General features: G+C 64.4%; 56 protein-coding genes and 1 tRNA gene (1 of these 57 running past the window's edge). 25 read left to right on the top strand and 32 right to left on the bottom strand.

The features are described from left to right. Window positions 1–126, bottom strand: partial view of a 2OG-Fe(II) oxygenase family protein gene (locus C2R25_RS02915; protein WP_233203732.1) — the start only. It extends 594 nt beyond the left edge of the window; 126 of the gene's 720 nt are visible here — the first part of the coding sequence; its start codon is at window positions 124–126; its stop codon lies beyond the left edge, outside the window. 76 nt (window positions 127–202) lie between these two features. Here C2R25_RS02915 and C2R25_RS02910 point away from each other — a divergent pair, with 76 nt between their 5' ends. Then, entirely contained in the window at window positions 203–1,213 is a 1,011-nt protein-coding gene (locus tag C2R25_RS02910; protein ID WP_146049604.1) for a hypothetical protein, read from the top strand. Between the two features lie 79 nt (window positions 1,214–1,292). Here the strand turns inward: C2R25_RS02910 and C2R25_RS02905 are convergent, their stop codons facing one another. The 6 genes from C2R25_RS02905 to C2R25_RS02880 form a co-directional block, all read right to left on the bottom strand. Beyond that, entirely contained in the window at window positions 1,293–2,273 is a 981-nt protein-coding gene (locus C2R25_RS02905; RefSeq protein ID WP_103727794.1) for a glycosyltransferase family 2 protein, read from the bottom strand. Further along, complete coding sequence (locus C2R25_RS02900; protein ID WP_158250605.1) at window positions 2,270–3,235, bottom strand: NAD(P)-dependent oxidoreductase; 966 nt, start codon at window positions 3,233–3,235, stop codon at window positions 2,270–2,272. The genes C2R25_RS02905 and C2R25_RS02900 overlap by 4 nt, the downstream gene beginning before the upstream one ends. A gap of 58 nt (window positions 3,236–3,293) precedes the next feature. After that, on the bottom strand, window positions 3,294–4,553 hold the full coding sequence (locus C2R25_RS02895) for a class I SAM-dependent methyltransferase (RefSeq protein WP_103727792.1): 1,260 nt from the start codon (window positions 4,551–4,553) through the stop codon (window positions 3,294–3,296). A 284-nt stretch (window positions 4,554–4,837) separates the two neighbouring features. Continuing rightward, a complete protein-coding gene (locus C2R25_RS02890; RefSeq protein ID WP_103727791.1) occupies window positions 4,838–6,898 on the bottom strand; it encodes an AsmA family protein in 2,061 nt (686 codons plus the stop codon). A gap of 106 nt (window positions 6,899–7,004) precedes the next feature. Beyond that, window positions 7,005–8,444, bottom strand: a complete 1,440-nt coding sequence (locus C2R25_RS02885; RefSeq protein ID WP_103727790.1) for an SRPBCC family protein — start codon at window positions 8,442–8,444, stop codon at window positions 7,005–7,007. 157 nt (window positions 8,445–8,601) lie between these two features. Then, window positions 8,602–10,911, bottom strand: a complete 2,310-nt coding sequence (locus C2R25_RS02880; RefSeq protein WP_369825685.1) for an ATP-dependent helicase — start codon at window positions 10,909–10,911, stop codon at window positions 8,602–8,604. Between the two features lie 113 nt (window positions 10,912–11,024). Here C2R25_RS02880 and C2R25_RS02875 point away from each other — a divergent pair, with 113 nt between their 5' ends. Then, window positions 11,025–11,663: a hypothetical protein gene (locus C2R25_RS02875; protein ID WP_103727789.1), complete on the top strand. Its 639-nt coding sequence runs from the start codon at window positions 11,025–11,027 to the stop codon at window positions 11,661–11,663. 35 nt (window positions 11,664–11,698) lie between these two features. On the opposite strand, the gene rsmD is transcribed toward C2R25_RS02875, so the two are convergent. Beyond that, a complete protein-coding gene (rsmD, locus tag C2R25_RS02870; protein WP_233203731.1) occupies window positions 11,699–12,256 on the bottom strand; it encodes a 16S rRNA (guanine(966)-N(2))-methyltransferase RsmD in 558 nt (185 codons plus the stop codon). Continuing rightward, entirely contained in the window at window positions 12,253–13,689 is a 1,437-nt protein-coding gene (locus C2R25_RS02865) for a pseudouridine synthase (protein WP_103727802.1), read from the bottom strand. The genes rsmD and C2R25_RS02865 overlap by 4 nt, the downstream gene beginning before the upstream one ends. A 95-nt stretch (window positions 13,690–13,784) precedes the next feature. On the opposite strand from C2R25_RS02865, the gene C2R25_RS02860 reads away from it, so the two are divergent. After that, window positions 13,785–15,113: an MFS transporter gene (locus C2R25_RS02860; RefSeq protein ID WP_103727788.1), complete on the top strand. Its 1,329-nt coding sequence runs from the start codon at window positions 13,785–13,787 to the stop codon at window positions 15,111–15,113. Here the strand turns inward: C2R25_RS02860 and C2R25_RS02855 are convergent. From C2R25_RS02855 to trpB, 4 genes are read right to left on the bottom strand one after another with little or no spacing between them, the layout of a single operon-like run. Continuing rightward, window positions 15,110–16,426 carry a folylpolyglutamate synthase/dihydrofolate synthase family protein gene (locus tag C2R25_RS02855; protein WP_103727787.1) on the bottom strand — a complete coding sequence of 439 codons (1,317 nt, stop codon included), beginning with the start codon at window positions 16,424–16,426 and terminating at the stop codon, window positions 15,110–15,112. The genes C2R25_RS02860 and C2R25_RS02855 overlap by 4 nt on opposite strands. A gap of 2 nt (window positions 16,427–16,428) precedes the next feature. Next, window positions 16,429–17,205: a tryptophan synthase subunit alpha gene (trpA, locus tag C2R25_RS02850; protein WP_103727786.1), complete on the bottom strand. Its 777-nt coding sequence runs from the start codon at window positions 17,203–17,205 to the stop codon at window positions 16,429–16,431. Further along, on the bottom strand, window positions 17,205–17,456 hold the full coding sequence (locus C2R25_RS02845) for a hypothetical protein (RefSeq protein WP_103727785.1): 252 nt from the start codon (window positions 17,454–17,456) through the stop codon (window positions 17,205–17,207). The genes trpA and C2R25_RS02845 overlap by 1 nt, the downstream gene beginning before the upstream one ends. Then, a complete protein-coding gene (gene trpB, locus C2R25_RS02840; protein ID WP_103727784.1) occupies window positions 17,453–18,694 on the bottom strand; it encodes a tryptophan synthase subunit beta in 1,242 nt (413 codons plus the stop codon). The genes C2R25_RS02845 and trpB overlap by 4 nt, the downstream gene beginning before the upstream one ends. 290 nt (window positions 18,695–18,984) lie before the next feature. On the opposite strand from trpB, the gene C2R25_RS02835 reads away from it, so the two are divergent. Continuing rightward, window positions 18,985–19,452: an outer membrane protein gene (locus tag C2R25_RS02835; protein ID WP_103727783.1), complete on the top strand. Its 468-nt coding sequence runs from the start codon at window positions 18,985–18,987 to the stop codon at window positions 19,450–19,452. 86 nt (window positions 19,453–19,538) lie between these two features. Here C2R25_RS02835 and C2R25_RS02830 read toward each other — a convergent pair whose 3' ends face one another. From C2R25_RS02830 to purB, 5 genes are all read right to left on the bottom strand, one after another. Next, on the bottom strand, window positions 19,539–20,183 hold the full coding sequence (locus C2R25_RS02830) for a phosphoribosylanthranilate isomerase (protein ID WP_103727782.1): 645 nt from the start codon (window positions 20,181–20,183) through the stop codon (window positions 19,539–19,541). Between the two features lie 184 nt (window positions 20,184–20,367). Then, window positions 20,368–21,129, bottom strand: a complete 762-nt coding sequence (locus tag C2R25_RS02825) for an SIMPL domain-containing protein (RefSeq protein ID WP_103727781.1) — start codon at window positions 21,127–21,129, stop codon at window positions 20,368–20,370. A 129-nt stretch (window positions 21,130–21,258) separates the two neighbouring features. Next, window positions 21,259–21,936, bottom strand: a complete 678-nt coding sequence (gene pyrF, locus C2R25_RS02820) for an orotidine-5'-phosphate decarboxylase (protein WP_103727780.1) — start codon at window positions 21,934–21,936, stop codon at window positions 21,259–21,261. Further along, window positions 21,933–22,286, bottom strand: a complete 354-nt coding sequence (locus tag C2R25_RS02815; protein ID WP_233203730.1) for a LapA family protein — start codon at window positions 22,284–22,286, stop codon at window positions 21,933–21,935. Before C2R25_RS02815 ends, pyrF begins: the two co-directional genes overlap by 4 nt. 194 nt (window positions 22,287–22,480) lie before the next feature. Beyond that, the gene (gene purB, locus C2R25_RS02810) at window positions 22,481–23,791 is read right to left on the bottom strand and encodes an adenylosuccinate lyase (protein ID WP_103727779.1); all 1,311 of its coding nucleotides are present in this window, start codon (window positions 23,789–23,791) and stop codon (window positions 22,481–22,483) included. A gap of 275 nt (window positions 23,792–24,066) precedes the next feature. Between purB and C2R25_RS02805 the strand changes: the two genes are divergently transcribed. After that, complete coding sequence (locus C2R25_RS02805) at window positions 24,067–25,821, top strand: diguanylate cyclase domain-containing protein (RefSeq protein WP_103727778.1); 1,755 nt, start codon at window positions 24,067–24,069, stop codon at window positions 25,819–25,821. Between the two features lie 7 nt (window positions 25,822–25,828). On the opposite strand, the gene C2R25_RS02800 is transcribed toward C2R25_RS02805, so the two are convergent. Together C2R25_RS02800 and radC are read right to left on the bottom strand one after the other, a co-directional pair. Continuing rightward, complete coding sequence (locus C2R25_RS02800; protein WP_103727777.1) at window positions 25,829–26,563, bottom strand: NRDE family protein; 735 nt, start codon at window positions 26,561–26,563, stop codon at window positions 25,829–25,831. 3 nt (window positions 26,564–26,566) lie between these two features. Continuing rightward, window positions 26,567–27,304: a DNA repair protein RadC gene (gene radC, locus C2R25_RS02795; protein ID WP_103727776.1), complete on the bottom strand. Its 738-nt coding sequence runs from the start codon at window positions 27,302–27,304 to the stop codon at window positions 26,567–26,569. Between the two features lie 53 nt (window positions 27,305–27,357). Here radC and C2R25_RS02790 point away from each other — a divergent pair, with 53 nt between their 5' ends. The 8 genes from C2R25_RS02790 (at window position 27,358) to C2R25_RS02755 (ending at window position 34,201) form a co-directional block, all read left to right on the top strand. Continuing rightward, the gene (locus tag C2R25_RS02790) at window positions 27,358–30,588 is read left to right on the top strand and encodes a YdbH domain-containing protein (RefSeq protein ID WP_103727775.1); all 3,231 of its coding nucleotides are present in this window, start codon (window positions 27,358–27,360) and stop codon (window positions 30,586–30,588) included. Between the two features lie 47 nt (window positions 30,589–30,635). Next, the gene (locus tag C2R25_RS02785; protein ID WP_233203729.1) at window positions 30,636–30,878 is read left to right on the top strand and encodes a YnbE family lipoprotein; all 243 of its coding nucleotides are present in this window, start codon (window positions 30,636–30,638) and stop codon (window positions 30,876–30,878) included. After that, on the top strand, window positions 30,878–31,261 hold the full coding sequence (locus C2R25_RS02780; RefSeq protein ID WP_103727773.1) for a YdbL family protein: 384 nt from the start codon (window positions 30,878–30,880) through the stop codon (window positions 31,259–31,261). Before C2R25_RS02785 ends, C2R25_RS02780 begins: the two co-directional genes overlap by 1 nt. 330 nt (window positions 31,262–31,591) lie before the next feature. Beyond that, window positions 31,592–31,912 carry an AtpZ/AtpI family protein gene (locus C2R25_RS02775; RefSeq protein WP_103727772.1) on the top strand — a complete coding sequence of 107 codons (321 nt, stop codon included), beginning with the start codon at window positions 31,592–31,594 and terminating at the stop codon, window positions 31,910–31,912. 49 nt (window positions 31,913–31,961) lie between these two features. Then, on the top strand, window positions 31,962–32,744 hold the full coding sequence (locus C2R25_RS02770) for a F0F1 ATP synthase subunit A (protein WP_103727801.1): 783 nt from the start codon (window positions 31,962–31,964) through the stop codon (window positions 32,742–32,744). A 39-nt stretch (window positions 32,745–32,783) separates the two neighbouring features. Next, window positions 32,784–33,008, top strand: a complete 225-nt coding sequence (locus C2R25_RS02765) for a F0F1 ATP synthase subunit C (RefSeq protein WP_008833283.1) — start codon at window positions 32,784–32,786, stop codon at window positions 33,006–33,008. Between the two features lie 124 nt (window positions 33,009–33,132). After that, window positions 33,133–33,627, top strand: a complete 495-nt coding sequence (locus tag C2R25_RS02760; RefSeq protein ID WP_103727771.1) for an ATPase — start codon at window positions 33,133–33,135, stop codon at window positions 33,625–33,627. Continuing rightward, complete coding sequence (locus C2R25_RS02755) at window positions 33,620–34,201, top strand: hypothetical protein (protein ID WP_103727770.1); 582 nt, start codon at window positions 33,620–33,622, stop codon at window positions 34,199–34,201. The genes C2R25_RS02760 and C2R25_RS02755 overlap by 8 nt, the downstream gene beginning before the upstream one ends. 86 nt (window positions 34,202–34,287) lie before the next feature. Here C2R25_RS02755 and C2R25_RS02750 read toward each other — a convergent pair whose 3' ends face one another. The 7 genes from C2R25_RS02750 to C2R25_RS02720 form a co-directional block, all read right to left on the bottom strand. Further along, entirely contained in the window at window positions 34,288–34,827 is a 540-nt protein-coding gene (locus C2R25_RS02750) for a hypothetical protein (protein ID WP_103727769.1), read from the bottom strand. Window positions 34,828–34,903: 76 nt separating this feature from the next. After that, on the bottom strand, window positions 34,904–35,545 hold the full coding sequence (locus C2R25_RS02745; RefSeq protein WP_103727768.1) for an inner membrane-spanning protein YciB: 642 nt from the start codon (window positions 35,543–35,545) through the stop codon (window positions 34,904–34,906). Beyond that, entirely contained in the window at window positions 35,545–36,483 is a 939-nt protein-coding gene (ftsY, locus tag C2R25_RS02740) for a signal recognition particle-docking protein FtsY (protein ID WP_103727767.1), read from the bottom strand. Before ftsY ends, C2R25_RS02745 begins: the two co-directional genes overlap by 1 nt. Further along, window positions 36,480–37,658: a MiaB/RimO family radical SAM methylthiotransferase gene (locus C2R25_RS02735; protein WP_103727766.1), complete on the bottom strand. Its 1,179-nt coding sequence runs from the start codon at window positions 37,656–37,658 to the stop codon at window positions 36,480–36,482. The genes ftsY and C2R25_RS02735 overlap by 4 nt, the downstream gene beginning before the upstream one ends. Then, window positions 37,655–38,473: a diaminopimelate epimerase gene (dapF, locus tag C2R25_RS02730; RefSeq protein ID WP_103727765.1), complete on the bottom strand. Its 819-nt coding sequence runs from the start codon at window positions 38,471–38,473 to the stop codon at window positions 37,655–37,657. The genes C2R25_RS02735 and dapF overlap by 4 nt, the downstream gene beginning before the upstream one ends. 32 nt (window positions 38,474–38,505) lie before the next feature. After that, complete coding sequence (locus tag C2R25_RS02725) at window positions 38,506–39,954, bottom strand: bifunctional diguanylate cyclase/phosphodiesterase (RefSeq protein WP_233203728.1); 1,449 nt, start codon at window positions 39,952–39,954, stop codon at window positions 38,506–38,508. A gap of 132 nt (window positions 39,955–40,086) precedes the next feature. Continuing rightward, window positions 40,087–41,022: an isopenicillin N synthase family oxygenase gene (locus tag C2R25_RS02720; protein WP_103727763.1), complete on the bottom strand. Its 936-nt coding sequence runs from the start codon at window positions 41,020–41,022 to the stop codon at window positions 40,087–40,089. Between the two features lie 79 nt (window positions 41,023–41,101). On the opposite strand from C2R25_RS02720, the gene C2R25_RS02715 reads away from it, so the two are divergent. The 3 genes from C2R25_RS02715 to C2R25_RS02705 all read left to right on the top strand — a co-directional run bounded on the left by C2R25_RS02715 (window position 41,102) and on the right by C2R25_RS02705 (window position 42,196). Further along, the gene (locus tag C2R25_RS02715) at window positions 41,102–41,524 is read left to right on the top strand and encodes an EVE domain-containing protein (RefSeq protein ID WP_103727762.1); all 423 of its coding nucleotides are present in this window, start codon (window positions 41,102–41,104) and stop codon (window positions 41,522–41,524) included. A gap of 112 nt (window positions 41,525–41,636) precedes the next feature. Continuing rightward, window positions 41,637–41,819, top strand: a complete 183-nt coding sequence (locus tag C2R25_RS02710) for a CsbD family protein (RefSeq protein WP_103727761.1) — start codon at window positions 41,637–41,639, stop codon at window positions 41,817–41,819. 143 nt (window positions 41,820–41,962) lie between these two features. Further along, the gene (locus C2R25_RS02705; protein ID WP_103727760.1) at window positions 41,963–42,196 is read left to right on the top strand and encodes a hypothetical protein; all 234 of its coding nucleotides are present in this window, start codon (window positions 41,963–41,965) and stop codon (window positions 42,194–42,196) included. Between the two features lie 19 nt (window positions 42,197–42,215). On the opposite strand, the gene C2R25_RS02700 is transcribed toward C2R25_RS02705, so the two are convergent. Beyond that, window positions 42,216–43,529, bottom strand: a complete 1,314-nt coding sequence (locus C2R25_RS02700) for an MFS transporter (RefSeq protein ID WP_103727800.1) — start codon at window positions 43,527–43,529, stop codon at window positions 42,216–42,218. Window positions 43,530–43,652: 123 nt separating this feature from the next. Between C2R25_RS02700 and pgsA the strand changes: the two genes are divergently transcribed. Both pgsA and C2R25_RS02690 read left to right on the top strand, forming a co-directional pair. Next, window positions 43,653–44,246, top strand: coding sequence for a CDP-diacylglycerol--glycerol-3-phosphate 3-phosphatidyltransferase (gene pgsA / locus C2R25_RS02695; RefSeq protein ID WP_103727759.1), 594 nt, complete (start codon window positions 43,653–43,655; stop codon window positions 44,244–44,246). A 55-nt stretch (window positions 44,247–44,301) separates the two neighbouring features. After that, the gene (locus tag C2R25_RS02690) at window positions 44,302–45,462 is read left to right on the top strand and encodes an MFS transporter (protein ID WP_103727758.1); all 1,161 of its coding nucleotides are present in this window, start codon (window positions 44,302–44,304) and stop codon (window positions 45,460–45,462) included. Window positions 45,463–45,484: 22 nt separating this feature from the next. On the opposite strand, the gene C2R25_RS02685 is transcribed toward C2R25_RS02690, so the two are convergent. The 3 genes from C2R25_RS02685 to C2R25_RS02675 form a co-directional block, all read right to left on the bottom strand. Beyond that, window positions 45,485–46,381 (bottom strand): hydrogen peroxide-inducible genes activator, encoded by an 897-nt coding sequence (locus C2R25_RS02685; protein WP_103727757.1) that lies wholly within the window; start codon window positions 46,379–46,381, stop codon window positions 45,485–45,487. Window positions 46,382–46,455: 74 nt separating this feature from the next. Next, window positions 46,456–47,664, bottom strand: a complete 1,209-nt coding sequence (gene rnd / locus C2R25_RS02680; RefSeq protein ID WP_103727756.1) for a ribonuclease D — start codon at window positions 47,662–47,664, stop codon at window positions 46,456–46,458. Window positions 47,665–47,729: 65 nt separating this feature from the next. Beyond that, window positions 47,730–48,065 carry a hypothetical protein gene (locus C2R25_RS02675; protein ID WP_103727755.1) on the bottom strand — a complete coding sequence of 112 codons (336 nt, stop codon included), beginning with the start codon at window positions 48,063–48,065 and terminating at the stop codon, window positions 47,730–47,732. Window positions 48,066–48,281: 216 nt separating this feature from the next. Between C2R25_RS02675 and aspS the strand changes: the two genes are divergently transcribed. The 7 genes from aspS to C2R25_RS02640 all read left to right on the top strand — a co-directional run bounded on the left by aspS (window position 48,282) and on the right by C2R25_RS02640 (window position 55,273). Beyond that, window positions 48,282–50,102 carry an aspartate--tRNA ligase gene (gene aspS, locus C2R25_RS02670; protein WP_103727754.1) on the top strand — a complete coding sequence of 607 codons (1,821 nt, stop codon included), beginning with the start codon at window positions 48,282–48,284 and terminating at the stop codon, window positions 50,100–50,102. 243 nt (window positions 50,103–50,345) lie between these two features. Next, the gene (locus C2R25_RS02665; protein WP_007679564.1) at window positions 50,346–50,582 is read left to right on the top strand and encodes an acyl carrier protein; all 237 of its coding nucleotides are present in this window, start codon (window positions 50,346–50,348) and stop codon (window positions 50,580–50,582) included. A gap of 169 nt (window positions 50,583–50,751) precedes the next feature. After that, on the top strand, window positions 50,752–52,014 hold the full coding sequence (fabF, locus tag C2R25_RS02660; RefSeq protein ID WP_103727753.1) for a beta-ketoacyl-ACP synthase II: 1,263 nt from the start codon (window positions 50,752–50,754) through the stop codon (window positions 52,012–52,014). A 13-nt stretch (window positions 52,015–52,027) separates the two neighbouring features. Beyond that, a complete protein-coding gene (gene mltG / locus C2R25_RS02655; protein ID WP_103727752.1) occupies window positions 52,028–53,002 on the top strand; it encodes an endolytic transglycosylase MltG in 975 nt (324 codons plus the stop codon). A 91-nt stretch (window positions 53,003–53,093) separates the two neighbouring features. Then, window positions 53,094–53,657 (top strand): 2'-5' RNA ligase family protein, encoded by a 564-nt coding sequence (locus tag C2R25_RS02650; RefSeq protein WP_103727751.1) that lies wholly within the window; start codon window positions 53,094–53,096, stop codon window positions 53,655–53,657. A 107-nt stretch (window positions 53,658–53,764) separates the two neighbouring features. Further along, a tRNA-Met gene (locus C2R25_RS02645) sits at window positions 53,765–53,841 on the top strand. 178 nt (window positions 53,842–54,019) lie between these two features. After that, window positions 54,020–55,273: an integrase arm-type DNA-binding domain-containing protein gene (locus C2R25_RS02640; protein ID WP_103727750.1), complete on the top strand. Its 1,254-nt coding sequence runs from the start codon at window positions 54,020–54,022 to the stop codon at window positions 55,271–55,273. A 15-nt stretch (window positions 55,274–55,288) separates the two neighbouring features. Here the strand turns inward: C2R25_RS02640 and C2R25_RS20820 are convergent, their stop codons facing one another. Then, window positions 55,289–55,453: a DUF5818 domain-containing protein gene (locus tag C2R25_RS20820; protein WP_255400349.1), complete on the bottom strand. Its 165-nt coding sequence runs from the start codon at window positions 55,451–55,453 to the stop codon at window positions 55,289–55,291. Window positions 55,454–55,604: the final 151 nt, after the last annotated feature.

Below are 55,604 nucleotides of genomic sequence, written 5' to 3'. Positions count from 1 at the left end.
ATGATTGGCAAGCTGCCGTACCGCTTCCTCGGCGAGGAAGCCGCGGATGCGAACGCGGCCCTGACTTGCGAATTCGGCCCGAAGCGAGTCGATGTTGAGATCGGGTCCGATCCTGAAATGGTCCACGCGAGAGTCCTTGCTGGCTGCTGGCGACATGCGCATAGCTGCGCGCGCTCACCATAGCGCAAACAACGGAATCGTCATGCACTCGCCAGCCAATCTCTCGACGTTTCTCGCTGATTGGCGCAACTTCCCTCACCGGCTGGATTTTCGCAGCGGTCGGCTTCTCTACCTTCGCGTCGATGCCGGGACTCTGGAAAGTAGCGCCTTCCTTGATGGAAGGACCGCCCTGTCGGTGACGGGCGAGGAGTATGTTGTCGAACTTGAGGACGCGCTTGGCTGCTGGTCGGACACTGGGTGCCACCAGAGGCCGCCGTTGATTCTGCACACGGCTTTTTGCGGATCGACGCTGCTGGCACGGATGCTGACGCAGCCCGGAAGGGTCGTTTGCTTGCGTGAGCCACAGATCCTTGCCGATATTGCGGCGTGGCATGCCGCATTGCCCGTAGAGCGCCGAAAGCAGACAGTGCCCGCTCTGCGGTTCGCACTCGCCCAGCTTGGCCGATCCCTCGGTGGAGCCGCGATCGCGATCAAGCCTACCAACTGGATCAATCCCATGCTTCCGGAGATGGTCGATGCCGGCGTTGAGCGCGCGGTGTGGCTGACGAGTGATTTGCGCACACTGCTGATCGCGGCGTTGCGGGGCGGGAACGATCGCATCGCCTATCTTAGCCGCTACGCTGTACATGCCGCGCGCAGCCAGTCGCCTCTGGACTCCCTGATCCGGCAAGCGACGGTCACCGGCAGTTCCCTGGAGAAAGCGCTCCGCCTCTCAGCCTTGTCGCTCCTGGCGCAGCAATTGTCCTTTGCGGGAATCGCGCCCCGTTTCGACGAAGCGCTGCACATCAACTTTTCGGCGTTGATCGCTGATCCGCAGACGACAGCCGCTCGGGCAGCTGCGGCGCTGGGTCTGGAGGGCTTTGCTGGCGACGCCAGCCTTTCTGCGTCCCTTCAAACGCATGCGAAGGCGGATGGAGCCTTCGATGGCGCCCGGGAAGCCGCCGTCAATGAAGATCTGTTTCGCCGATACGGAGCCGAGATCCTTGGTGCCGAGCGGTGGGCGAAGGAGGTCGCTGCCCCGCAGCTGGCGTGACGGATGGCTTGTGCGCGGATTGGTTGATGAACCGCAGCGTTGCGATCCCCGGCGTGGGGTCATTGCGCCCCAAGCAACGTCAGCGGTTGTCGCGAGCGGCCAGGCTGACGACTTCGGGAAAGTTGAGCTTGGCTTCCACTATGGGGCCGGTGGCGTCCTTGGACTGCTGAAAAAGGCGACCCACGTACTCTCCAAGTATGCCCATGAAGATCGCATTGAATGAGATGGAGATGAGCAGGAGTACCGTCGTCGTCGCGAAGCCAGCGGGCCATTGCTGTCCCAGCAGCAAGCGACCAACCAGATAGCCGAACGTCAGCAGCAGCGTCAGCACGCCCACCAGAGCGCCCGCAATGGAGGCGAGCCGCAAGGGAAGCAGCGAGTGGTTCAGCACGCCGTCGACGGCCAGCGAGATCATCGACTTGAGCGGGAACTTGCTCTCGCCCGCGGTGCGATCGGCCCTGTCATACTCCAGTCCGATCTGGGAAAATCCCATCGAGCTGATCAGGCCGCGCAGGTAAGGGGAGACGTCGTCCACCTTCTGCAGCTCTACCAGGATCCGCCGGTCAACCAGCCGGAACTCGCCCGCGTTGAGGGGAAGCTCATCATCGCTGATCGCGGTTATGAGGCTGTAGAACGCGCGGCGCGCCATTGCGACGAGGAAGCTGTCCTGGAGACTGCGACGGATGCCGTAGACCACCTTATGTCCCAGCTGCCACTGCCGGAGCATCTCGGGAATCATCTCCGGCGGATCCTGAAGGTCGCAGTCGATCTGGATCGAACAGGCGCCGCTTGCAGCTTTGTACGCGCAAAGGAGCGAGCGCTGATAGCCGAAGTTCCGGGAAAACCGGATTACCTTCAGCGCCGGATCACGCCGCGCCAGATCCTCCAGCAGTTCGAACGTGCGGTCGGTGGAGTGGTTATCCGTGACGATGACTTCGTAGGCGTATTTGGGCAGCCGCTCAAAGACCCGCACGATCGCCTCGTAGCAGCGCACGACGTTCTGTTCTTCGTTGAAGGCGGGCACGAGGATCGACACCAGGGTCTTGTGTTCGGCGGTCACGGCAGATGTCCCAGAAGTTCACGAGCTGCCTGTTCGGCCTCGATGGTGGCACGAAGCCCGTCCTCCAGGCCGATGCGCGCACGCCAGCCGAAGCGACGATTGGCACGGTCAGGGGAAGAGAGCAGCCGGGTCGGGACGTCGCCCGGCGGCAGCGTTCGGAAGCTGACCAGCGAGGCTGGGCAGCCGATTTGCGCGATAACGCGTTCTGCGACCTCCCGCATCGTGGGTGCCATGCCGGTGGCGAGGTTCACCAGCTCGCAATCCGCCGGAGCGAAGTCGGCAAGCCGCAGCAGCCCCTCGACTGCGTCGGTGACATGCATAAGATCGCGGCGGTCCTCCGGCCGGGCCACCGTGATGGAGCGTCGCGAAAGGAGGGCATCCACCAGCGCAGGCACGAAAAAGCTGCGCGACTGGCCGGGGCCGTAACACAGCGCAAGCCTTGCGGTGATCACGGGGAAGGGCAGGATCGGCGCGAGCATGGACAGCCCGTGTGTCGCCGCCAGCATCCCGGCGCCGTAAGGCGTCAGCGGCAGCGGCTGTCCCGTCTCGCGGTATGGCGTTTCGGCCTGGCCATACTCGGCGATCGTTCCTGCCCGGATGACGATAAAGGGCGGATCAGGTAGAGCCGCCAGCTCCTCGACGAGGTTGAACGCGGGTTCCACATAGAGTGGCAGGGCTTTGCGCGCCGTGTCGAAGGCAGGCTGATCGGACAAGCGAGTCTCGGCGCCGAGATGAAACACGCGGTTCGGGCAGGCTGCCCTGATCGCCGCCCGGACGGCGGAGCGATCCGCAAGGTCGAGTTCGTGGACGGTGACGCGTTCCATCACTGACAGGAGGCGGGCGCGGTTGCTGCCGGGGCGCAGGGCGACGTGTACATCGTCCCCCCTGGCAACAAGTCGCGCGGTCAGGTGGGAGCCGATGAAGCCGGCTGCTCCTGTCACCAGTGAAACGGACCCGCGCACCGCGCCCCCCTTTGCCAAGCGTGTCTCGTGCAGTCGAACGCCTTCGTTCTACCTGTTCTCAGGAGACGATCCTGGGAACGGGCAGCGGCACCAGGAACTTGCCGCCCGCTGCGCGGAAGGCGGACTGCTGTTCATAGATCTCGTCGAAGAAGTTCCACGCCAGCACGAAGAGCACGTCCGGTCGCTCCTCCTCGATCGCCTCGACAGGGCGGATCGGTATTCGGGTGTTGGGTGAATACAGGCCGTGCTTGAGCGGATTGCGATCGACGAGGAAATCCAGATAGCGCCGGTCGATGCCGAAGTGCGTAATGAGCGTGTTGCCTCTTGCGGAAGCACCGTATCCCGCGATCTTCAGGCCCTTGGCCTTCATTTCGTCCAGCATCGCGATGACCTCGCCACCCATCGTGCCGATACGGCTGGCGAGTTCGTCGTAGGTCTCTCGAACGAGCATTCCGCCGGAGAGTTCTTCCGCCAGCATCGCTTCCACGCCATCGCTGGCCCCAAGGCCCAGGTCCTTGCGGTTGATGAACACACGCATGGAGCCGCCGTGAATATCGGGCAGCGACGTGGCCTCCGTCACTTCGAGGTCGAAGAACTCGGCGAGCTTGGCGATGGAAAGGAGGCTGAACTCCGACACATGCTCATGGTAGATGTTGTCGAATTCGGTGTGATCGATGTACTCCTTGGCGCGCGGCACTTCGATGACGAACGTGCCGTCAGGCGCCAGGAGCACGCAGATCGCTTCCATGAAGCGATGCAGGTCGCCGATGTGATTGAAGGTGTTGGTCGTTACTATGACCTTCGCCGGTCCGTGGCTTTCCAGCACGGTCGCCGCCGACTTCGGGTAGAAGTAGTCGATGAAGGTTTCGACACCGCGTTCGGCAGCAAGAGCGGCGATGTTCTCCGCAGGGTCGAAGCCCAGCGTGCGGCATCCCAAAGCGTTGCACCCGGCGAGCAGCAGCCCGTCGTTGCTTCCGATGTCGACGATCAGGCCGCCGTCGGCGCGTTCCGCCAGCACCTTGGCGAGCCCTGCGAAGTGGCTGTGCATCCGCGCCGCTCCCGAAGGGACGTAGAGGTAGTGACGGAAGAAATCATCCGGGACCTGGTCCGCGATTTCGATGAGCCCGCATTCCAGGCAGACTTGCGTGTTCAGCGGAAAGGCAGGCTGCGGCTTATCCAGATCTTCCGCGCGGATTAGCATCTGACCCGGCGCGTGGTCACCCAGCGGCAGGAACAGGTACGGTTCCGGTGCCTTGCAGGCCCGGCAGGTATGCAGGGTGCTGCCGTCGACTTCTGCGCGATGGAGTTGTTCAAGCATGGTGCGCCTCGGAGCTGGTGGAGTAGGATGGCGTCACGGCGAAAGCTTCCACCCCATCGTACGTCCGGTAACCGGTATGCGGGACGACGGGCATCGAGAACTCCAGTCCGTGACAGTGCAGGCGAATGTCTGCGCTCGCTGCCGAAAGTAAGGGCAGGGCGCTTCACGAACGAAGTGGGCATCAGGGTTAGGCAGGTTTAGACAGGCCCCTGACGAAAGAGCTAGCATCGCACGGCAGGGGGAGCGGGCGTCGCCCGCACGGTCTGGCAGGCCAAATCAGGTGCTCAGTCGTCCTTCTTCGGCTTGCCCTTGCCGACGTCGTCGCGGGGCTTGCCCTTGCTCGTGCGCTGGGCGGCTGCGCGGGCGCCGGAAAGGACAGGCCCGCAGGCGGCGGATTTCGCATCGCCGATGTCCACGAAGGCAAGAAGGCCGGCGACCGGAGTGGCAGCCACCGCCAGCCCTAGGCCGGCGCCGGCGCGGCCGAGCAGCTCGGGGCTGATGACCTGAAGCGATGGCTCGGCAAAGCGTCCCTCGATGCCGACCGGGGACTGTCCGGAAAAGAGGCTGAACTTCTTACCGTCGGCGCGAAAGGCGAGGCTCAGCGCTTCGGTGTCGAAGCTGAAGCCGCCGCGCCCGGTGATAACGTTCTTGCTTGTGTCGATGAGGATCGGGTCCGCTGCTGCCTGTCCGCCGTTGACGGTGAATGCAACGAGACCGCAATTTATTTCTACCGGCTTCTTCAGCTTGCCCTGGAACATCTTGTAGGCGAACGTGCCTATATCGAGTTCCGCCAGCTGCACGTTGCGAGTCCACAACGTGCCCTTGGGCATCATGAAAGCGATCCGCCCGGAGGAAGTGGCCAGCGAATCGTGGATGGTGTCGCCACGTCCGGCCAGCTTTATACGTCCATGAATCGTGCCGCTCGTGCCGGCCTCGGCGACGCCATACCCGGCCAGCAGGCGCCCCATCGGCGTGGGCGCGAGCCGGATGTCGTAGCTGATCGCGGCCGGTCGCTTGCGCGTATCGAAGATGAAGTCGGAGGCGACATCGCCCCGCGCCATCGAAAAGGTGAGCGGCGAAAGTTTCAACAGCCCGCGGTCCAGCGCCAGCTTTAGCGATATGTCCTGGACCGGCACGTTCCTGGAGCGGACCACGCCGATCTTCCAATCGAGACCGGCATCGAAGCGGTTCATCATCGCCACCGGCAACTCAGTGTCCGGTATGACGTGCCGTGGCCCTGAGCCCGATGCCGCAGCGGCGGCGACGGCGCCCTTCGAGGCGACGATGTCAGGGTTGTAACCGATGAACGGCGCGGCATCGATGATGTCCAGCCGGCGCGTCACAAGCTTAGCATCGATGCGCAGGCGCTCGGCATTGGCGATCGTGAACCCGCCTGCCAGATCGGATTGCCCGAATCGACCCTTCATGCCGGTGAAACGATAGGTCTCGTCGTCTTTCACCATCTGCGCCGTCAGGGCGTAACGGCGCGTGCGTGGAATCGCGACATCGATAATGGCGAGCAGTTCGGACAGGTCGCGCCCTTCTGCGCGTACCTTCAGCGGCACGTCCTCGAATTCGGCAAGGGAGGGGAGTTCGCCCTTTACGTCGAGAACATTGTTGGCGGCCCACGCGCGCAGTTCGATGGCGTTGCCGCCACGGTTGATCGTCTCATCGGGCGAAAGCAGCCGAGCGGTCACGCGGAAAGGCGTGTCCCGGAACCTTCCGTCACCGCGAACCGACACGGCCTTGCCGATCCGCGCATCCTTCGAAACGACCGGGTCGAGCACGAGGTTGGCCAGCAGGGGCATCTTCGGATCGACGTAGCGAATCCGCATGTCAGTGATCGTCGCCCGGTCCACACGCGGCAGTTCAAGCGGTTCGCCCTTCCCATCGCCAAAGGTCCAGGTGTTTCGCTCGCTTCTTGCATCCCACTCGAGGTTTGCACGTCCTTCGACAATATCGAGGGTGTAGAAGCGGCGCCGGCCGAACAGCATGGAAAGGGGCGCTATGCGGGCATCCACGCTTCTGGCCGTGAAGAGGCTGGGTTGCTCGGCCCATTTCGGATTGGATGCGCTGAGTTCTTCGGCGCGGAACTTGATCCTGATCGGCGCGAAGTAGAGCTGGAAGTCACCGCCGACGGACACCTCCCGATCCGCAAGGGAGCTCGCGACGCTCTCGAAGGGGTGCTTGAGGAAGCGGCCCTTGGTGATGAAGAGGATGAGCCAGGCAGCAAAGATGACGCCTACGACCGCAAGCAGGACGTTTCGCACCAGCCGCAGCGTCCTGCGCCGAGAGGCGGGGCCGTCAGGAGCATCCTTCGGATCTGAAGTCGATACCGCGTCCATGATGCCATGAAGCGCGCGAGACCGGGGTTTGGTTTCCTGCGCCTATGGCTTTGTGCAACAGGAAGAAAGGCGGGCCGGCATCAGCCCGCGTTTCCCGAGATTTGTGTCAGAAGCCGAGATCTTCGATCGGGCCGTCGAAATTGCCGCCCAGCTTGTTCGTGGCGGCGGCCAGCTTTTCTCCCGGCAGGCCGGCGATGTAGCCATCGATGATGCGTTGGTAGTTGCTGATCATCCCTTCGACGCGGCTGGAGAGGCGCATGAATTCGAAGCCCGAGGCGTGGACGCCCTTCTGCTGCAGCGGGATGTTCGAGTAGTCCTGACGCGGGATCGGAGGAAAATCCGGGCTGTCGAACGGCAGCACGATCGGTTCCATGACCGGCTCCGGTTCCTCTCCCTCAGGGAAGAACGTAAGCGACCAGATCTCGAAGAAGCAGCTTTCGGGCCCGAGCGGTCGGATGCGGTATGCCGACATGGAACTGAAGTAGGGCAGCAGGAAGTAATGCGGGAAGAGGAACTCCACGGCGTTCACCGGATCCGACTGCGCCACGGCGATAAGATCGGGGATCGGCTCCCCACGCTCCTTCAACTGGGCGCTGACCTGGTGCATGACCATGCCCAGCCACATCATCATGGCCTGGCCCTTGTCCTCGGGCAGCCCCTGCGTGGCGTGCTGAAGCGATCGCGCGATTTCCACTTCCTTGCTGTGGAGCATTCCCGCCATGCCTTCGCTGAGCAGTTCCATGTTGCGGATCTGCGCCGCGATGTTTTCCTCGATGGTGAGGCTGGAATCCGCCATCTGCGGGTGGCGTTCCGGATTGTCGGCCATCGCGTACATGCTGTCGTACATGGTTGGCACGGCAAGCTGGAGCTGGGGGTGCGTCTGCATCACGTGGTAGCCTTCCATGAAGGCTTCCATCGCGATCTTCCAGTTGGCCGGCAGCACGGTGCCATAGCACCATTCGGCGCGCAGCTTGTGCAGGTTGTGCGCTTCGAGGCGGTCGGCAACGGGGCCAAGGCTTTCGCGAACGGAGGGCGCATCGTTGTCGTGGTTGATCCAGACGCAGCCGCCATAGACCTCGGCGCGGCAGGGGATGAGGTTGATATCATCCTCATCGATCTGGCGTTCGGAGAACAAGTGCTTGCCGTAGACGAGCGTGTTCTCGCCATCCATGTTCCAGCGCCAGCCGTGAAACGGGCAGACAAAGCCGCTCTTCGCGCAATTGCCGTGGGCCGTGGCATGCGAGGAGCCGAGCGGCGAACCGCCCGCAAAGGGGACGCCCCGGTGGCGGCAGGCGTTGTTGAAGGCCTTCACGCCCGTCTTCGTGCGAACGATGATGACGGACTTCCCGACGTTCTCGTACTCTATCCAGTCGCCTATTTCGGGAATCTGCTCTTCCCGGCAGGCCATCTGCCAGACGTGTGGCCACAGATGATCTACTTCCGCCTGGTAGAACTCCGCGTCGTAGTACCGCTTTACCGGGATCCTCTCAGGATCGTCGATCGGGAACGGCACCGGCCGCAGACCGCCATCGGCTGATTTGAGCACTTCCCAATACCTCTCGCTCTGACTCTGGTTATGTTGAACCAGTGTACAGGGCTACGCTGCAGAGGCAATCCGTGCCAGTTCCGCGCGGGATCGCACGCGCGGTAACTGGGCTTGACCGAGGAGGAAGCGGCGGGCACCGGATCAGGCCCGCCGCCGGTCATGCCGGCTTTACGAAGCTGTCGAGCACGCGCTTGGTCCCGGCCTGTTCGAACGCGATTTCAAGCTTGTTGCCTTCTTGGGCGAGCACCGCGCCATAGCCGAACTTCTCGTGGAAAACGCGATCGCCCACGGCGACGTCGGTGCGCGGCTTGGCGGCGAAGCTGGCGGCGCTGCGGGTGGATTCCGCGACCCGGCGCGGCGTCGCGTCGTACTCGCGGCTGGCGGCGCGTTGCCAGCCCGGCCCCCGGGTGACCGTGCGCGATGGCTGCAGGCGCGCCACGTCCGCGAAGGGATCGGTGTGCTCCGACCACTGCGCGCGCCACAACGAGGCGCCGCCGGTAAGCGTCGTCTCGCTTTCGACATGATCGTCCGGCAGTTCGGCGATGAAGCGCGAGGGGATCGAACTTGTCCACTGGCCGTATATGCGGCGGTTGGCGGCATGGAGAATGGTGCACTTGCGCCGTGCGCGCGTGATCGCCACGTAGGCGAGCCGGCGCTCCTCCTCGAGGCTGGCAAGGCCTCCCTCATCGAGCGCGCGTTGCGAGGGGAACACGCCCTCTTCCCAGCCGGGCAGAAAGACGTTGTCGAATTCCAGTCCCTTCGCGGCGTGCATGGTCATGATCGTGACCTTTTCCTCATCCGCCGCGTTCTCGTTGTCCATGACGAGGCTGACGTGCTCGAGGAAGTCGCCAAGGCTGTCGTATTCCTCCATCGCCCGCGCAAGCTCGACCAGGTTTTCAAGGCGGCCGTTGGCCTCGGCGGTTTTTTCCGCCTGCAGGGCATCGGTGTAGCCGCTTTCGTCCATGACCCTGCGCAGGAGGTCTGCCGGGCCGACCGTCGCGGACAGGTCTCGCCAGCGGGCGAAGTCGCGCATCAGGGAAAGGAAGGTGTTGCGGGCGCGGGCCGGAAGCTCGTCCGTGTCCGCGATTTCGATGGCGGCGTGAGCGAGCGGGATGCCGCGTCGGCGGGCCAGCGTGTGCAAGGCCTCCAGCGCCTTGGCCCCGAGCCCGCGCTTGGGCGCGTTGTAGATCCGTTCGAACGCCAAGTCGTCGGCCGATTGGGCAATGACTCGCAAGTACGCGAGGGCATCGCGGATTTCGGCCCGTTCATAGAAGCGGAAGCCGCCAACGATCCGGTACTTCATACCGATCGAGATGAAGCGGTCTTCGAACTCGCGGGTCTGATATTGCGCGCGCACGAGGATTGCGATCTGATCGAGCGGAGCGCCCTCGCGCTCAAGGCGTTCGATCTCGTCGCCGACGCGGCGCGCCTCCTCCGGCCCATCCCAGACACCGATCACGCGGACCTTGTCTCCGGCGTGACGCTCGGTCCAGAGAGTCTTGCCGAGGCGCTCGCTGTTCTCGTTGATGAGTCCGGAGGCGGCGGCCAGGATCTGCGGCGTAGAACGGTAATTTTGTTCAAGCCGGATGACCTTTGCGCCGGGGAAATCCTTTTCGAAACGCAGGATGTTCGCCACTTCGGCGCCGCGCCAGGAATAGATGGACTGGTCGTCGTCCCCAACGACGCAGATGTTCTGGCGGCCCTGCGCGATCAGACGCAGCCATAGGTACTGCACCTGGTTGGTGTCCTGGTATTCGTCCACCATGACGTACTTGAAGCGCTGTTGATACTGTTCCAGCACATCGCGATTGATGCGCAGGATGTTCAGCATGTGCAGCAGGAGATCGCCGAAGTCACAGGCGTTCACCGCCCGCAGCCGCTCCTGGTAAAGCTGATAGAACTTCTGCCCTTTACCGTTTGCATAGGCTTCGCTTTCCCCGGCATCGAGATCGCCGGGGTTGAGACCGCGATTCTTCCAGCGATCGATGCATCCGGCGAGCTGCCGGGCGGGCCAGCGCTTCTCGTCCAAGCCTTCGGCCTGGATCAACTGCTTGAGCAGGCGCAGCTGATCGTCCGTGTCGATGATCGTATAGTTCGACTGCAGGCCCACCAGCTCAGCATGGCGGCGCAGCATCTTGGCGGCGATGGAGTGGAAGGTGCCGAGCCAGGGCATGCCTTCGACGGCCGGGCCGATCAGGTGTCCCACACGCTCGCGCATTTCGCGCGCGGCCTTGTTCGTGAAGGTGACGCAGAGGATTTCACTGGGCCAAGCGAGGCGGCTGCGGACAAGATGAGCAAGCCGTGCGGTGAGGGCGGCCGTTTTCCCGGTGCCCGCGCCGGCCAGCATCAGCACAGGCCCTTCGGTGGTGAGAACAGCGTCGCGCTGCGGCGCGTTCAGGCCGCTGATGAGCGGATCGTTCTGATCCGCGTCGGAATCGCTAGCAGGAGGGAAGTAAGGATTGTTCACCGTGAACAACTAGGGAACGGAGTGGCTCGGCGCAAGCCCGGTTCGTCGCGCCTCCGGAACGATTGCCGGTGCCTTTCGTCATTGAGGCAGCGTAATGATAACGGAGAGTGAGAATGCGCAAGGTTTTGCTCGCAAGTTGTGGTGCTCTCAGCCTTCTGGCGGCTCCGGCCATGCTTCAGGCGCAGAGCGGGGCAACCCAGCCTCGGCCGATGGACATGCCGGCGAGTCCGCCGGCCAAGCCGTCGCCGCCGATCACGTCCGCCACTACCGGCGCTCCTGCTCCGACGCTGACAACGGAGCAGCGGGGCCTCTACGACGCCTGGACGCCCGATCAACGCAGCGATTACGAAAGCTGGCCTAACGATTACAAGGTCTACTACTGGACGCTCAATGCCGAACAGCAGAAAGGCTACTGGGCGCTGACGCCAGACCAGCGCGGGCAGATCTACCAAATGACACCCGAGCAGCGGCAAACCGCCTGGAATTCGGTTGTCCAGCAGCTGCGCGGCGAAACGCCCACAACCCCGCCGGGGCAAGCGAACCCGCCGGGACAGGGCATGCCGACGACGGGTGTGCCCGATCCCCGGGCCGCCGGCCAGGCAGCGCCTCCTGCGATGCCGGCGGACCCATCGTACCAGGGCGGCCCCTACAAAGGTGCGCTGACCCCGCCGCCCGCGACCGCCATGGACAAGGAATATCCACGCTGCACGAAAACCGTCACGGACAACTGCCGTAATCCCGGCGGCAAGTAAGCGGTCGGGCCAGCCGGGCCAGCCGGGCCAGCCGGTCAGGCGACGCGGCGAAGCAGGTGCAGCCGTGCCTTGCCGACGTCGCGTGTGGCATCCGCCTCGAAGCCGCGCAGGGAGACGCTTTCTCCCTTCGCGGTTTCCAGGCTGACCCAGGTGCTCTCACCGATCCAGCCCAGCCGGGCGAGCTTGTCTATGGCGACGCTTCCCGCCCCGGTGTCGTAGGGCGGGTCCAGAAGCACGAGGTCCAGAGGCTCCTTCGCCGGCCCGAGCGAAAGCACGGACGACGCGCGCACATCACTGCGCGCCTGTGCCTGCAGGTTGGAGATGTTGCGGCGGATTGCACGGATCGCCCCGGCGTCCTGATCCACGAAGAGGCAATGCGCGGCACCGCGCGAAAGCGCCTCGAGGCCGAGTGCTCCGGATCCGGCGAAGAGATCCGCCACCTTGAGTCCGTCGAAGTCGCCAAGGCGGCTCACCAGCATCGAGAAGAGCGTCTCACGCGTGCGATCGGCCGTCGGGCGGGTGGTGTCACCCTCCGGCGCGGCCAGCTTGCGTCCGCGCCACTCACCCGCGATGATGCGCAGGTTGCCGCTCACGCCTTGCTCTCCGGCAGGGTACGGCGGAAGTTCTCCAGATCGCGCTGGCTGATTTCGCCCGCAGCGCCTTTTGGCAGATCGCCAAGACGGAAGGGACCGTAGGCAACGCGGATCAGCCGGCTGACCTGAAGGCCGAGCGCTTCGAGAACGCGGCGCACCTCACGGTTCTTGCCTTCGGTCAGCGTCATCTCGATCCACTGGTTGCGGCCGGTCCGGCGCTCCATATTGGCGTCGATGCGGCCGTAGATCACGCCGTCCACCTCGATGCCTTCCATGAGATCCTCAAGCTGCGCCTGCGTGATGTCGCCGAAGGTGCGGGCGCGGTACGTGCGGGGCACGCCGGTCGCCGGCAGCTCGAGCTGGCGCTTGAACTCGCCGTCGTTGGTGAGCAGCAGCAACCCTTCGGTGTTGAGGTCGAGGCGGCCGATCGGCATTACGCGGCCGGCGCCCGGCGGCAGGGCATTGCGCAGCGCGGTGTAGATCGTCGGGCGCCCGGCAGGATCGCGCTCGGCGGTGATAAGGCCGCCGGGCTTGTGGAACAGGAAGAGGCGCGTGCTTTCCGGGTCGCGGACGGGGGTGCCGTCCACCGTGATGCCCTGAAGGCTGGTGAGGACGGTAGCCGGTGTGTCGATCACCGTTTCACCCAGCTTCACGCGGCCTTCCGCAATCATGCGCTCCACTTCGCGGCGGCTGGCTATGCCTGCACGTGCGAGCAGCTTGGCAATGCGTTCGCCTTCGCGGGACGGAAGCGAGGGGTCCTTGGGCGTGGGGGCAGCGGCGCGAGGGGCAGGCCCGGGGCGGCTGCGCGGACGAGGGCCGGCGGGCGCACCCGGCGAGCCATCCCGGTATCCATCGCGCTGCCGGCCGCCGCGCGAACTGTCGCGGCCGGATTCCTGCCAGGTGCCCGGGCGACGTTCGGCGCGGAACTTCGTCCTCTCTCCACGGTGATCCGAAACCGGCGCGCGGCTCCGTCCTTCGCTGCGATAGCTGTCGGAGCCGCTGCTCCGTGCATCCCGGCGCGGACCGCCGCGAGGCGCCTCGGAGTGAGCGGCCGGGCTACGGCCCGGTGCCCGGCGAGCATCGCGCTCATCCTTATGGCGCACCCCGGAGGCCCGAGAGCTGTCACGGGTGCCGCCGTCGCGCGGACCACGCCGGGGCAGCTCGTCGCGAAAATCGTCCCGGCTGCCGATGCGGGGACCCTCGCGCCGGGCGGGACCACGCGAACCGCGTCCGCCGCCTTCGCCCCTTCCGGCCCCGGACCGTTCCGAATCCTCGCGGCGTGGTCCGCCGTCGCGGGATGCGCTGCCGAAAGCGCCGCGTTCGCCACGGCCGCCACGCGGTGCGCCGCCGCCGGAAGCGCCTTTGCCGCCGCGCGGGCCACGGGAAAAGCCATCGCGGCCGGAGCCGCCAGATCTGCTGGGAGGTTTGGACATTCGATCGCCCATACCTGTTGATCGCCGCTTCATCCAGCCTTCCCTTCGCGTCCGTGCCCGTTAAGTTGGCCCGAACCGACTTTAAGGAGACCGGCGTGGACGCCAGTAACAGTGCAGAGCGTCGAAGCGTCTGGAATTCCATCAAGCCCTATTTCGAGCGGGAATCGCTGGCAGCCTTCATGCTGGGGATGTCCTCGGGCTTCCCTTATGCGATGATCGGCGCCACGCTGACGACCCGGCTCGCGCAGGACGGGATCGACAAGAAGACCGTGACGGCGTTCACCTTGGCGTTCCTGGTCTACAATTTGAAAGTCTTCTGGGCATGGATCATAGACGGCGTCCACCTGCCGGTCCTGCACCGGCTGGGGCAGCGCGTGTCGTGGATGCTGGTCTGCGGCCTCGCCGTGATGGCGGCCGTGCTGAACCTCGCGCTGGTCGATCCATCGTCGGATATGGGCGCTACGGTACTGGCGGCGGTGCTGGTCGGCGTGGCCGGCGCCAGCTTCGACATCGTGATCGACGCCTATCGGATCGAGACGCTGAAGCCGTACCAGCTCGGCACCGGATCGGGCATGAGCCAGTACGGCTGGCGGATCGGCTCTGCCGGAGCCGGCGCCCTGGCGCTTGTCCTGTCCGCCCGCTTTGGCTGGAGTGTCGGGTACGCTGCTTGCGCGCTCTTCGCGCTGCCTGCCGTGCTGACCGCGCTTATCCTGGGTGAGCCGGAGCGGCGCAAGGTCGTGGTCGAGAAGAAGGGGATGGCCGAGGTATGGTCCTCCATCGCGGGGCCGTTCCGCGAATTCTTCCAGCGCCATGGTGCGTTCCTGGTGCTGCTGTTCATCCTTGTACACAAGATCGGCGACACGCTTGCCAATCTCACGTTCCGTCTCCTGTTTGATGACCTTGGATTCACGAACGACGAGATTGCCATCTATGATATCGGCCTTGGCTTCTGGGCCTACATGATCGGTGTGTTCATCGGTGGCGTCGCTTATGCCCGCCTCGGCCTGAAGCGATCGGTGCTCCTTTCGCTGGTTCTGATGGGCGTCTCAAACCTGAGCTTCGCGGCGCTTGCGGCGGCGGGACACAGCAACTGGGGCATGGCTGGCGCCATCGGGTTCGAGAACATCGCTTCGGGCTACGGCGGGGTAGTGGTCATCGCCTACTTCTCCGCCTTGTGCGACTTGCGCTACACCGCCGCCCAGTACGCCCTTATCTCCGCCGGGGCGAGCGTGGTGGGGCGGCTCGTCACCGGGACCACGGCCGGCGCCCTCATCGATGCCATGGGGTACGTCAACTTCTACCTGCTGACTACCGTGGCCGCGCTTCCCGGCATCGTGCTGTTCTGGTGGCTCAGCCGCAGCGGTCTTGTCGACGAGGCGCTGGGGACTGCCGGAGAAGTCGGGCCGGACGAGCCGCCGGCCTAAACCGGAAGCTCGCCATTGGCGCGCAGGACGGCACCGGCAAGATAAAGCGAGCCCGCGATTAGGACCGATCGCGGGTTGCGCGTCTCAAGCCGGCGAAGCGCGGTTTCCACGTCCGGCGCGCTCGATGTCTCGAGCGGCCAGTCCGCAAACGCGTCGGATGCATGGCATTCATGCCCGGGCACCGGTACGATCGTCACGCTTTCCACCAGTCGGTGCAGTGGATCGAGCAGGGCGGCCGGGTCCTTGCCCGCGATCATGCCGAGGATCAGATGAGGCGCGATCTCCCGCTCGCGCAGGAACGCCTCCAGCGCCAGACCGGCATCGCGGTTGTGCCCACCGTCGAGCCAGACGGCGGTGCCGGGGACGAGCGCGGTGAGGGGGCCGTCACCCAGAAGCTGCATCCGCGCCGGCCAGCGCGCATTGCGAATGCCCTCCGCGAAAGCCGCCGCGTCGATCCGCAGAGTGTCCTGCCGCCGCAGCATCGCCACGGCCAAGGCCGCGTTGTCGGCCTGGTGTGCGCCCGGCATCTCCGGCAGGGGCAGCGTGAGCGATCCGTCGCGGTCCTCGAACCAGAGCGCATCGCTTGTTGCCTGCGCCTTCCACGTCTCGCCCCGGGCGAAGAGCGGCACGTCCTCGGACGCGGCGAGCGATTGCAGGAAGGCGGCGACCTCCGGCGTGTAGGCCTGCGTCACCAGCGGTACGTGAGAACGGCGGATGCCTGCTTTTTCAAAGGCGATGCGCGTCAGCGGTTCGGCAGGCGTGTCATCCTCGGGAGCGAGGAGGAACCGCTCATGATCGATGCCGAGCGTCGCCATGCCGCAGACCAGCGGCGCCGGAAGGACGTTGGTGGCGTCGAACCGGCCCCCTAGGCCCACTTCAATCACGCAGGCGTCTGCCCGGTGGCGTGCGAAGGCAAGAAAGCTGGCGGCGATCGTGGTCTCGAAGAAGCTGACCTCAAGCCCCCCGGCAGCATCAAGCACTTCGCCAAGGAGGCTCGCCAGTTCGTCATCTCCGATGAGTTCGCCTGCAATGCGAATGCGCTCGTTGTAACGGACGAGATGCGGGCTCGTGATCGCGTGGACCGTGTAGCCTTGCGCTTCGAGGATGGCGCGCAGGAAGGCACAGGTCGATCCCTTGCCATTGGTACCGGCCACGTGGAACGCCGGTGGGATGGCAAGGTGCGGATCGCCCAGCCGCGCCAGCAGGAGGCGGATGGCGTCAAGCCCGATCCGCCCCTGCGGCAGCGAAAGCGCGGCGAGCCTGTCCAGCTGCGCCTGGACTGCGGGCGCGTCGGACACGGCGAAGTCACGCATCGTCAGCGGGCCGCGTGAACAGCCTGCGCCAGGGCGGCGGTGTAGTCCTGCAGAGCAGCGGGCGCTGCGTCGCCGTGCTGCTTGATGATGTCCACGAAGGCGGAGCCGACGACGACGCCATCCGCCACACGGGCGATGGCCGCAGCCTGATCGGGCGTGCGCACGCCGAAGCCCACGGCAATCGGAATGTCCGCCGAGGCCTTGAGACGCGCCACGGCCTCTTCGATGGCGCCTTGTGCCGCCTGCTGCATGCCCGTGATGCCGGCGACCGAGACGTAGTAGAGGAAGCCGGAGGACCCCTCGAGAACTTTGGGCAGGCGATTGGCGTCCGTCGTCGGTGTGGCGAGGCGGATCAGCGAAACGCCTTGCGCGCGCAGCGCCGGGCCGAGGGAGGCATCTTCCTCGCTGGGGATGTCGACGCAGATGACGCCGTCCACGCCCGCTTTTGCGCATTCCCGTGCGAACCACTCCGGCCCGCGTACAGTCATGGGGTTGGCATAGCCCATGAGGACCAGCGGCACGTTGGGATGGCGGCTGCGGAAGTCGCTTGCGAGGCGGAAGATGTCCGCCGTGGTCGTGCCCTTGGCGAGGCTGCGCAGGTTCGCTTCCTGAATGGCGGGGCCGTCCGCCATCGGATCCGTGAAGGGCATGCCCAGTTCGATCACGTCCGCGCCACCGGCGACGAGGGCATCGAGGTTGGCTGCGGTGTCGCCATCGCCTCCGGTGATGAAGCAGACGAGCGCGGGGCCTTTGGCAAAAGCGGTTTCGAAGCGGGTCATCAGGAGAACAGCGTCTTTCCGGAATAACGAAGAACGGCAGCGGTCAGGCCGACGTAGATGGCAAGATAGGCGAGGCTGATGCCGATGTCGGTCCAACTACCCCGGAAGGCGAAGGCCCAGAAATAGCCCGCGCCTGAAAGGTCGACAGATCGTGCCCTGACGAGATCCGCAAGAACCTTGATCGCCGGGAACACGGCCATCCAGAGCACGGTGGCGTCGATCAGCGACCGCTGCCACCCACCCTTCCTCAAAGCTTCACTCCCAGCGCCTCGGCGACGGTGAAGATGTCCTTGTCGCCGCGTCCTGACACGTTGACGACGAGGATCCTTTCCTTGTCGAGTTCCGCCGTGAGCTGCGGCAGGGCGGCGAGGGCGTGCGCGCTCTCAAGCGCGGGGATGATGCCTTCGAGCGCGCAGCAGAGCTGGAAAGCCTCAAGCGCCTGGTTATCCGTGATCGGAACGTAGCGCACGCGTCCGGTTTCGTGCAGCCAGGAATGCTCGGGGCCAAGTCCGGGATAGTCCAGGCCTGCGCTGATGGAATGAGCCTCGGTGATCTGCCCGTCGTCGTCCTGCAGCAGGTAGGTCTTGTTGCCATGGAGGATGCCCGGTCGACCGCCCGTCAGCGAAGCGGCATGTTGGCCGCTCTCGATCCCGTGCCCGCCCGCTTCGATGCCGACCATTACCACGTCCGGATCGTCGAGGAAGGGGTGGAACATGCCGATCGCGTTCGATCCGCCGCCGACCGCCGCCACGAGCATGTCGGGCAGGCGACCCTCGGCCTCCAGCATCTGCTCGCGCGTTTCATTGCCGATGACGCTCTGGAAGTCGCGGACGAGTTCCGGATAGGGGTGCGGTCCGGCCGCCGTGCCGATGATGTAGAAGGTGTCGTGCACGTTGGCGACCCAGTGACGCAGGGCCTCGTTCATCGCGTCCTTCAGGGTTTCGGCACCGCTGGTGACGGGACGGACTTCGGCACCGAGCAGCTTCATGCGGAACACGTTAGGCGCTTGGCGCTCGACGTCCTTGGCACCCATGAAGATCGTGCAGGGCAGGCCGAAGCGCGCGGCAACGGTTGCGGTCGCCACGCCATGCTGGCCTGCACCGGTTTCGGCGATGATGCGTGTCTTGCCCATGCGGATGGCCAGCAGGATCTGACCGACGCAGTTATTGATCTTGTGGGCACCCGTGTGATTCAGGTCTTCCCGCTTGAAGTAGATCTTCGGCCCTTTGCCCTCGGGGGCGAGGCCGCGGAAATGCTCGGTGATGCGCGGGGCCGGGTACAGCGGGCTCGGCCGTCCCACGAAGGTCTTGAGCAGATCGTCGAACTGCGCCTGAAACGCCGGATCCTGCTTTGCGGCGCGGTATTCCTTTTCCAGGTCCAGGATGAGAGGCATCAGCGTCTCAGCGACGTAGCGCCCGCCGAACTGACCGAAGTGACCGGTCGCGTCAGGGTAGGAACGCAGCGAATTCACGGGCGGTTGAGCAGTCATGCGCCGGGCGATGGCAGAGGGCCGTAATCTTGTCCAGACGGCATGAAGGCGAGGCAGCAAAGCACCGGGGCATACGCGGCGTCTGCACAGGCTCGCGTGGGCACGCTCGGTACCCGCTTCAAGTGCGAAAAACGCAAGCAATCTGCTGTAAAAGCAACATTGTACCCGGGAACCGGGCTTTTCGGCCACTTATGCCGGTTTGAAGAAATTTCCGTTCATCTGGCCGCAAGGAAACAAGGCTCAGCGGGCCGCCTCCCGGTGAGGGCCGGGAGATTATTGGAGTACATAATATGCGTATTGCACTTGTTTCGCTCGCTGCGGTTGTTGCCGTGGCTGCTGCCACCCCCGCCCTGGCTAATGAAGCGCGCGTCGAAGCACGCGGCGGCGTGATCTGGGACGGCAGCAACAGCGAAGCAACGCTCGGCGTCGCAGCGGGCTACGACTACGACCTCGGCGAGACCGCCTTCATCGGCATCCAGGGTTCGGCTGACAAGATCCTGACGGACGACACCCGCGTTTCGTGGGGCGTGGGCGGCCGCATCGGTGTCGTCGCTGCTCCGGGCACTAAGGTCTATGCCCTGGCAGACTGGCAGTCGAAGAACTGCAAGTACTGCAACAGCGCCGTTGGCGTTGGCGGCGGCGTTCAGCAGGACATCGGCACCCGCTACTACCTGAAGGCTGAATACCAGCACCTGCTGATCGGCGACAACACTCCCGACGCCGACCGTGGCCTCGTGGGCGTGGGCGTCAAGTTCTGATCCTTCAGATCTGATCGCTGCGAAAGCAGTGTAAGCCAGGAAGGGCGGTCCGAAAGGGCCGCCCTTTCTTCATGCGGCCAGCTTCTTCACGCCGCCGAGCGCACGGCCGAACAGAAGGCCGCGATCCGTCCTGCATCCTTGATGCCCGGGGCGCTTTCCACGCCCGAGGACGTATCCACCAGCGGCGTGCCTGTGAGACGCACGGCTTCGGCGACGTTGTTCGGCGCAAGGCCGCCTGCGAGGCCCCAGGCGACCGGCCCCTTCCAGTGCGCGACCAGATCCCAGTCGAAGCTCAGGCCCATTCCACCTGGCAGGGCGCCGCCCGGCGTCTTCGCATCGAACAGCACAAGATCAACCGCGCCCGCATAGCCTGCCGCCTTCGAGACGTCCTGCGCGCTGGCGACGGAAAGAGCCTTCCAGACAGGTATTCCAAAGCGCGACCGCAACTGCGCGGCGCGCTCTGGTGTCTCGCTCCCGTGAAGCTGCAGCGCATCCAGACGGGCGGCACCGACGGCCTCCCCGATCAGGGTATCGTCCGCGTCCACGAAGAGACCCACACGGCCGATGCGGCCCTCGGCCCGGGCGGAAAGCCCCATCGCCTCGGCCGGGGTGACGGCGCGCGGGCTCTTGGGAAAGAAGACGAAGCCGGCATGATCGGCGCGGGCGCGAATAGCCGCATCCAGCGAATCGCCGGTGCTGATGCCGCAGATCTTGATGGCCGCTGTTGGCATGGTCTCGCTCAAGCTTCGACCCGCGCAGGTGCGGGCCCGGGGAGAATCGACAAGGCGCTATCTAATGCCCCTGACGGCTCCGGCAATGGCGAGACGTGATCGGCCGCGCAGGGAATTCGCAGGGGTCGGCAACCGGCCGGCGCGTGCCCACCGGTTGCTCACTTCGGCTCCTGCGGAGGAATGCTCAGGGCGCCAGTTCAAACTGCACGTTGACGTTGACCGTCATTTCCAGCTCTCCCGCCGCGACCGGTGCGGGCGCAGAGGCCATCGAATCCCGTGCTTCCTTGCGAACGTACATGACAGGTTGGGGCGCATAGCCGCCGTTTTCGCTGACCGAGACGATTCGAGCCACGCGCAGGCCCGCCGCCCGGGCGTAAAGCTCCGCGCGGCTGCGGGCGACCTTCATGGCTTCCATGCGTGCCTCGTCCATGGCCGCCTCTGGCTCGGACAGCATGAAGTCGGGCCCGTTCACCTGGTTGGCGCCCGCCGTGACAAGCGCATCGATCACCTTGCCCATGTCGCCGAGCTTGCGCTGGCGAACCGTGACCGAATTGTTCGCCTGATACCCAACGATCCGCTGCTGGCCGTTGTCCTCGTACGAACCGTCGGGCAGGCGCTTGGGCTGGGCGTAGATCGGGCTGACGTTGAGGTTGCTCGTCTGCACGTCCTTGTCCGCGATGCCTGCGCGCTTCAAAGCGGCCATCACCTTCGTCATCTGCTCCGAATTGGCCGTCAGCGCCGCGCTGGCGGTGGAGCCCTGCGTCGTTACGCCGGCGTTGTAGCTCGCAAGGTCCGGTTCGCGGGTGGAAGACCCCTTGGCATTGATGGTGAGCAGGGTGTGGCCTGCCGTGATGGAGGGCACGGGGCCTTGCTGCGCGAGCGCGGGGGCGGATGCCGCCGCGAGCATTCCGAGGGCAGTGGCGGCAAGCAGGCTCAGGCGTGTCATAAGAAAGTGCTCTCCCGAAGTTGGACCAGGGGAGCAACGGTCTGGACGCGCGCGGGTTGCCGCCGTGTGAACGGCGTGGCGTGGCGCCGGTGCGACGAACGCCCCGGAAGGCATCCGTCGGCTATTCTCTCAGAGTGTCGCTTCGATGGCGCGGGCGGCGGCGAGCGGATCTTCCGCGCGGCTGATCGGCCGTCCGATCACCAGAACGCTTGCCCCGGCATCCCGGGCCTGACGCGGCGTGACAGTGCGCTTCTGGTCGCCCGACTTGCCGTCCGAGGGGCGAAGGCCGGGGACGACGAAATACCCGTTCTTCCACTGCTTGTGGACCGCCTCGACTTCGTGGCCGGAGCAGACGATGCCGTCCAGCCCTGCCGAGTGCGCGAGGTCGGCAAGGCGCAGCGCCTGATCGTAAGGATTGGCATCGACGCCGATGGCGCTGAGATCCTCGCCGTCGAGGCTGGTGAGAACGGTCACTGCGACGACCTTGCAGTTTTCCCCGGCAGCGGCCTTGGCATCTTCCATCATCGCTCGCCCGCCGGCGGCATGGACAGTGACAATCGACGGGCGAAGCACGTGGATTGCCTGCATCGCACCCGCTACCGTGTTCGGTATGTCATGGAGCTTGAGGTCGAGGAAGATCGGCAGCCCGACCTTGTGGAGTTCATGCACGCCATGGTGCCCGTGGGCGCAGAAGAACTCCAATCCCAGCTTGATCCCGCCGATATGGCCCGCAACCTTTCGCGCCAGAGCCTCGGCGGCGTCCAGGCGGGGAAGGTCGAGGGCGAGATAGACGGGATTGTGGTTCATGGTTTCTCGGGTTCCGACGATGATTCTGCGATGGGTGCCGCTTCGAGCGGCGCTGCGGATACGGCCTGGCTGCTGGTCAGGGAAGGTGCCGAAGTCGCCCGCAAGGAATTTTCGAGGCTGGCGATGCGGCGGTTCAGCTTCCAGCGCACGGCGCGCAGGTAAAGCCACACCGGCAGCATGCCCAGCCCGAAGAAAAGCAGGGCAAGCACTCCCACGGGCCATTCGAAGTGGATGTAGTTTCCATCCTGCATCGGCCAGAAGTTCACCGGCACTTTGGTCCAGTTCATCGCGATGAAAGCAACCAACAAGGCCGTGAGCACGATCCACGCGATTGTGCGTATCACCTGCATTGTTCCTCCTGTTTCCCGCCCGTCTCACGGGATGCTAGGCTTGAATATTCCGCAAGGGAAGCCCTCGCCCGCGACGGGGAGAGGAGGGCGTGCGCCAGGCACGCCGCTCCTTTCGTTCAAGGAGTGGTTCCCCGCCGTTCCTGCGATGGAGCGTCGGTTCGATGCCCGCCGTCCCGTCACAGGAGCCAGTGATATCAGCCGAAGACGCGCGCGAAGATCGTGTCGACGTGCTTGAAGTGGTAGTCGAGGTTGAACTTCTCCTCAATCACTTCGGCCGGAAGCGCGGCGGCGACTTCAGGGTCCGCCTTGAGCAGTTCGAGCAGCGAAAGCTGACCGTCTGATTCCCACACCTTCATCGCATTGCGCTGAACGAGGCGGTAGCTTTCATCGCGCGTAAGGCCCGCCTGCGTCAGCGCGAGCAGCACGCGCTGCGAGTGGACGAGCCCGCCCATGCGATCCAGGTTCTTCTGCATGCGCTCGGGGTAGATGAGCAGCTTGTCGATGACGCCGGTGAGGCGGCCGAGGGCAAAGTCCAGAGTGATCGTCGCGTCGGGGCCGATGAACCGCTCCACCGACGAGTGCGAGATGTCGCGCTCATGCCAGAGCGCCACATTCTCCATCGCCGGCACCACCGCCGAACGCACCACGCGGGCAAGTCCGGTGAGGTTCTCAGTGAGGACGGGGTTGCGCTTGTGCGGCATCGCCGACGAACCCTTCTGGCCGGGCGAGAAGTATTCTTCGGCTTCGAGGACTTCGGTGCGCTGCAGGTGGCGCACTTCGACGGCGAGCCGTTCGATCGAGCTGGCGATCACACCCAGCACGGCGAAGAACATCGCGTGGCGGTCACGTGGGATGACCTGGGTGGAGACGGGCTCGACAGCGAGCCCCAGTTTGTCGGCGACGTATTGCTCGACCGCCGGGTCTACGTTGGCGAAAGTGCCCACAGCGCCGGAAATCGCACAAGTGGCGATCTCTTCGCGCGCGGCAACCAGGCGCTTTCTGCAGCGGCTGAACTCGGCGTAGGCTTCGGCGAGCTTCAGGCCGAAGGTGACCGGCTCGGCGTGAATGCCGTGGCTGCGGCCGATGGTCGGCGTGTACTTGTGCTCTTCCGCGCGGCGCTTGATCGCTGCCAAGAGGGCGTCGAGATCCTCCAGCAGGATGTCGGCCGCCTTCGCGAGCTGGACATTGAGCGTGGTGTCCAGCACGTCGGAGCTGGTCATCCCCTGGTGCATGAAACGTGCTTCGGGGCCGACCTGCTGCGCGACCCAGTCAAGGAAGGCGATGACATCGTGCTTGGTGACGGCCTCGATCGCGTCGATCGCGGCGACGTCGATCTTCGGGTTGGTCGCCCACCAGTCCCACAGGGCCTGTCCGGCGGATGCGGGCACCGTGCCCATTTCCCCCATCTTCACGGCGGCGTGCGCTTCGATCTCGAACCAGATGCGATAACGCGCTTCGGGTTCCCAGATCGCGGTCATCGCGGGGCGGGCGTAGCGGGGGACCATGTTCGACTCCTTGGGCTGACGCAGGTAATTTCGGCCAATTCACGGGGCCGCTAGGCGGCGCGGGCCGGAAAGGCAAGGGCGCAGGACGGAGCTGCGCAGGGTAGGGACGAGCGTGGAAAACCGGACCGGCACGCTGTGGCGATGCCGGCCCCGGGTCACTGCCGATGCGCTTTGCCGTTGCAACGTGTAGACTTTTTAACTGTTGAGCGTTCAATCGCTTGCACAAGCAAAGCGGGCGGGGCTCGACTGCCCCGGCTTTGGAGAGCGACGTAGAGATGCATGCAGTTCGGATCATCGCACGCCCCGTGCTGACGGCGCTGCTTTGCTTCGTGCTCTCAGCAACGATGATCAAGTACCTCAGTTTTGACGAGAATCTGGCCTCCGTCTGGCCGGTCAACGCAGTTGTTCTGGCACAAATCCTCATTGCCCCGCGCCGTCAGTGGCCGCGTTTCCTGTTGGCCGGGTTCATCGGCATCACGGCCGGGGGCATCCTGATTCGAGGCGTCGTCCTGAGTTCGACCGCCTTTGGCATCAGCAACATGATCGAGGCGTTCGTGGCGGCCAGTCTCCTGCGCGGGGCCATGGATCCGCAGGGCAGGCTGTTGCACCGCGACCAGTCCGTAGTGCGGTTTGTCGTCGCGGCCGGCTTCGTCGCTCCGGCGTGTGGCGGCTTCCTCAAGGCTATCGTCGCTATGGCGACGCTGGGATCGCCCATCGGTGCATCCCTGCTGACGAAGTTCACCGTCGATTCGCTGGGCCTGCTGATCTTCACGCCATTCTTCTACCGCCTCTTCAGCGGTGACTATCTGGAGAGCCTGCGGACGGCCACCGGAAGTGAACGGCGCGACGGAGCATTGCTTCATGGCACCATGCTGGTGGTGTGCCTTGCGGTTTTTTCACAGAACAGCCATCCGCTGCTGTTCCTGACGCTGGTGCCCCTGATGCTGGTGGCGTTCCGTACCGGCTGGCGCGGTGTCAGCGTCGCCATGATCCTGCTCGCCACCATCGGCGTTCTGGCGACGTTGGCGGGGCGTGGGCCTGTCAGTCTGTCCGGACGCGACATGGGAGGGCAACTCGCCTTCCTGCAGTTTTTCCTGGCGATCGTGCTGGCCCTGATGATGCCGGTGTCTGCCGCCCTTGCCGCGCGGCGGGATCTCATCGAGCGCTTTCGTGAAAGCGAGCACGCCCTTATGCTGCTGGCCGGTCGCTCCGCGATCGTGCTTCTGCGCTTCGACAGGGAAGGGGTATGCACCCGCGCCGTGGGCGACGCGGCGGCGCTGCTGGGAGAAAGCGTGGAGCGGCTTCTGGGGAGCCATATGGGCGAGCTGGCGCCGTCCCTCGGCGAGCCGCTGTTCGCCGCGCACCTGCAGGTCTGCCGTGAGGATGCCGACGGGCGCAAGGCGGTGACGACTGAGATCGAACGGCCGGGCGGCCGGTGGGTCGAGGCGATCTTCCGGGTCGAGCACGACCAGGATGGCGCGATCTCCGGCTCCGTGGCCACCCTTATGGACGTATCCGCTCGCAAGGCTCGCGAAGGGGAGCTCGCGCGGCGTGCGGAGACGGACTATCTCACCGGGCTGCCGAACCGCGCAGGTTTCCTGCACCGCTTCGAAACCGCTCTGGCGACCGATGGTCCCCTCAGCGTGGCCTTTATCGACGTGGATCGCTTCAAGGTGCTGAACGACGAACTTGGCCACCTTGCCGGGGACGCGGTGCTGGTGGAGCTCGCGCGCCGCTTCTCGCACGCGCTGCGCCCGGGCGATCTCGTCGCCCGGCTAGGGGGCGACGAATTCGTGGTGCTGCTCCTTTCGCTCGATGCGGCCGCCGCCCTCGATGTCTGCCGGAGGCTCGTGGAGAGCGTTTCGGCGGCTCCGGTCGAACTGCCGACCGGCGGGCTGGCGGAGGCTCGCATCAGTTGCGGGCTTGTTCACCGGATGCCGGGGCAGAGCGGCGTCGAACTCCTCAACCGAGCAGACCAGGCGCTTTACGAGGCAAAGCGCAGCGGCCGCAACCAGCTCATCGCGGCCTGATGCAGGCCTAGACCGGCCATGTGAAGGCGATTCGCGTCTGTCCGCAGGGATGGCCTTGGCTGTCGAACCGGCACTCCTCGATCGTGCCATGCCCTTGGCGGTTCACGGCGACGACCGTGCTGCAGCGAGTGCCGTAGAGACTGTCGCGGATGAAGACGGGAGCGAAACGGGTTTCGGGCTGCTCGAGGGTGGCGAGCGACGGCACGGTCTCATCGCTCAGCGCCGCGAAGAGCGGGGCGGTGTCCCTGTCGCCTGCGGCCAGCCAGCTGGCCACCGCACTGTTCACCAGCAAGGTCTTGGGCCATGGAATATCGAAGCCGCCGTTCGACAGGCCATGTATCCCGCGCATCAGGGGGCGCGTCTCGACCACGGGATGGTTGGTCACGAACAGCGCCTGTCCCTTTTCCACGAGGATGAGGTTGAACGCATTCATCTCGGCCATCGCGCCGGTGCGATCCTGATGTGCCAGACCGTTGGAGAGCAGGTCGGTCACAAGCCTGCCCCGTGAGGGCCGTCCCGGCTGCGCACCTTCAGGCGTGCGGTAGTTGGTGACCAGCGTCATGCGCCCGGTCCCGGTCACGCCAAGCCATGTGCCGCCTCCGGTGAGGTCCGTGCCTGCGATGATGCCGTTGGGCCAGCGCGACAGCGGCGCTGCAGGGCGGGCGTGGTATTCGTCACGGTTTCCCGCGCAGACGAGAAGCCAGTCGGGATGGGCATCCCAGGCGACGGCGGCCACGCACATGGTTCAGATCAGTCCCTTCGCGCGCAGCGAGACATGCCCTTCGCGTCCGATGATGACATGATCGTGCACAGTGACGCCAAGCAGGCGGCCTGCTTCGGCTATGCGGTTGGTGATGTCGATGTCCGCGCGGCTGGGCTGCGGCGAGCCGGATGGATGGTTGTGCACCAGGATCACGGCCGTGGCGCCGAGGTCGAGGGCGCGCCGGATCACCTCCCGCGGGTGAATGGCAGCTTCGTCTATGGACCCTTCGCCGACCAGATCGTCGAGGATGAGCATGTTGCGGGTGTTCAGATAAAGAACCCGGACACGCTCGACGGTAAGATGGGCCATGTCGATCGTCAGATAGTCGATCAAGGCATTCCAGGAACTTAGCACGGGCGCTTCGCGCACTTTCTGTCGTGCCATTCGAGTGGCGGCCACCGTCACCACGCGAAGGGCGGCAGTCGTGGCCTCGCCCATCCCGGGATGACCGGCCAGTGTCCGCGGGTCAGCCTGAAGCACACCGGCCAGTGAACCGAACCGCTGGATCAAAGTTCGTGCCAGGGGTTTCATGTCTCGCCGCCGGACGGCCTGCATCAGAAGGAGTTCAATGACCTCATGGTCAGCCAGCGCTTCCGCCCCACCATTGAGCAATCGCTTGCGCAGCCTTTCCCGATGGCCGCTCGGATCGTTCCCGGCATCGTCGGGCTCTGCCGTCGCAGGCGCGAGGCTGTCGTCAAAGAGGGGCGGTTGTCCGGTCATGCTGCGTACAAACAATTGCCTTTCTCGCGCACCGGGCGCAAGTGAACGATCGGATGTCGCAGGATCACGACCAGTTCCCCGCCAGTGATTGGATGGAAAGTCCGCAAGCTCCGTCGCGCAGACGGCGCTGGCGCACACCGGCGCTTGTGGTCGGAGGCTTGCTGGTCGCCGCGCTCGGAGCGACGTGGCTCGCGCGGGAGGACATCGCAAACAACCTGATCGGTGGCGAACTTGAGGCGCTTGGACTGCCCGCCCGCTACGAGATCGTGCGAATCAGCCCTTCGGAACAAGTGATCCGCAATCTTGTGGTAGGAGATTCGCAGCGGCCCGATCTGACGGTGAAGGAATTGCGGGTGTCCACCCGCCTCGCCTGGGGACTGCCCGGCATTGGCCGCATCACGGTCATCGAGCCGCGGCTCTACGGAAGCTACAGGGCTGGACGGGTCAGCTTTGGCGCGCTCGACAAGGCGCTGTTCACGGGCAAGGACGGCCCGTTCGAGATCCCGGATCTGGACATCAAGCTCGTCGACGGGCGCGCGCTGATTGAGAGCGATTTCGGCCGCCTGGGCGTGAAGCTCGCGGGCGAGGGTGCGCTGCGCGGTGGCTTCTCCGGCGAGATTGCGGCCATATCACCGGCCCTGCATGTGAGTGGTTGCCGCACCGGGCGCGCCACGCTTTATGGGAAGCTGGCCGTGACCGCCGCAAAACCGCGTTTCACCGGCCCGGTACGGCTGGAAAGCCTCGGCTGCCAGCAGGAGGATGCTCGGGCTTCACGCGTAGCCGCGCAAGTCGACATTACCCTGGACGAGGCTCTCGACGGTGCAGAGGGCAAGCTGGGCGTGTCGGCTGGCGCGTCGCGCTATGGTGTTCAATCGCTTACCGCCCTGTCAGGTACAGGTCGGTTCAGCTACCGGGAAGAATCCCTGCGTGCCACCTATCGGATCGAAGGCAAGGGCCTTGATACGCCGCAGGCGCGCCTCGCCGCCGTGGCTTTCGAAGGTCGTGCCCGGTCCGCGAATGGCTTTTCTCGCTTCGATGTCGAAGGCGATCTTACCGGTCGCGACCTGAGGATCGGCGCCAGCGTCGATCGGGCGCTTATGTCGGCGCAGCGCACGGGCGAGGGTACGCTGCTCGCGCCGCTGGCGGCGCAGGTGCGCAGCGGCCTTGCCCGGGAGATGCCCGGCAGCGCGCTTGACGCAAACCTCATCGCCCGCAGGAGCGCGGATGGTCTCAGCCTCGTCGTCACACGCGGCGCGCTGCGTGGCCGTAGCGGTGCATCGCTCGTCGCACTTTCCCGCGTCCAGGCGCTTCTGCCCGAAGGCGGCGAGGGCGCGCCGCCGCGCCTGACCGGCAACTTCAGCACCGGCGGCAAGGGACTGCCCCAGGTGTGGGGGCGCGTAGAGACGAACGGTCACGGACGCTTCGCCCTGCGCGGCTCCATGCCGGATTACCGCGCCGGTTCCGCCATGATCGGCATACCCCGTCTTGCCGTCAAACAGGACCGGGACGGAGCGCTGTCCTTTGCGGGGCAAATCCTCATGAGCGGCGATCTGCCAGGCGGCAAGGCGCGCAACCTCCTGCTGCCGCTGGACGGTCGCCGCGACAGCACTGGCCGGCTCGCGCTCTGGCGTGGTTGCACTAGGGTTGCCTTCGACGCGCTGCAAGTCGCTGACCTTGCGCTCGACAGGCGGACGTTGACGCTTTGCCCCGCGCGCGGAGGTGCCATCGTGCAGGGGCAGCCGGACAATCTCCGGCTGGCTGCGGGGGCAAGCTCCCTCAACCTTTCGGGGCGCCTGGGAGAAACGCCGATACGGATCGCCAGCGGACCGATCGGACTGGCGGCCGGCGGCGGCAGGGCGGGTGTTGTCACCGCACGCGCTGTCGACGTGGCGCTTGGGCCGGAAAGCACGGCATCGCGTTTCGCGATAAGCCGCATCGACGCCGCTCTTGGGAAGGACGTCTCGGGCACGTTCGAGGAAGCGGACATCCGCCTTGCCGCCGTTCCTCTGGACATGCGGCAGGCGGCAGGTAACTGGAGCTACGCAGGCGGGATCGCCGCGATCGACGATGCGTCGTTCACCCTCGTCGATCGCCAGCCAGTGGCGCGATTCCAGCCGATGATCGCGCGGGGCGCCACGCTGCGGCTGGCGGGGAACCGCATCACGGCCAAGGCCCTGCTGCGCGAACCGCAGAGCGACCGCGGTGTGGTGCGCGCGGACATTGTTCATGACCTGTCGAACGCCAGCGGTCATGCCGACCTCGCCGTGAGCGGGGCGGTTTTTGACAAGGACCTTCAGCCCGATGCCCTCTCGCGTCTCGCGCTCGGCGTTGTTTCGGACCTCAAGGGGATCGTGCGTGGCTCGGGCCGGATAGACTGGAAGGCCGCGCGCGTTACCAGTCGTGGCCGTTTCGCCACGGATGGCGTCGACTTCGCCGCGGCGCTCGGCCCCGTGCGCGGCCTTTCGGGCGAAGTGGTGTTCACCGATCTCCTCGGCATGGTGACCGCGCCCCGCCAGACCATCCGCATCGCGTCGATGAATCCTGGTGTCGAGGTGAAGGACGGCACGCTGTCGTTCGAGTTGCGGCCGGGGTACAACCTCATCGTCAACGGCGGCCAGTGGCCGTTCATGAGCGGGACGCTCACGCTGGATCCGGCGAAGATGCAGATTGGGGTGGCGGAGACCCGCCGCTATACGCTCCGCGTATCGGGTTTGGACGCAGGGGACTTCGTCCAGCATCTCGAACTCACGAACATCAACGCCAGCGGCGTGTTCGACGGCGAATTGCCGCTGATCTTCGACCAGAACGGCGGGCGCATCGAAGACGGCTATCTACGATCGCGCGCTCCGGGCGGGCACCTCTCCTACATCGGGGCGCTGACGTACAAGGACTTGTCCGCGATGGGCAATTTCGCGTTCGACGCCCTTAAGTCCGTCAATTACAAAGACATGGAGATCGGCCTTGGCGGCTCGCTGTCCGGCGAAATCCTCACGCGCATCAGCTTCGACGGCCTGAGCCAGGGAGCAGGGGCGAAAAAGAACTTCCTGACGAAGCAGGTCGCGAAGCTGCCGATCCGGTTCATCGTCAACATAAGAGCGCCCTTTTTCAGCCTGTTCGGGTCCATGCGCTCGCTCTACGATCCGAATTACGTGCGGGATCCTCGCGAGCTGGGGCTGCTGACCCAGGACGGAACCCGTTCGGCGACAGCGCCGGATGCCACCGTCAATCCACCGCCGCCGCCATCTGCCGCTATTCAGCCTCCAGTCAGCGAGAAAACGCCATGACGTCCCCCGAATTGACCCCAAGGCTTTCGGCTGCAAAATGCCCGGCGATGAACGACGGGTATTACAATCAGCAGCACGCAAGCACACGGTCCGGCAGGCGCGCCGCCCGCGCCGCACTTACGGCCGCAACGATGATCGTGGTCGCGGCAGGCATGGGAGGGTGCATCCAGGTTGCAGCTCCCGATAAGCCTATCGTGATCGAATTGAACATCAACATCCGGCAGGAAGTGGTCTATCGTCTCGCCGCCGACGCGGCCAAGACGGTCGAGCAGAACGAGGGCATTTTCTGATGACGAAAGTTCGCTATTTCGGTGCCGCCTCCGCCGCCGCCATCCTGATGATCACCGGGATATCGGTGGCTCATGCCCAGCGCTCGCCCGAATACGCTGCTGCGCGCGCAGCCGGCCAGGTGGGCGAGCAGCGGGACGGCTACCTCGGGGTCGTCGGGAGCCAGGGCGCGGCGATCAGTGCGATGGTGCGCGACATCAACAACAAGCGCCGCTCTGTCTACACGACGGCCGCGACCGGCAAGAGCACGATCGAGGAATACGCCTTCACAACGGGCTGCAAGCTGATCCGCGACACCAAGCCCGGTGAAAAGTACCAGGGGCTCGACGGGTCGTGGAAGACGCGCGGCAGCGGTGCGCCGGAGCTGGATCCCCGCTGCCCCTGACCGCGGCTCACGCTGCGGGAAGGGCACGCGTTTTTGCCGTCCTCCGGCCGGCGGAAACAGGCACATTGCGAATCATGTTGAGGCCGGAGGCGGATACGCTCTCCGGCCTTTCTCCTGCCACCAAAGCGGCGTATCGCCGTTGCGGTATCGGTGCTTTGGCGGATCTCTCAGGGCCGTCGTGCCGTCACGCGCCTGTTCATCCGTCAAGAACGCAACCGCTGCGGCTGCCGCGCCGGTTGACTCGGGATAAGCCCCACCTTAAGGGGGCGGCGCTCTTGGCGGGCAGCCGTCGTTTTGTGTACCGTTCCTGTCATCGAGAGAGGACGTGACATGACCGACGAGCAACCTGCCCAAGATCCTGTTGGCGAGGATGCGCGCATCGATTCGCTTGACGAACGGCTGAAGGCCCTTCGCGAGCGGGAAGAGGAACGCAACCGACCGAAGGCCGGCGCGGAAACCGATGCGAGCTATCGCATGGGGAACCGCGTTCTTTCGGAGCTGCTGGGAGGTCTTGCGGGCGGTCTGTTCCTCGGGTGGTTGATCGACCATTTCGCCGGGACGTCGCCCTGGGGTCTGATGGTGATGCTGTTCGTTGGAATAGGTATCGCCTTCAGGAACATAATACGGATTTCGAACCACCGCCCCGAGTGACATGGATCGGGTGGGGCGGCTTGGTTCAATTGGCGACAGGGGTAATCGCGTGGCAGCCGAAGCGAAGGTCGATCCGATGCACCAGTTCCAGCTCGAGAAGCTGGCGGGCGCGGACTGGAACATTGCCGGTTACAACATCGCTTTCACCAACAGTGCGCTGTGGATGGCTGTCGCCACCATCGCACTGATCGTGTTTGTCGCTGGCGGTATGAAGCGTCAGGTTGTTCCCGGCCGTTGGCAGATGGCGGTGGAAACCTTCACCGGTTTCATCGACGGTATGCTTGCCGCGAACGTCGGCAAGAACGGCAAGAAGTATGTTCCGTACATCTTCTCGCTCTTCATGTTCATTCTCTTCGCGAACTTCCTCGGCCTGATGCCTCTGGGCGTCGTGGGCGTTCACCCGTTCACCTTCACCAGCCACTTCTCGGCTACGGGTGTTCTGGCGGTTCTCTCGTTCTCGATCGTCCTGATCGTCGGCTTCGCGAAGCACAAGCTGCACTTCTTCTCTCTGTTCGTGCCGCACGGTACGCCGGTTCCGATGATCCCGATCATTTTCGTGGTCGAACTGATCTCGTTCCTGGTGCGCCCGTTCAGCCTCGGTCTGCGTCTCTTCGTCGCGATGATGGCCGGCCACGTTCTTCTTGAAGTGCTTTCGAGCTTCGTGATCTCGGGCGGCAATGCCGGTCCCGCGCTGTTCCTGATTGCCGGTCTTCCCAGCTTCCTGCTGATGGTCGGCATCTGTGCGCTGGAACTGCTCGTCGCCGGTATTCAGGCTTACGTTTTCGCTCTTCTCACCTGCGTCTATCTGAACGACGCCGAGAACCTTCACTGATTTTACCGCCACTCAGGTTTACCAAAGGGAGTTTTTGAAATGGACGCAGAAGCTGCAAAGCTGCTCGGTGCTGGTTTCGCCGCGATCGGCGCTGGCCTCGCTTCGATCGGCGTGGGCAATGTTTTCGCCAAGTTCCTCGAAGGCGCACTGCGCAACCCGGGCGCCGCTGACGCCCAGCAGGGCCGCCTGTTCATCGGCTTCGCCGGTGCCGAGCTTCTGGGCCTGCTCTCGTTCGTCATTGCCGCGCTGCTGATCTTCGCCTGATCGCACGCGTTGACCGGATCGCTCCGGCTGCCTGAACCCTTTGGTGAGGCGGCCGGAGCAGTCCGGTTTTTATGAATCAAGCCGGCACACGTTTTTCCGGCTTCCTCGAGACAGGGCTGCACCCATGCCTCAGATTGCTCAGCTAGGCGAGTTCTACTCCAGCCAGATCTTCTGGCTGCTGGTCTTCTTCGGGATCACCTTCTTCGTCGTCGGGCGGGGCATGGTTCCGAAGGTGATGGAAACCGTCGCCAGCCGTGACAACCAGATCGCCGCCGACCTCAAGGCCGCCGAAGCCGCTCGCGCTCAGGCCGATGCCGAGGAGGCTTCCTGGCGCACGCGCGAAAACGCCAACCGCGCCGAAGCGCAGGGCCTTATCGCAGACGCGCGCAGCAAGGCCGCTGCCGTGACCGCTGAAAAGCTGGCTGGCGTCCAGGCCCGTATCGATGCGGAAATCGCGTCCGCCGAGGTCCGCATCGCAGAGGCTCGTCGTTCGGCCGCTGCCGAGATCGAGGACGTCGCCGCCGACGCAACCCGCGAGATTGTCAGCCGGGTGGCCGGCCTCTCGCTCGACGATACTGCAGTACGCGGTGCGGTGAAGGAGAACCTGGTCCATGGCTGAAACCAATGTCGCCATTGAGCAGCATCTCGACACCGAGGCTGCTGAAGTAACCGGCGCCGATACTCACGCGGCGGTCGAGCATCACGCGGAACCGATGTTCCTCGGCTTCGCGCCGCCGGTCGCTGTTGTCAGCGCGTCCATGATCGTGCTTCTCGCGATCCTGGCGTGGAAGGGCGTGCCCAAGCTGGTCGCAGGCGGCCTCGATGCCAAGATCGCGGAGATCAAGGCGCAGCTTGCCGAAGCCAAGTCCTTGCGCGCCGAAGCGGAAGCGCTGCGCAAGGAATACGCGGACAAGATTGCCAACGCCGAGAAGGACGCGGCGGCCATGCTTGAGCATGCCCGTCACGAGGCGCAGGCGCTGATCGCCAAGGCGGAAAAGGATACGGCCGAGACGATCGCGCGCCGTGAAAAGATGGCTCAGGACAAGATCGCAGCGGCCGAACTCGCGGCTGTGACGGATCTTCGCAACCAGGCTGCGACGGCCGCTACGGCTGCCGCCAGGCGCCTGATCGCCGCCAATCACTCGGAAGCCGCCGACCGCACTCTGGTCGACCAGGCAATTGCCGGGATCTGATCCGATTTGCCTCTAAGGCGCTTGATTGAAGCCTCCGTCCGCTGGACGGGGGCTTTTTTCATGGAACGATGGGTTGAGGTGAGGGACTACCTCTCAGCGGCCGATGATGGGCATGGGTGCTGTTCGAATAGGTAGTGCGCGAAGGGCGTTTCCGCGCCGTCCTTCTGCCGTGCCACTATGTTCCACGTCATCTGCCGTCCTGACACATGCCAGCGATTGACGAAGTCGGCGTCGCTGTAGGGGTAAGTGATCTCAAAGCCGGTCGCACGGGTCTGACCCTCTCCCGTGGAGGTGAAAGCGCCGCCGAAGCTGTCGGCCCAATAGCCGACGATCCGTTCCGACGCACCCGTGGATGCGGGAACGCTCCCGAATACTAGATGTGCGGAATGCCGGTCGGTGGCGTCGGTGGTTGCCCGGCTTTCCGCGTCCACCGACAGGATGGCATTCATAGCGACCGGTCGCGCCGTAAGCTCGATGGACACCGGCTTACCCATCACGGTTCCCTCACCCTGCCAGCAACCTGCCAGGGCAGCGAGTTGACTCGGCAGCGGCGGAGCGGCGTCCTCTGCCATGGCATCTAGCGGGGCCAGCAGGAGTGTGGTTGCGGCACTGATGGACCTGATCATAAGAACTCTTTGCGAAAGGAGATCAACAGCGGCGTCGCCGGATGAGTGCCCGGAGACCGCCCTTCGCGCGCCCCGGTCAGTCGTGCGGCGGGTTCTCGACCACTTCATTCGCCGCGCTTTCGCCCATGCCGTGCCTGAGGACCATGGGAAGCTGCGAGAAGGTGAAGAGGAACGAGAGCACCGTGAAGCCCCAGAGCTTCGCCTGCAGCCAGGTATCGAAGCTAACCGTGTAGACGAGCGTCGTGTTGAGCGCACCGAGGAACAGGAAGAACCAGGCCCAGTTGCGGGAAAGCTTCAGCCAGCCTTCCTCGTTCAGCCCCTCGAACGCGGCTTGCAGCAGGTACTTCAGCAGCGCCTTACCCCTCCACAGGCCGATGAACAGGACGACGGAGAACATCAGGTACACGGCCGTCGGCTTGAGCTGGATGAAGATCGCATTGCGGAATACGACGGTCAGCAGGCCGAAGCCCAGGACCAACACCGTGGTAAGCCAGAGCATCGGTGAGATGTGCCCGAGGCGCCATTTTGAGATGGCGAGCGCCGCTACGGTGGCGATCATGAAGGCGACGGTGCCCTTGATTACCGCAGCGACGGTGCCGATCGGGTCGGCTTCACCGGAAGGCGACCAGTACCGATAGGCAAGAAAAAAGACGAGCAGGGGCCCGAAATCGACGAGGAGATTGAGCCATGAACTCTTCTTCTTGGCAGGCGTGGCCATCAAGCGATCCCTGCGATGACCCGGGCAAGCAGATCCGGGTTGAAGGGACGCAAATCGTCGATCTTCTCGCCCACACCGATGGCATGAATGGGAAGGCCGTACTGTTCAGCCGCGGCCACCAGCACGCCGCCGCGGGCGGTGCCGTCCAGCTTGGTCATGATGAGGCCCGACACACCCGCCACTTCCTTGAATATCTCGATCTGCGACAGGGCATTCTGTCCGTTCGTCGCGTCGAGGACGAGCACGACGTCGTGCGGCGCGGCAGGATTGAGGCGTCCCAGCACGCGGCGGATCTTCGCCAGTTCGTCCATCAGTTCGCGCTTGTTCTGGAGCCGCCCGGCGGTGTCGACGATAAGTGCATCGATGCCCTGATCCGTCGCGGCCTTGACCGCATCGAAGACCACCGAAGCCGGATCACCGCCTTCAGGCCCCTTGACGATCGGAATGGCGAGCCGATCGGCCCAGACGCCAAGCTGCCCGATGGCGGCAGCGCGGAACGTGTCGCCGGCCGCCAGCATGACCGAATAGTCCTGTTCCTGGAACAGGTGCGCCAGCTTCGCGATCGTCGTCGTCTTGCCAGAACCGTTCACGCCGATGACCAGGATGACCTGTGGGCGGGGAAAGGCGATGATGTCGAGCGGCTTGGCCACGGGGCGCAGGATCTCGGCGATTTCCCGCGCGACGACCTCCATGATGGCGCGTTCGTCGGCATCGCGTTCAAACCGCTCGTCAGCGAGCCGGTCGCGAATGCGGGCCGCGGCACGTGGACCCAGGTCCGACATGATCAGCGCGTCTTCCAACTCGTCGAGCTGCGCGGCGCTGAGACGCGTGCCGCCACCTATCCCCGCGAGATTGCCGGCGAGCCGCTCGGAGGTCTTGCGAAAGCCTCCGAACAGGCGGTCGGACCAGTCGCTGCTGCTCTGGTCTTGGGTACTCATGCTTCCAGCATTCCTTCGACTATTCGGACCGGGACAATCTCCACGAGCGCGCCGGGTGGCGTGCCGGGAGGGAGCCGTACAGGCGCGAAATCGGCCGCGTGGCCGGTTCCACCGCGTTCAGTCAGCACCCATAGCGGCTTGCCGAGATGCGCGGCAAGCCACGATGCCCGTACCTGCGCCACCTTTGCGCGCAATTCTGCGGCCCGGGCGCGGATGATCCCATGGGGAACCTGCGGCATGCGCGCAGCGGGCGTTCCTGGCCGCTGCGAATAGGGAAAGACGTGCCCGTGTACCACGCCGAGTTCCTCGATGATGGAGAGATTGGCCCGGTGCGCCTCTTCGTCTTCGGTTGGGAAGCCTGCGATGATGTCCGCGCCGATGGCGATATCCGGCCGTCGCTCCCGCAGCCGCTGGACCAGATCCCGGGCGTCGGCCCGGGTGTGGCGCCGCTTCATGCGCTTCAGGATCAGGTCGGCGCCATGCTGTAAGGAGAGATGGACGTGCGGCATCATGCGCGCTTCGTCAGCGACGAGATCGAAGAGGATGCCGTCGATCTCCGCGCCGTCGATCGACGAGAGGCGCAGCCGCTTCAAGGTGCTGAAGCGTCCGAGTATGGCTTCGCAAAGCGCACCGAGACGTGGTGCGCCGGGCAAGTCCGCACCCCAGGAGGTAAGGTCCACCCCGGTCAGGACGACCTCCTGGACTCCCGCTTCGAGGTGAACCTCAACATCGTCGAGAACACGCGCGATCGGATGGGAGCGACTGGGACCCCGACCTTGAGGAATGACGCAGAAGGTGCAGGCATGGTCGCAGCCGTTCTGCACCTGCACGAACCCGCGCGTATACCCGCGCCGCGTGTCTGGACGATCGGCTGCCGGCACGTTCCAGGCGCGGGGGTCGAGTTTGGCGGTGTTGGCGATGAGGCCATCGACTTCCGGCATTGCGGCCAGAGCGTCCCGTTCGACTTCCGCTGCGCATCCGGTGACCAGGAGACGGGCGTCGGGCCGGGCCTTGCGGGCACGACGAATCGCCTGCCGTGTCTGCCGCACCGCTTCGCTGGTGACGGCACAGGAGTTGATGACGACAAGATCATCCGCGCCAGCCAGCAGCGCGCGCAGATCCTCGCTCTCGGCAAGGTTCAGCCGGCAACCCAGCGAGTGAACTTCGAGAGTCAAACAGCGATCCCGTAGTCCGCTGCTTCGAAGGAGCCCCGGAACGCTTCGGTCGCCGGCCCGGTCATCACGATTTCATCGTCGTCACGCCATTCGATCACCAGTGGCCCCCCCGGAAGCGTGACCGTGACGCGCCGATCGACAAGGCCCCGTTTGATGGCTCCGACAGCCGTCGCGCAGGCTCCGGTCCCGCAGGCGCGGGTAAGGCCAGCGCCACGTTCCCACACGCGCAACGTTATCGCATCGCGCGCGGTCACGCCCGCCACGTTCACGTTGATGCGGGCGGGAAAAAGGGCATCCGTTTCGATCATCGGCCCGATACGGGCCATGTCGATGGCATAGGGATCCGGGACGAAGAAGATCACGTGCGGGTTGCCGACGTTGACGGCGATCGGGTTGACGAGTTCTTCCCAGGCCACGGGCATGGCATGCGTATCCATGGCATAGCCGAGGGGGATCGCCTCCCAGTCGAAGCGGGGTTTGCCCATTTCGACGCTGATGCCACTCTCGGCTGGCGTGGACCGGACAATACCACCGCGCGTCTCGATAGCAGCCGGCCTGCCATGCAGCAGGCCTATCGCCCGCGTGGCGTTGCCGCAGGCCTCGACCTCGCTTCCGTCAGCGTTGAAAATGCGCATCCTGAAGTCGCCGGCGCGGGAGGGCTCGAGGAGAATGAGCTGATCGCAGCCGATGCCGGTATGTCGGTCCGCAAGAGCTGCGGCCAGCGGGGCATCGACAGGAGGCAAGGGTCGCTCACGCGCGTCCAGAACAACGAAATCGTTGCCAAGGCCGTGCATTTTGGTGAAGTCGATGCGCATGGCGCGCGATTTAGGTGGTGGGACGCTCCAGGTCAATTTCCCCGGGCACGCCGCCGGCCACCAAGAGCGGCCACAGCCTGGACGATCGCCGCGCTGTCCTTCTGTTCCAGCAGCTTTGACACGAGGCTGCGGTCGATCTTGATCCGGTCGAAGGGAATCTTGTCCAGTTGGTCGATCGCGCTGTAGCTCGTGCCGAAATCGTCGAGGCTGATGCGGACGCCCTTCTGCCTCAAGCCGATGGCAAGCGCATGCACGAGGCCTGGCGTGCTGTGGAGAAGGGCGTCGGGAACTTCAACCTCCAGCCGATGTGCCGGGAACTGCGCCTGCTCAAGCATGTGAAGCAGCTTGCCGGCAAACCCGGGATCGCGCAGCTGTGTTGGCAAGAGGCGGATCGAGAGGGTCAGTCCGCTATCCCAGCCTTTCGCATCTTCAAGGGCCTGGCCGATCACGCTGCGGCACAGTTCGGCGATAAGGCCGATGTCCTCGGCGACAGGAAGGAAGACGTCGGCCGCGGTGATGCCGAATTGCGGCGAATCCCAGCGGAACAGCACCGCGAAGCCGACCAGTTCGCCCGTCCGGATATCGATCTGCTGGTCGTAGAAAGGCACGAACTCTCCCCGGGGGATACCCTGGCGGATCCCAGCTTCAAGGTCCGCACGAAAGCGCATCTCATGGGCCATGCTGGGCTCGAACCAGGTGAACTGGTTCCGGCCCTGCCGCTTGGCGTGATACATCGCGACATCAGCCATCTCCAGCAGAGCCTGAGCGCTGGTTGTAGCCGAGGTCGCCTTGGCGAGGCCGATGGATGCGGTGACCTCCACCGTCACCGAATTGATGCAGGAACTCTCGGCGACGGCGCGCGCGATCGTGGAGGCAAGTTCATCAACGGCTTCGGGATGGTCCGGGTCGAAGGGCAGGGCGATGGCGAACTCGTCCCCGCCGATGCGCCCTGCTATGGCCTCGGCCGGCAGATCGGCCAGGATGCGCCGGGCGCACTCCCGCAGTAGGCGGTCTCCCGCAGAGTGGCCGTTGTAGTCGTTTACCTGCTTGAAATTGTCCAGGTCGATCATCAGCACACCAACCGCATCGCCTGTCTGGATGATGTCCCGGATCATGGCGTCCGCGTTCAGATTGAAGCTGCGGCGGTTGTGGAAACCGGTGAGCGGATCGGTTTCCGCCAGCAGGCGCGCCTCCCGCTCGGAGGCGGTGCGCTCCGATATCTCCTGACGAAGACCACGGAAACGCCGCCAGCCAAGGACAAGAAACAGCAGATTGAGCAGAAAGGCGTTGACGGCGAGTGTGTCGAACGCCTTGGTCTGGCCTGCCGCGAGGCGCACGAGGGCCGGCGCGATCTGACTGGTCAGAGCAAGGAAAAGGATTGCGGCCGCGCCCGCGATGACGAGCGTGGCGGAGTCTGGCTTGCGACCGCGCCATGACCGGCGCCGATGCAATCCACTCCAATTAAGAAGAGTTGCCTGCACGAATTAAGCCCCCCCGGACTTCGTTCCAAGCCAAGGAAGTTACGCAACTGGTCTGAAGTAACTCTTAACGAAAAAGTCCCGGCACCTGAGAGGGGCCGGGACTTTTGCATTACAGTCTTTTAATAGGCTGTCTCAGCCTTTGAGGCCGATCTCCCGCAGACGCTCCTGAAGGTAATCGTCGGCCGTGATGGAGACGGGATAGCGGTCCGGATTTTCATCGGAGATGCACTCGGGCAGGGTGACGAAATCGAAATCGCTGCGCAGGTGCAGGAAGAACGGCATCGAGTACCGGCTGTGCGACGCGCGTTCCCCCGAGGGGTTCCGCACACGGTGCGTGGTCGACGGCAGAACATGATTGGTCAAGCGCTGCAGCATGTCGCCGATGTTCACGACGATCGCGCCTTCCGGTGGTGCCACCGACAGCCAGCGGCCGTCCTTTGCAAGGAGTTCGAGGCCCGCTTCCTGCGCGCCGAGGAGGAGCGTGATGAGGTTGATGTCTTCGTGCGCGCCGGCACGGATCGCACCGCCTGCGCCATCTCCGACGGGCGGATAGTGCAGCAGCCGCATGACGGAGTTGCCGTCCTCGATCGCAGGATCGAACCAGTTCGCGTCAAGCCCCAGATGGACGGCGATGGCCGACAGGATCTTGGCACCCGCTTCATCGAACTGCGCGTAAAGCTCGGTAAAGGTGTCGCGGAACCCTTCGACTTCATCAGGCCATACGTTTGGCGGCATCGAGGAGGCGAGCGGCGAACCTTCGGGGAGATCGCGGCCTACGTGCCAGAATTCCTTGAGGTCCTTCTCCGTCGCGCCCTTGGCCACCTCGGTCCGGAAGGGCGTGTAGCCACGAGCGCCGTGGATTTCGCGGTCGAAGTACTTGAGTTTGGCCTCGACGGGCAGGGTGAAGAACTCTTCGGTCTTGGCCCAGGCCTGGTCGATCAGCGCCTGATCGATGCCGTGGTCGCGGATCATCGCGAAGCCGAAGGTGCGGAAGCTTTGCCCGACGCGCTCAGGAAGGTCGGCGCGATCAGCCACAAGGCTGAGGACGGGGATTTCTGCGAGGTCCATGGTAGTGCAATCCAATGCGATTCGGTATGCCGCCCCTTACTGCCACCGATCTCAACAGTCTAAACGGAAAGGCGCGTAAATGGCGTATTGGCTGCTGAAATCCGAACCGGATGCCTATGGCTGGGCCGATCTCGTCCGGGAGGGGGAGGGAACCTGGGACGGTGTGCGCAACCATCGTGCCGCCAACAACCTGCGGGCCATGCAGGTGGGCGATGAAGCGTTCTTCTATCATTCCAACATCGGCAAGGAGATTGTCGGCGTCGTCCGGATCAGTGCGGCGGGAATTGCCGATCCTACCGATCCCGAAGGCAAGTGGGCCGCGGTGAAGGTGAAGCCGGTTCGGAAGTTACCCCGTGCGGTCCCGCTCAGCCGCATCAAGGCCGATCCGCGCCTGGCTGAAATGGAGGTAGTGAAGCTGTCGCGCCTGTCAGTAGCTTCCGTCACGGCGGAGGAATGGAACCACATCCTGCAGCTCGCCGGCGACACGGCGAACCGCCGATAACGCGCGGTCTCTGGAGAAGCACGTTCTGACGGGCGGGACGCAACGTGGCCGCATTCCGGGTGTTGTCCCTTTGTATGGCGAACATGTCGCCGGACAGACAAGGAGATACATCATGGGTGAACTCAAGGACACCATGAAGGGCCTCGGCAACGAAGTGGCTGGCAATGCCAAGCAGGCAGCAGGCGAAGCCCGCAACGATCCGGCCCAGAAAGCTGAGGGCAAGGCGCAGGAGCGCAAGGGCGAACTCCAGCAGGGCGTCGGAAAAGTGAAGGGCGCGCTGGGCGATCGCGTCTGACGATCCTTCTTTCTACACCGAAGAGGGTCGCCGCAGGGCGGCCCTTTTTGCATGCAGAAGCCGCGCAGCCGAGTTGTCCCGTTTCGGGAAGGCGCCGAGACATGGCTGAGGGGCAGGTGGTAAACTTTTAGTTAACGTGCACAATGCGGCTCATGAAACGCCGCGCTCTTGTCCTTACGCACGAATCGGCCAGCCACTGGTTTCGCCGCTCGCTGCCGCCTCATGTGTTTCGCGTGCCTGCCTGGGCGGAGAGCGACGGGCGGGCAGCAGCCAACATGGCGGCGGCGACCGCATGGCGCGCCTCCGGTAGCGACTGGCGCAGTTTTCTGTCGACCTACTGCTCCTGCTTCGTAGCGATCGGCGTGTTCATCGCATGATGGAGCGCAGTGCAGGGTATCAGGCGGCTTCGGCCGCGACCTCCGCCTTGAACAGCAGGTGAGCCAGCCAGGCTGAAGCGACGCAGCACAGCGACACGATCAGAAGCTGCTGCGCTACGCCGATTCCCAGGAAGGTCATCAGGCCGGTCAGCAGCGACCCCAGGACCATGGCCCCCGAGTTGACGATGTTGTTCGCGGCGATGGTGCGTGCGGTCTGGGATTTTTCGACGAAGGTGGTCAGGAACGCGTAAAGCGGGACCACGAAGATGCCGCCGCACACGGCGATGCCCAGCAATGTCAGCATAAGCGGCACCGCAAGCGGCTGCACCACGAAGGTGCCCACATCCATCAGGGCGCCGTCGCCGCTGTGAGGGGGCCACAGGCGGCAGACCTGCTGGAATGCCATGAGCGAGACGCCCATGCCGATGACGGAGATTGGCGACCAGCGGGCCGACACTGTCCCCTTCAGCAAGGCATTGATGGCCATCGATCCGAGCGCCACACCAACGGAGAAGATGACGAGGAAGAGGCTCGCCACTTCCTTGCTCGCCATGAGCATGTTCTTCGCCAGCGGCGGGAACTGGACGAACAGGACCGTGCCGATGGCCCAGAAGAAGCTGATGGCGCAGATGGCAAGGAACACGCGCCGGTCCTGCATGGTGGTCCGCACGAGGCGCACCGAAGCCCGGATCACGTGGTAGTCCAGCGGTTCGACCTGCCCGAGCGGAGGAGCGGCAGGAACCTGGCGGCCGGCGAGCCAGCCGATGCAGGCGATCGCGATCACGCCGATGGCCGCCGCGTCGACACTGATCCAGCCGGCGACGATCGTACCCGCCAGAACGGCGATATACGTGCCGGCTTCCACCAGCCCGGTCCCCGAAAGGACTTCGCCTTCCTTGAGGTGCTGAGGCAGGATCGCGTACTTGATAGGGCCGAAGAAGGTCGAGTGGACACCCATCGCAAAGAGCGCCAGCAGCATGAGCGGAATGGCGATGCCATCCAGCGCCACGCCTTGCCAGGCGAGCGCCAGACCAGCGCCGCCCACCAGCATGATGGCGATCTCGCAGGCCTTTATGATCCGGATCAGCAGCGCCTTGTCCCGCATGTCCGCGAGTTGCCCCGCGAGCGCCGAAAGCAGGAAGAACGGGATGATGAATACGGCGGAGGCAAGGGCGCTGAACCGGGCCTCCTGCGCCTCCGACCGGTACACCTCGTAAACCACGAAGAGCACCATGGCGTTCTTGAACAGGTTGTCGTTGAACGCGCCCAGCAACTGGGTGACAAACAGCGGAAGAAAGCGCCTCGTCCGGATGAGTTGGGTCGTCGTGGTCATGATATCAGGTATGCCGCCGGCCTTGCTCACTGGTGGGCGGGACACTTAATGGCCTGCGCCTGACGCACAAGCCCCGTTCGAGACTTTATTCCTGCAGCGTTTGCGCGCTATGGCAGTAGCATCATGCTGACACTGCCGAACATTCTGACGCTCTCCCGCATCCTCGCGGTGCCGTTGCTGGCTTTCCTTCTGTGGTGGCCCACGTGGGAACTCGGTTACGGCCTGGCGTTCGGGCTCTACTGCCTGATGGGGATCACCGACTACTTCGACGGTTACCTCGCGCGGTCGAGCGGCGCAGTCTCGCGGCTGGGCGTCTTCCTTGATCCCATTGCGGACAAGATCATGGTCGCGGCCGTGATCCTGGTCCTCACGGCACAGGGCATTCTGCGCGGTCCCTACGTAGGGGACATGCACGTCATCGCCGGGCTTGTCATTCTCGTGCGCGAAATCGCTGTTTCCGGGCTGAGGGAGTTCCTCGGCGGGCTGCAGGTGTCGATGCCGGTCAGCCGCCTGGCGAAGTGGAAGACCACCTTCCAGCTCGTGTCGCTTGGAGCCCTCATCCTTGGTACGGCCATGCCCTGGTGGAATCTGGACCTCGGCTCGCTGGTAGTGAACGTGCCGCATTCGGTCGGCCTGACGACGCTGTGGGCCGCGGCCGTGCTGACGCTGGTGACGGGCTGGGATTACCTGCGCGTCGGCCTCAGGCACATGGATTGATCGGTCGCGGGGTAGCGGGACGCGGCCGGGAGGGGCAACGCCCTCCACTCGAATCATGCATGCACAATCCCACCTGAACCCGCGCCGCTCCGTCGTGTTCTCGCTTGCTGCGGCAGCGGGTCTGGCGGTTGCCAACATCTACTACAACCAGCCGGTGATCGGGCTCATGCAGCGCGAACTCGGCGGGAGCACCGTGACCTATGTTCCCACGGTGACACAGCTTGGCTACGCGGTCGGTCTCGTCGCGCTCGTTCCCCTGGGGGACCTGCTCGAACGCAAGCGGCTGATCGTGCTGCAGTGCCTCGCCCTCAGCGTGGCGCTGGCGCTGGTGGCCCTTGCGCCCACGGCCGGGCTGCTGCTCGCAGGCTCGCTGCTGGTGGGTCTGCTCGCCTGCGTCGCTCAACAGATCGTGCCCTTCGCCGCCAACATCGCGCCCGACGAGAAGCGCGGCGCGGTAGTCGGCACCGTGATGGCCGGGCTTCTCTGCGGGATACTGCTCAGCCGCGCGCTGTCCGGCTTCGTGGGAGGTGCGTTCGGCTGGAGGGAAATGTTCTGGCTGGCCGTTCCGCTGGCCGTGATCACAGCGGGGCTTATGGCCCTGCAACTGCCCCGCAGCCGGCCTGCTCCCACGGAGATGACGTATGGGGCGCTTCTGGTCTCCCTTCGCGACCTGTGGCGGGAATTTCCTGCTCTTCGGCTCGCATCGTTCACTCAGTGCTGCCAGTTCGGGGTGTTCAGCGTGTTCTGGACGATCCTTGCGCTGCACCTTCAGGAGCATTTCGGCTATGGTCCGCAGGCGGCTGGCCTGTTCGGAATCGTCGGCGCCGCCGGGGTTCTGGTCGCTCCGCTCGCCGGGCGTATGGCCGACCGCACCGGCCCGCACCGGATCATCGCCAGCGCGACCGTCCTGACACTTGGCGCCTGGCTGATCTTCGCGTTCTGGACGTCCATACTGGGTCTGGTTATCGGCGTTCTCGTTCTCGACATCGCCGTGCAGCTCAGTCAGATCTCCAATCAGAGCATCATCTACGCCCTCCGTCCGGAAGCGCGATCGCGGATCAACACCGTGTACATGAGCCTCATGTTCCTGGCCGGCAGCGCCTGTTCCGGGGCGGCAACGGCGATCTGGCATGTCTGGGGCTGGAGCGGCGTGTCCGGTCTCGGCATCGGCCTTTCAGCGCTTGGCGTCATGCTCCAGATGCGCAGGCGCGGCTGAGCCACCGCTCCCTGTGCGAGCGTCAGCCGGCGCGCAATTCGTCGGCGAGCATGCGGAATTCCTCCGCACGGGGTGAATTCTTGCGCCAGACCAGAGCGATCTCGCGGTTGGCATTGGGTGATACAAGCGGGCGCGCCACGACATTGGTGCCGTTGAGAATGCCGGCATCCAGCGCCATTTCCGGCAGCATGGTGAGGCCAAGGCCATTGTCCACCATCTGCACAAGAGTGTGCAGGCTGGTGCCGATCATCGTCGCACTGGCCCGGAGTTCAGGCCGATTGCACGCCGCAAGTGCGTGGTCCTTCAGGCAATGACCGTCCTCGAGCAGGAGGAGCCGGTTCTCATCGATGATGTCCGGGCTGATCTCCGGAGGCGGATCGCGCGGATCGTCCCGGGGAAAGGCCACGAAGAAGGCGTCCAACTCAATCGTTTCTTTTTCCACTTCGCCAGTGGCGTAGGGAAGGGCCAGCAGCACGCAATCCGCGCGGCCGTGGTGCAGCGATTCGATCGCCTGCTGGCTCGGCTCCTCGCGCAGGAACAGCTTCAGGTTCGGTCGCTCGCGCCGCAGACGAGGAAGCATGCGCGGGAGAAGGAAAGGCGCAATCGTGGGAATCACGCTCATGCGCATTTCGCCCGAAAGCGGCTTGCCGCTGGACTGGACGAGGTCGGAAAGCTCTTCCGTCTCCCGCAGGATCCGGTGCGCCTTCTCGACTACTGCGTTTCCCAGCGGCGTAAAACGTACCGCGCGCTTCGTCCGCTCGACCAGCGTTACGCCTAGCAGCGTCTCAAGATCGCGCAGGCCTGCCGAGAGCGTCGATTGGGAAACAAAACAGGCCTCCGCGGCGCGACCGAAATGGCCATGCTCGTGAAGGGAGACGAGATACTGCAGCTGCTTGAGCGTCGGCTGGTAGACGGTCATGACACCGCTATTGCACGAGTGTCACGCCGTCGCCAGCACATTTGATTGTGCGCTGCGGCAGGAGGTCAAACGTCCTATCCCGTCGCTTCCTGTCCTGCCGCTTCGGGCGCTGCAGCCACTTCGACCCGCGTCATCTTCAGCTTGCCGTTCTCCACCGCGAAAGCAAGCTTGCCCTCGACCAGATCAAGCGCGTCATGGCCGAACACGTCATAACGCCAGCCTTCGAGAACCGATAGGTTCTTGCGAACGCCCGCGGCCAGCATCTCCAGCTCGTCGCTGCGGGCGAGCAGGCGGGCTGCGGCGTCGATTTCACGCGCGCGGATCTTGAGAAGGAGCTTCAGTAGGTCGGCGACGAGGGCGCCTTCCTTGCCCAGCGGCGCGCCGCGCGGTGCACGAGGCGGCAGCTCATCCTCTGCAAGCGGTTCGGCCTTGGCGATGGCGCTCATCAACCTGCGGCCGATCTCGTTGTCTTTCCAGCCCTGGGACAACCCGCGCACCTTCGCCAGATCGGCCTGCTGCTTGGGTGGGTGGCTGGCGATATCGGCCAGCGTCTCGTCGCGGGCGATGCGCCCACGCGGGATGTTCTTGTTCTGCGCTTCGAGTTCGCGCCATTCCGCGATCGCGCGAAGCCGCCCGAGCACCTGCGGATTGCGACCCGGCGCCTTGATGCGCTTCCAGGCTTCCGCGGGCTCGTTACGGTAGTTTTCCGGATCCGCCAGCTTTTCCATCTCCTGGTCAAGCCATTCGCCGCGTCCGGTCTTCACCAACCGTTTCAGAATCTTGGGGAAGATCTTTGAGAGATATGTGACGTCCCCGATGGCGTATTCGATCTGGCGGTCCGTCAGCGGTCGGCGCGACCAATCGGTGAACCGCGCCCCCTTGTCGATCGTGACGCCCTGCCAGGATTCGACGAGGTTGGAATACCCGATCTGCTCGGACTGGCTGATGGCCATCATCGCGATCTGCGTGTCGAAGATCGGGTGAGGAGTGCGGCCGGTGGCGTTATAGATGATCTCCACGTCCTGCCCGCCCGCGTGGAAGACCTTGAGGACATCCTCGTTCTTCGTGAGCAGGTCCAGCAGCGGCGTCATGTCGAGACCGTCAGCCAATGGATCGACCGCCGCCGCTTCTTCGGTGTTGGCGATCTGCACGAGGCACAGTTCAGGCCAGTACGTGTTCTCGCGCATGAACTCGGTGTCCACGCTCACGAAATCAGACTTCGCAAGACGTTCGCACAGCGCTGCGAGCTCGTCGGTCTTTGTTATCAGCGGATGAATTTTCATTGAAGCGAGGCGTTACGCCTAACGGCGCGGGGGATCAACGCCTGCTGTTGCGCTTTCGTCGCAGTTTATTTCCGACCGAACATTCTCCGGAAGAAGCCGGGTTTGTCGTTCTGCGCAAAATCGGCGAGGCTTTCCGGCGTAACCAGCCGGCGGCGCAACTGCGAACCGGAGGTGTGATCCTGCGATTGCGGGGAGTACGACATCTGCGCATCGCCAGCGCTGTCGGCGGCCTCGGACTCGCCGGCGGGCGGCTGCTGCGCCAGATCCGCGCGCGGTACGAGCGACATCAACGGCAGGTGTGAGCTGCCCCGGACAGCGATCGGCGCGTCGGCCCACGCCGGAAAGGCGAAGCTTTCGTCGCTCTGATGGAACTCCTCTTCCCGCTTGCGTTCCGCGCGCATCAACCTTGTCCTACTTTTTGCCTGTTCACCCGTAACGCGCTCAATACCAGCTTGGCGGTTAACCTTAGCTTACAGCCGATCGGGCGGGCTTCAGCCGCGGGACGTATCGGCCGTGCCGGCTGCGGGCTTCGGATTTGCGCGAATCCGCATCTGGAAATCACGGCGGCAGTCGACTAGTGGGGCCGGCATTATCCCATACGATAAAAAGAGCCTATCATGACCCATCCCTACCGCTCCCATACCTGCGGCGCCCTGAGCGCGGCCGAGGTCGGCCAGACCGTCCGCCTCTCGGGCTGGGTCCATCGCAAGCGCGACCACGGCGGCGTTCTGTTCGTGGACCTGCGCGATCACTACGGCATGACCCAGGTGGTAGCCGACGTCGACAGTCCCGCGCTGGCCGTGCTCGATTCGCTTCGTGCCGAAAGCGTCGTCACGATCGAGGGCAGCGTGAAGGCGCGGTCCGAAGGGACGGTCAACGCCAACCTGGCGACCGGCGCGATCGAGGTTTACGCCCGTTCGGCCACGGTGCTGTCAAAGGCAGAGGAACTGCCGATGCCCGTCGCGGGCGAGCAGGAGTATCCCGAGGACATCCGCCTCAAGTACCGCTTCCTCGACCTGCGCCGCGAGACGCTGCACGCCAACATCGTCAAGCGCACGCAGATCATCCGCGACATGCGCCGCCGCATGGAGGACACCGGCTTCACCGAATACTCGACGCCGATCCTGACGGCTTCCAGCCCGGAAGGCGCGCGCGACTTCCTGGTGCCCAGCCGCATCCACGCGGGCAAGTTCTACGCCCTGCCGCAGGCGCCGCAGCAGTATAAGCAACTGCTTATGGTCGCTGGGTTCGACCGCTACTTCCAGATCGCGCCCTGCTTCCGCGACGAAGACCCGCGCGCAGACCGCCTGCCGGGCGAATTCTACCAGCTCGATCTCGAAATGAGCTTCGTGACTCAGGAAGAAGTCTGGGAGACGATGGAGCCGGTGCTGCGCGCGACGTTTGCCGAGTTCGCCGGCGACAAGCCGGTGACGCCCGCCGGTGAGTTCCGCCGCATTCCGCACGCGCAGGCGATGCTGGATTACGGCTCGGACAAGCCTGACCTGCGCAATCCGCTCATCATCAAGGACGTGACGGCGCACTTCGTTGAATCGGGCTTCGGCATCTTTGCTGGCATCGTCGCCAACGGCGGCACGATTCGCGCGATCCCCGCGCCGGGCGCCGGTGCGGGCAGCCGCAAGTTCTTCGACGACATGAACGTGTGGGCGCGCGGCGAAGGCTATTCGGGCCTTGGCTACATCAATATCAAGGAGGGCGTGCCGGGCGGTCCCATCGCCAAGAACCATGGCGAGGAAAAGACGGCCGCGCTGGTCGAGGCGCTGGGCCTTGGCCCCAACGACGGCGTGTTCTTCGCTGCGGGCAAGGAAGAGCAGGCAGCGAAGCTCGCCGGTCTCGCGCGCACCCGCGTGGCGGAACAGCTCGACCTTATCGACAGGGACCGCTTTGAGCTGTGCTGGATCGTCGACTTCCCCTTCTTTGAATGGGACGAGGACAACAAGAAGGTCGACTTCGCCCATAACCCGTTCTCGATGCCTCAGGGCGGGATGGATGCGCTGGAAAACCAGGATCCGCTCACCATCAAGGCCTATCAGTACGACCTTGTCTGCAACGGCTATGAGATTGCCTCGGGTTCGATCCGTAATCAGTCGCCCGAGCTGATGGTCGCGGCGTTCGAGAAGGTGGGACTGTCCAAGGCGGACGTCGAGGAGCGGTTCGGCGGCCTCTACCGCGCCTTCCAGTACGGCGCTCCGCCGCACGGCGGCATGGCCGCCGGCGTCGATCGCATCGTCATGCTGCTTTGTGGGGCGCAGAACCTGCGTGAAATCACGCTGTTCCCCATGAATCAGCGCGCTGAGGACCTGCTGATGAACGCGCCGAGCTCGGCCGAAGCCAAGCAACTGCGCGAACTGCACCTGCGTGTAGTGGAGCCGGTGAAGCCGGCGGCTCCTGCGCAGGGGAAGGTCGTCGCGCCCGAATGATCCACGGGGTTCCGCCGTCCGGGGCTTGATCCGGCGGCGGTGCCCGTTCAAGGCCGATGGTGCGCAGCCGAGCCGTCGCCGATGGCTCGGGGCGGGACGCCCGGAAGGCAATCTCCAGATCGGGGATAACGGGATGCGAGGAAGGGGGCTGCGTTTCAGTCAAGGCCCTTGCCAGCGTCGCCACCAGTCTTTAGGGCGGCTGTCGAGATTCAAACCCGCATAGTTTTGAAGGGGTCTATACAAATGAGCGATACCGCCGATCGGGTTAAGAAGATCGTCGTCGAACATCTTGGCGTCGAAGCTGAGAAGGTGACCGAGGACGCGAGCTTCATCGACGATCTGGGCGCAGACTCGCTCGACATCGTCGAGCTGGTCATGGCCTTCGAAGAAGAATTCGGCGTCGAGATTCCCGACGATGCCGCTGAAAAGATCAGCACTGTCTCCGATGCCATCAAGTACATCGAAGAGAACAAGGGCTGATCTCGCGGGTCGCATGCCCTTGCTCCGTTCCGAGTGAATGGGGCAGGGGTGCAACACCGGATTGAAATCGACAGGCTCGACCTCTAAGGGGGCGGGCCTGTTGCCGTTTCGGCCAAGCGTGTTCAGCGCGACGCCGTTACCGGGCTGTAGTTAGAGTTTCGGAGATCATATGCGTCGTGTCGTCGTAACCGGACTTGGTCTCGTCACCCCTCTTGGTGGCGATGTGGAGACCACCTGGGCCAACATCCTCGCCGGCAAGTCGGGTGCGGGACCGATCACCCGGTTCGACGCATCGGACCAGAAGTGCCGCATCGCCGCCGAGGTGAAGCCGGCCGATCACGAATATGGCTTCGATGCCAACAAGCGCGTCGACCACAAGGTCCAGCGCCAGGTAGACCCGTTCATCGTCTTCGGCATCGATGCTGCAGGCCAGGCGATCGAAGATGCCGGCCTCACGGACATGGATGAAGCGACTCGCCTCATGGCGGGCTGCTCGATCGGTTCGGGGATCGGCGGCCTTCCGGGCATCGAAAGCGAATCGCTGGTGCTGGCCGAGAAGGGCCCGGGGCGCGTGTCGCCGCACTTCGTGCACGGACGCCTTATCAACCTCATCTCGGGGCAGGTCTCGATCAAGTACGGCCTGATGGGTCCGAACCACGCCGTCGTCACCGCCTGCTCGACCGGCGCGCACTCGATTGGTGACGCCGCCCGCATGATCAAGGACGGCGACGCGGACATCATGCTGGCCGGCGGCGCGGAAAGCACCATCTGTCCCATCGGCATCGCTGGCTTCGCCCAGGCGCGCGCGCTCTCGACGTCGTTCAATGATGAACCGGAAAAGGCCAGCCGCCCTTACGACAAGGACCGCGATGGCTTCCTCATGGGCGAGGGCGCAGGCGTCGTCGTGCTCGAGGAATACGAACACGCCAAGGCGCGCGGCGCCAAGATCTACGCCGAAGTCATCGGCTATGGTCTGTCCGGTGACGCTTACCACGTCACCGCGCCTCACCCGGAAGGCTCGGGCGCGTACCGTTCTATGGCCATGGCGCTGCGCAAGGCGGGTCTTGAGCCGAAGGACATCGATTACATCAACGCGCACGGCACATCGACTCCGCTCGGCGACGAGCTGGAACTGGGCGCAGTGCGCCGCCTGTTCGGCGATGCCATCGACAACGTCTCGATGAGCTCGACCAAGTCGGCCATCGGGCACCTGCTCGGCGGCGCCGGTGCGGTCGAATCGATCTTCTGCATTCTGGCGCTGCGCGACCAGATCGTTCCGCCCACGCTCAACCTCGACAATCCGAGCGAAAGCTGCGTTGGGGTGGATCTCGTGCCGCATACTGCCAAGAAGCGGGAAGTGCGTGCTGTGCTCAACAACAGCTTCGGGTTTGGCGGGACCAACGCCAGCCTGGTGATGCGCAAGATAGACTAAGAGGCGCAGATCCATGATCTCCCGGCGCGGTTGCGTCCTGGCGGCGGTTGCCGCCATTGTCTTCGTCGGGAGCCTCTGGGCCTTCTTCGGCGGCTGGTATGGTTCTGGCCCGCTGGAGAAGGAACGCCACTTCATAGTCCCCAACGGCGCCAGTCTTGCGGCTGTGGCCGAAAGGCTGGAGGAGCAGGGCGTCATTCGGTCCGCTACCGGTTTCACGCTGCGTGCGCGCTTTTTCGGGGGCGGCAGCGGCATCAAGGCCGGTGAGTTCGCCATTCCCCCCCACGCCAGCCCCTCGCGCGTGCTGGCAATCCTCTCCAGCGACGATGTCATCCGGCGCTTCGTGACCGTGCCGGAGGGGATGCCCTCGATCATGGTCTACGAGCGTCTCATGGCGCAACAGGCCTTGAGCGGCGACCTCGTCGTTCCCAAGGAAGGCTCCGTCCTTCCCGACAGCTACGCCTTCGAAAAGGGCGAGCCGCGCGAGGCCGTGCTGCGCCGGATGCAAGCCGCGATGAGCCGGACGATCAAGGAACTCTGGCCCGCGCGCGCATCGAACCTGGTAGTCAAGACGCCGGAAGAGGCGATCACGCTCGCCTCAATCGTGGAAAAGGAGACAGGCAAGCCTTCCGAGCGGCGCATGGTGGCGGGGCTTTACTCCAACCGCTTGCGTACGGGCATGCTGTTGCAGGCGGACCCGACGATCATCTATCCGATCACCAAGGGCAAGCGCCTTGGCCGCCGTATCCTGCAGTCCGAGATACGGGCGGTGAATGACTATAACACCTACACCATGGTGGGCCTGCCAAAGGGGCCGATAACCAACCCGAGCCGTGCCTCCATCGCCGCAGTGCTGAACCCGGCGAAAACGGAAGCCCTGTACATGGTGGCGGATGGGACGGGCGGCCATGTCTTCGCAAACACGCTCGAAGAGCATAATCGCAACGTGGCCAAGTGGTTCGCCATCCGCCGCGAGCGGGGCGAGCTCTGAAGGCGGAGGGGCCTGTCTCCCATACGGGAACAAGTCTCCGCGACAGTGTTTTTCCCAACTCCGCGCCATGCTGGTGCTGCGGAGATGTGCGATGACGGATTCGGCAGCTGACTGGCCGACGGTGAACTTGGCGGCAACCGGGCCGCGAAAGCCGCGCGCGCCGCTGCTGGTCACCGCCGAACTGCCGCCCGACGTACTCGCCTGGTGCGATGCGCTGCGCCGGGCGCACTACCCCCCCGAGCGGAACCGCCTTCGTGCCCATGTAACGCTTTTCCACGCCCTCCCGCACTCCGTCGAGGATGAGCTTGTCGGAGTTCTGGGAGACCTCGCACGGTCCGCGCCGCCGCCGGCTCGCATAGAAGGCCTTATGAAGCTGGGCGCAGGGACGGCGCTGGCGGTGGAAAGCCCGGAGATGGTCGCCCTGCATGCGGTTGTGGCGGACCGCATGCATGGCCTGCTGACGCAGCAGGATGCACAGCCCTTGCGCCTGCACGTGACGATCCAGAACAAAGTCACCACCCAGGCTGCGCGGGCGCTGCAGGCGGAGCTCGGTCCTCAGTTGCAGCCGCTGTCCTTCCGCTTCCGGGGCTTCGGCCTCTACGCCTGGGAAGACGGACTGTGGCGCTCTATCCGTCTTTTTTCCTTTCGTGGCTGAATGTGCTTTTTGGGTGTTGACGGATGCAAACCTCCCCCCTAGAGGACGCGGCCTGCACCGCAGCCGCGGCGCACCAGATCAAGCCTCCCAAACGGCAGGCATGGTATGGCGGAGTAGCTCAGCTGGTTAGAGCAGCGGAATCATAATCCGCGTGTCGGGGGTTCGAGTCCCTCCTCCGCTACCATTCCTTGATCCGGAAGCTTCCACTAGCTTCCGCATTTTTCCAAAAATCGAAAGAAAAGCAGAGGGCTGCGGGTGATTCGCGTCCGCATGCGCCCATGGTCTTCCACATGCAGCCAGATTTGGTGTGGGGGTATTTTGGGGGTATTTTCGCGGAGTATGGGAAAGGAGCGATACCCCCAATGCCTCTCACGGAGATTCAGGCCCGAAATTCCAAGCCACGCGAGCGCGCCTACAAGCTGGCCGACGGGGAGGGCCTATTCCTGTTCGTACAGGCGAACGGTTCAAAGTTATGGCGGATGAAGTACCGCTTCGCGGGCAAGGAGAAGTTGCTCTCGTTCGGCGCTTACCCTGACCTCGGGATAGCTGCCGCGCGCGACAAGCGCACAGCCGCAAAGGCTTTGCTAGCCGAGGGCAAGGATCCAATGAAATCCAAGGGAGAAGTGATCTCGCAGGAAGGAGCCACCTTCTTCGAGGTCGCAAAGCGCTGGCATGAAAATCGAAAGAGCTCTTTGAATTCCGCGCACGCCGAGCGCGTCTGGTCGCGCATGGAAAGGGACGTCCTTCCAGCCATCGGCGAGAAACTCGTGAATGAAATCACGGCGCCCGACGTCCTGGCGATGATACGCAAAATCGAAGCAAGAGGCGCGCTCGATATCAGCCGGCGTGCGAAGCAAGGGGTGGGGCAAGTCTTCCAGTTCGCAATCGCGTGTGGTCTGGCCTCGAATGATCCGACGACACATTTGCGTGGGGCGCTAAAGCCGCGACCAAGAGTGAAGCATATGAGCCGGTTGCCGCTCAGCGAATTGCCCGCATTTATCGAGAAGCTGCATGCCTACCAGGAAGAGGGCGAACGACGGTCCGCGATCACCCGTGATGCAGTTCTCTTTGCACTTCTGACTTGGGTTCGAACCAAGGAACTCCGGTTCGCCGCCAAATCCGAGTTTCAAGACCTGGGCGGCAAATCACCCGTCTGGCGCATACCGGCCGAGCGAATGAAGATGGGACGAGAGCATTTAGTGCCCCTCTCGCAGCAGGCAACGCACATCGCGAAATCCATGATAGCAGCAGCGCCTGGCGAGTTTCTCTTCCCGGGTAATGGCCCGAACAAGCCGCTTTCAGAGAACACAATGATCTACGCGCTCTATCGCCTCGGATACCACAGTCGCCAAACCGTACACGGCTTCCGGGGCTTGGCGAGCACCTGGGCCAATGAGCAGTTGGTCGAGTTCGGCAAGCCGCCCATGTGGATCAGGAAATACCATGAGGATTGGGTCGAACTACAGCTCGCGCATTCGGAGAAAAACGACGTGCGTGGAGCTTACAATGCCGCTGAATACCTGGCTCCCCGGCGCCGGATGATGCAGGACTGGGCTGACTATCTGAGCGGCGGGAAGGTGATCGACATCAAGAAGGCAGGGAAGCGCGCAGCCTGATAACTATGGCTTCGATCAGACCGGTCCAATCCAGTCTGCGCGCAAACGATCTCGACCTGCGACAACCCCCTCGACAATCACCGCTGATCCGACGAATTCGCATTCGGGTTCTTCGCTCTCGATGATCCAGACGACTTCGTCTGTCGTGGTCAGAAACAACCCGCGTCTACCACGGCTCAAAATTCCCGAGACGCGTATTCGACCTGTGGAGCGGCGTGCAAAATTGACCCCCTTAGCGGGGTGATCGGCGTCTAAAATTGACCCCCTTCATCTCATCATGAGAAGCGCCGCCGTTTGGGTTCCGGACGGCGGGTACAGGGATGTTGGTTGT

Source organism: Novosphingobium sp. HII-3 (assembly GCF_002916655.1).
GTDB classification, from domain to species: Bacteria; Pseudomonadota; Alphaproteobacteria; order Sphingomonadales; family Sphingomonadaceae; genus Novosphingobium; species Novosphingobium panipatense.
The sequence above is the reverse complement of the archived record's forward strand: the minus strand, read 5'-3'. Positions and strand labels throughout refer to the sequence as shown.

Excerpts from the sequence above, each read along its gene's own strand:
- C2R25_RS02910 (WP_146049604.1), top strand. The coding sequence starts at position 203 with ATGCACTCGCCAGCCAATCTCTCGACGTTTCTCGCTGATTGGCGCAAC.
- C2R25_RS02895 (WP_103727792.1), bottom strand. The coding sequence starts at position 4,553 with ATGCTTGAACAACTCCATCGCGCAGAAGTCGACGGCAGCACCCTGCAT.
- C2R25_RS02890 (WP_103727791.1), bottom strand. The coding sequence starts at position 6,898 with ATGGACGCGGTATCGACTTCAGATCCGAAGGATGCTCCTGACGGCCCC.
- C2R25_RS02875 (WP_103727789.1), top strand. The coding sequence starts at position 11,025 with ATGCGCAAGGTTTTGCTCGCAAGTTGTGGTGCTCTCAGCCTTCTGGCG.
- C2R25_RS02865 (WP_103727802.1), bottom strand. The coding sequence starts at position 13,689 with ATGTCCAAACCTCCCAGCAGATCTGGCGGCTCCGGCCGCGATGGCTTT.
- C2R25_RS02855 (WP_103727787.1), bottom strand. The coding sequence starts at position 16,426 with ATGCGTGACTTCGCCGTGTCCGACGCGCCCGCAGTCCAGGCGCAGCTG.
- trpA (WP_103727786.1), bottom strand. The coding sequence starts at position 17,205 with ATGACCCGCTTCGAAACCGCTTTTGCCAAAGGCCCCGCGCTCGTCTGC.
- trpB (WP_103727784.1), bottom strand. The coding sequence starts at position 18,694 with ATGACTGCTCAACCGCCCGTGAATTCGCTGCGTTCCTACCCTGACGCG.
- C2R25_RS02835 (WP_103727783.1), top strand. The coding sequence starts at position 18,985 with ATGCGTATTGCACTTGTTTCGCTCGCTGCGGTTGTTGCCGTGGCTGCT.
- C2R25_RS02830 (WP_103727782.1), bottom strand. The coding sequence starts at position 20,183 with ATGCCAACAGCGGCCATCAAGATCTGCGGCATCAGCACCGGCGATTCG.
- C2R25_RS02825 (WP_103727781.1), bottom strand. The coding sequence starts at position 21,129 with ATGACACGCCTGAGCCTGCTTGCCGCCACTGCCCTCGGAATGCTCGCG.
- pyrF (WP_103727780.1), bottom strand. The coding sequence starts at position 21,936 with ATGAACCACAATCCCGTCTATCTCGCCCTCGACCTTCCCCGCCTGGAC.
- C2R25_RS02815 (WP_233203730.1), bottom strand. The coding sequence starts at position 22,286 with ATGCAGGTGATACGCACAATCGCGTGGATCGTGCTCACGGCCTTGTTG.
- purB (WP_103727779.1), bottom strand. The coding sequence starts at position 23,791 with ATGGTCCCCCGCTACGCCCGCCCCGCGATGACCGCGATCTGGGAACCC.
- C2R25_RS02805 (WP_103727778.1), top strand. The coding sequence starts at position 24,067 with ATGCATGCAGTTCGGATCATCGCACGCCCCGTGCTGACGGCGCTGCTT.
- C2R25_RS02800 (WP_103727777.1), bottom strand. The coding sequence starts at position 26,563 with ATGTGCGTGGCCGCCGTCGCCTGGGATGCCCATCCCGACTGGCTTCTC.
- radC (WP_103727776.1), bottom strand. The coding sequence starts at position 27,304 with ATGACCGGACAACCGCCCCTCTTTGACGACAGCCTCGCGCCTGCGACG.
- C2R25_RS02790 (WP_103727775.1), top strand. The coding sequence starts at position 27,358 with ATGTCGCAGGATCACGACCAGTTCCCCGCCAGTGATTGGATGGAAAGT.
- C2R25_RS02785 (WP_233203729.1), top strand. The coding sequence starts at position 30,636 with ATGAACGACGGGTATTACAATCAGCAGCACGCAAGCACACGGTCCGGC.
- C2R25_RS02780 (WP_103727773.1), top strand. The coding sequence starts at position 30,878 with ATGACGAAAGTTCGCTATTTCGGTGCCGCCTCCGCCGCCGCCATCCTG.
- C2R25_RS02775 (WP_103727772.1), top strand. The coding sequence starts at position 31,592 with ATGACCGACGAGCAACCTGCCCAAGATCCTGTTGGCGAGGATGCGCGC.
- C2R25_RS02765 (WP_008833283.1), top strand. The coding sequence starts at position 32,784 with ATGGACGCAGAAGCTGCAAAGCTGCTCGGTGCTGGTTTCGCCGCGATC.
- C2R25_RS02760 (WP_103727771.1), top strand. The coding sequence starts at position 33,133 with ATGCCTCAGATTGCTCAGCTAGGCGAGTTCTACTCCAGCCAGATCTTC.
- C2R25_RS02755 (WP_103727770.1), top strand. The coding sequence starts at position 33,620 with ATGGCTGAAACCAATGTCGCCATTGAGCAGCATCTCGACACCGAGGCT.
- C2R25_RS02750 (WP_103727769.1), bottom strand. The coding sequence starts at position 34,827 with ATGATCAGGTCCATCAGTGCCGCAACCACACTCCTGCTGGCCCCGCTA.
- C2R25_RS02745 (WP_103727768.1), bottom strand. The coding sequence starts at position 35,545 with ATGGCCACGCCTGCCAAGAAGAAGAGTTCATGGCTCAATCTCCTCGTC.
- ftsY (WP_103727767.1), bottom strand. The coding sequence starts at position 36,483 with ATGAGTACCCAAGACCAGAGCAGCAGCGACTGGTCCGACCGCCTGTTC.
- dapF (WP_103727765.1), bottom strand. The coding sequence starts at position 38,473 with ATGCGCATCGACTTCACCAAAATGCACGGCCTTGGCAACGATTTCGTT.
- C2R25_RS02720 (WP_103727763.1), bottom strand. The coding sequence starts at position 41,022 with ATGGACCTCGCAGAAATCCCCGTCCTCAGCCTTGTGGCTGATCGCGCC.
- C2R25_RS02715 (WP_103727762.1), top strand. The coding sequence starts at position 41,102 with ATGGCGTATTGGCTGCTGAAATCCGAACCGGATGCCTATGGCTGGGCC.
- C2R25_RS02710 (WP_103727761.1), top strand. The coding sequence starts at position 41,637 with ATGGGTGAACTCAAGGACACCATGAAGGGCCTCGGCAACGAAGTGGCT.
- C2R25_RS02705 (WP_103727760.1), top strand. The coding sequence starts at position 41,963 with ATGCGGCTCATGAAACGCCGCGCTCTTGTCCTTACGCACGAATCGGCC.
- C2R25_RS02700 (WP_103727800.1), bottom strand. The coding sequence starts at position 43,529 with ATGACCACGACGACCCAACTCATCCGGACGAGGCGCTTTCTTCCGCTG.
- pgsA (WP_103727759.1), top strand. The coding sequence starts at position 43,653 with ATGCTGACACTGCCGAACATTCTGACGCTCTCCCGCATCCTCGCGGTG.
- C2R25_RS02690 (WP_103727758.1), top strand. The coding sequence starts at position 44,302 with ATGCATGCACAATCCCACCTGAACCCGCGCCGCTCCGTCGTGTTCTCG.
- C2R25_RS02685 (WP_103727757.1), bottom strand. The coding sequence starts at position 46,381 with ATGACCGTCTACCAGCCGACGCTCAAGCAGCTGCAGTATCTCGTCTCC.
- rnd (WP_103727756.1), bottom strand. The coding sequence starts at position 47,664 with ATGAAAATTCATCCGCTGATAACAAAGACCGACGAGCTCGCAGCGCTG.
- C2R25_RS02675 (WP_103727755.1), bottom strand. The coding sequence starts at position 48,065 with ATGCGCGCGGAACGCAAGCGGGAAGAGGAGTTCCATCAGAGCGACGAA.
- aspS (WP_103727754.1), top strand. The coding sequence starts at position 48,282 with ATGACCCATCCCTACCGCTCCCATACCTGCGGCGCCCTGAGCGCGGCC.
- C2R25_RS02665 (WP_007679564.1), top strand. The coding sequence starts at position 50,346 with ATGAGCGATACCGCCGATCGGGTTAAGAAGATCGTCGTCGAACATCTT.
- fabF (WP_103727753.1), top strand. The coding sequence starts at position 50,752 with ATGCGTCGTGTCGTCGTAACCGGACTTGGTCTCGTCACCCCTCTTGGT.
- mltG (WP_103727752.1), top strand. The coding sequence starts at position 52,028 with ATGATCTCCCGGCGCGGTTGCGTCCTGGCGGCGGTTGCCGCCATTGTC.
- C2R25_RS02650 (WP_103727751.1), top strand. The coding sequence starts at position 53,094 with ATGACGGATTCGGCAGCTGACTGGCCGACGGTGAACTTGGCGGCAACC.
- C2R25_RS02640 (WP_103727750.1), top strand. The coding sequence starts at position 54,020 with ATGCCTCTCACGGAGATTCAGGCCCGAAATTCCAAGCCACGCGAGCGC.